Origin of the sequence: Amycolatopsis sp. GM8, assembly GCF_021653975.1 — a bacterium.
Taxonomy (GTDB): Bacteria; Actinomycetota; Actinomycetes; order Mycobacteriales; family Pseudonocardiaceae; genus Amycolatopsis_E.
On sequence record NZ_JAJKFK010000002.1, the window covers coordinates 950,872 to 1,006,319 of the forward strand.

The 55,448-nt window shown below is 69.1% G+C and carries 59 protein-coding genes and 1 tRNA gene (2 of these 60 only partly in view); 18 read left to right on the forward strand and 42 right to left on the reverse strand.

The annotated features are described in order from the left end of the window. The 4 genes from LOZ83_RS12075 to LOZ83_RS12090 form a co-directional block, all read left to right on the forward strand. Positions 1-28: the 3' portion of an MFS transporter gene (locus LOZ83_RS12075; RefSeq protein ID WP_236790539.1), read on the forward strand. It extends 2,582 nt beyond the left edge of the window; the window shows 28 of its 2,610 coding nt (coding positions 2,583-2,610); its start codon lies beyond the left edge, outside the window; it ends in the stop codon at positions 26-28. Next, on the forward strand, positions 25-849 hold the full coding sequence (locus LOZ83_RS12080) for a YceI family protein (protein WP_236790540.1): 825 nt from the start codon (positions 25-27) through the stop codon (positions 847-849). The genes LOZ83_RS12075 and LOZ83_RS12080 overlap by 4 nt, the downstream gene beginning before the upstream one ends. 93 nt (positions 850-942) lie before the next feature. Continuing rightward, positions 943-1,638 (forward strand): DedA family protein, encoded by a 696-nt coding sequence (locus LOZ83_RS12085; protein WP_236790541.1) that lies wholly within the window; start codon positions 943-945, stop codon positions 1,636-1,638. A 97-nt stretch (positions 1,639-1,735) separates the two neighbouring features. Then, a complete protein-coding gene (locus LOZ83_RS12090; RefSeq protein WP_236790542.1) occupies positions 1,736-2,077 on the forward strand; it encodes a VOC family protein in 342 nt (113 codons plus the stop codon). A gap of 29 nt (positions 2,078-2,106) precedes the next feature. Here the strand turns inward: LOZ83_RS12090 and LOZ83_RS12095 are convergent, their stop codons facing one another. The 3 genes from LOZ83_RS12095 to LOZ83_RS12105 all read right to left on the reverse strand — a co-directional run bounded on the left by LOZ83_RS12095 (position 2,107) and on the right by LOZ83_RS12105 (position 4,117). Next, entirely contained in the window at positions 2,107-2,520 is a 414-nt protein-coding gene (locus tag LOZ83_RS12095; protein ID WP_236790543.1) for a VOC family protein, read from the reverse strand. A 131-nt stretch (positions 2,521-2,651) separates the two neighbouring features. Then, complete coding sequence (locus tag LOZ83_RS12100) at positions 2,652-3,287, reverse strand: nucleoside/nucleotide kinase family protein (RefSeq protein WP_236790544.1); 636 nt, start codon at positions 3,285-3,287, stop codon at positions 2,652-2,654. Next, positions 3,284-4,117, reverse strand: coding sequence for a PfkB family carbohydrate kinase (locus LOZ83_RS12105; protein ID WP_236790545.1), 834 nt, complete (start codon positions 4,115-4,117; stop codon positions 3,284-3,286). Before LOZ83_RS12105 ends, LOZ83_RS12100 begins: the two co-directional genes overlap by 4 nt. Positions 4,118-4,231: 114 nt before the next feature. Between LOZ83_RS12105 and LOZ83_RS12110 the strand changes: the two genes are divergently transcribed. After that, complete coding sequence (locus LOZ83_RS12110; RefSeq protein WP_374202651.1) at positions 4,232-5,254, forward strand: LacI family DNA-binding transcriptional regulator; 1,023 nt, start codon at positions 4,232-4,234, stop codon at positions 5,252-5,254. A 325-nt stretch (positions 5,255-5,579) separates the two neighbouring features. Here the strand turns inward: LOZ83_RS12110 and LOZ83_RS12115 are convergent, their stop codons facing one another. From LOZ83_RS12115 to LOZ83_RS12155, 9 genes are all read right to left on the reverse strand, one after another. Continuing rightward, entirely contained in the window at positions 5,580-6,599 is a 1,020-nt protein-coding gene (locus LOZ83_RS12115) for a glycoside hydrolase family 76 protein (protein ID WP_236790547.1), read from the reverse strand. Continuing rightward, complete coding sequence (locus LOZ83_RS12120) at positions 6,599-7,252, reverse strand: TrmH family RNA methyltransferase (RefSeq protein WP_236790548.1); 654 nt, start codon at positions 7,250-7,252, stop codon at positions 6,599-6,601. Before LOZ83_RS12120 ends, LOZ83_RS12115 begins: the two co-directional genes overlap by 1 nt. A gap of 14 nt (positions 7,253-7,266) precedes the next feature. Further along, positions 7,267-7,656 (reverse strand): DUF2784 domain-containing protein, encoded by a 390-nt coding sequence (locus tag LOZ83_RS12125; protein WP_236790549.1) that lies wholly within the window; start codon positions 7,654-7,656, stop codon positions 7,267-7,269. Positions 7,657-7,744: 88 nt separating this feature from the next. Beyond that, the gene (locus tag LOZ83_RS12130) at positions 7,745-9,301 is read right to left on the reverse strand and encodes a flavin monoamine oxidase family protein (protein ID WP_236790550.1); all 1,557 of its coding nucleotides are present in this window, start codon (positions 9,299-9,301) and stop codon (positions 7,745-7,747) included. A gap of 138 nt (positions 9,302-9,439) precedes the next feature. Beyond that, a complete protein-coding gene (pyrE, locus tag LOZ83_RS12135) occupies positions 9,440-9,988 on the reverse strand; it encodes an orotate phosphoribosyltransferase (protein WP_374202660.1) in 549 nt (182 codons plus the stop codon). 51 nt (positions 9,989-10,039) lie between these two features. Beyond that, the gene (locus LOZ83_RS12140) at positions 10,040-10,804 is read right to left on the reverse strand and encodes an SDR family oxidoreductase (RefSeq protein WP_236790552.1); all 765 of its coding nucleotides are present in this window, start codon (positions 10,802-10,804) and stop codon (positions 10,040-10,042) included. Next, entirely contained in the window at positions 10,801-11,493 is a 693-nt protein-coding gene (locus LOZ83_RS12145; RefSeq protein WP_236790553.1) for a hypothetical protein, read from the reverse strand. Before LOZ83_RS12145 ends, LOZ83_RS12140 begins: the two co-directional genes overlap by 4 nt. A 69-nt stretch (positions 11,494-11,562) precedes the next feature. Further along, positions 11,563-14,163, reverse strand: a complete 2,601-nt coding sequence (gene clpB / locus LOZ83_RS12150) for an ATP-dependent chaperone ClpB (protein WP_236790554.1) — start codon at positions 14,161-14,163, stop codon at positions 11,563-11,565. 102 nt (positions 14,164-14,265) lie between these two features. After that, on the reverse strand, positions 14,266-14,715 hold the full coding sequence (locus LOZ83_RS12155) for a MarR family winged helix-turn-helix transcriptional regulator (RefSeq protein WP_236790555.1): 450 nt from the start codon (positions 14,713-14,715) through the stop codon (positions 14,266-14,268). A 335-nt stretch (positions 14,716-15,050) separates the two neighbouring features. On the opposite strand from LOZ83_RS12155, the gene LOZ83_RS12160 reads away from it, so the two are divergent. Together LOZ83_RS12160 and LOZ83_RS12165 are read left to right on the forward strand one after the other, a co-directional pair. Further along, positions 15,051-16,223 carry a globin domain-containing protein gene (locus LOZ83_RS12160; protein ID WP_236790556.1) on the forward strand — a complete coding sequence of 391 codons (1,173 nt, stop codon included), beginning with the start codon at positions 15,051-15,053 and terminating at the stop codon, positions 16,221-16,223. Positions 16,224-16,238: 15 nt separating this feature from the next. Beyond that, entirely contained in the window at positions 16,239-16,937 is a 699-nt protein-coding gene (locus LOZ83_RS12165) for a dienelactone hydrolase family protein (protein WP_236790557.1), read from the forward strand. Between the two features lie 31 nt (positions 16,938-16,968). On the opposite strand, the gene LOZ83_RS12170 is transcribed toward LOZ83_RS12165, so the two are convergent. From LOZ83_RS12170 to LOZ83_RS12190, 5 genes are all read right to left on the reverse strand, one after another. Then, positions 16,969-17,397: a heat shock protein transcriptional repressor HspR gene (locus LOZ83_RS12170; RefSeq protein ID WP_236790558.1), complete on the reverse strand. Its 429-nt coding sequence runs from the start codon at positions 17,395-17,397 to the stop codon at positions 16,969-16,971. Continuing rightward, entirely contained in the window at positions 17,397-18,578 is a 1,182-nt protein-coding gene (dnaJ, locus tag LOZ83_RS12175) for a molecular chaperone DnaJ (protein ID WP_236790559.1), read from the reverse strand. Before dnaJ ends, LOZ83_RS12170 begins: the two co-directional genes overlap by 1 nt. Before the next feature lie 27 nt (positions 18,579-18,605). Continuing rightward, positions 18,606-19,298, reverse strand: a complete 693-nt coding sequence (gene grpE / locus LOZ83_RS12180; protein ID WP_236790560.1) for a nucleotide exchange factor GrpE — start codon at positions 19,296-19,298, stop codon at positions 18,606-18,608. Then, positions 19,295-21,151 (reverse strand): molecular chaperone DnaK, encoded by a 1,857-nt coding sequence (gene dnaK, locus LOZ83_RS12185; RefSeq protein WP_236790561.1) that lies wholly within the window; start codon positions 21,149-21,151, stop codon positions 19,295-19,297. Before dnaK ends, grpE begins: the two co-directional genes overlap by 4 nt. Positions 21,152-21,331: 180 nt before the next feature. Continuing rightward, positions 21,332-21,991 (reverse strand): DUF4097 family beta strand repeat-containing protein, encoded by a 660-nt coding sequence (locus LOZ83_RS12190; protein WP_236790562.1) that lies wholly within the window; start codon positions 21,989-21,991, stop codon positions 21,332-21,334. Positions 21,992-22,136: 145 nt separating this feature from the next. Between LOZ83_RS12190 and LOZ83_RS12195 the strand changes: the two genes are divergently transcribed. Then, the gene (locus tag LOZ83_RS12195) at positions 22,137-22,673 is read left to right on the forward strand and encodes a YbhB/YbcL family Raf kinase inhibitor-like protein (RefSeq protein ID WP_236790563.1); all 537 of its coding nucleotides are present in this window, start codon (positions 22,137-22,139) and stop codon (positions 22,671-22,673) included. Positions 22,674-22,863: 190 nt separating this feature from the next. On the opposite strand, the gene cynS is transcribed toward LOZ83_RS12195, so the two are convergent. Further along, the gene (cynS, locus tag LOZ83_RS12200; RefSeq protein WP_236790564.1) at positions 22,864-23,307 is read right to left on the reverse strand and encodes a cyanase; all 444 of its coding nucleotides are present in this window, start codon (positions 23,305-23,307) and stop codon (positions 22,864-22,866) included. 88 nt (positions 23,308-23,395) lie between these two features. Between cynS and LOZ83_RS12205 the strand changes: the two genes are divergently transcribed. Next, a complete protein-coding gene (locus LOZ83_RS12205; protein WP_236790565.1) occupies positions 23,396-24,178 on the forward strand; it encodes a dienelactone hydrolase family protein in 783 nt (260 codons plus the stop codon). On the opposite strand, the gene LOZ83_RS12210 is transcribed toward LOZ83_RS12205, so the two are convergent. Next, positions 24,141-24,701: a TetR/AcrR family transcriptional regulator gene (locus LOZ83_RS12210; protein WP_236790566.1), complete on the reverse strand. Its 561-nt coding sequence runs from the start codon at positions 24,699-24,701 to the stop codon at positions 24,141-24,143. The genes LOZ83_RS12205 and LOZ83_RS12210 overlap by 38 nt on opposite strands. Beyond that, positions 24,698-25,024: a multidrug efflux SMR transporter gene (locus LOZ83_RS12215; RefSeq protein WP_236790567.1), complete on the reverse strand. Its 327-nt coding sequence runs from the start codon at positions 25,022-25,024 to the stop codon at positions 24,698-24,700. The genes LOZ83_RS12210 and LOZ83_RS12215 overlap by 4 nt, the downstream gene beginning before the upstream one ends. 125 nt (positions 25,025-25,149) lie before the next feature. Between LOZ83_RS12215 and LOZ83_RS12220 the strand changes: the two genes are divergently transcribed. The 5 genes from LOZ83_RS12220 to LOZ83_RS12240 all read left to right on the forward strand — a co-directional run bounded on the left by LOZ83_RS12220 (position 25,150) and on the right by LOZ83_RS12240 (position 31,511). Then, positions 25,150-27,396 (forward strand): (Fe-S)-binding protein, encoded by a 2,247-nt coding sequence (locus LOZ83_RS12220; protein WP_236790568.1) that lies wholly within the window; start codon positions 25,150-25,152, stop codon positions 27,394-27,396. Between the two features lie 103 nt (positions 27,397-27,499). Then, the gene (locus LOZ83_RS12225; protein WP_236790569.1) at positions 27,500-28,150 is read left to right on the forward strand and encodes a DUF742 domain-containing protein; all 651 of its coding nucleotides are present in this window, start codon (positions 27,500-27,502) and stop codon (positions 28,148-28,150) included. 9 nt (positions 28,151-28,159) lie between these two features. Beyond that, a complete protein-coding gene (locus LOZ83_RS12230) occupies positions 28,160-29,161 on the forward strand; it encodes a cation diffusion facilitator family transporter (protein WP_236790570.1) in 1,002 nt (333 codons plus the stop codon). Between the two features lie 39 nt (positions 29,162-29,200). Further along, positions 29,201-29,899 carry a TetR/AcrR family transcriptional regulator gene (locus LOZ83_RS12235; protein ID WP_236790571.1) on the forward strand — a complete coding sequence of 233 codons (699 nt, stop codon included), beginning with the start codon at positions 29,201-29,203 and terminating at the stop codon, positions 29,897-29,899. Next, complete coding sequence (locus LOZ83_RS12240) at positions 29,892-31,511, forward strand: acyl-CoA dehydrogenase family protein (RefSeq protein WP_236790572.1); 1,620 nt, start codon at positions 29,892-29,894, stop codon at positions 31,509-31,511. The genes LOZ83_RS12235 and LOZ83_RS12240 overlap by 8 nt, the downstream gene beginning before the upstream one ends. Here LOZ83_RS12240 and LOZ83_RS12245 read toward each other — a convergent pair. Continuing rightward, on the reverse strand, positions 31,493-31,855 hold the full coding sequence (locus LOZ83_RS12245; RefSeq protein ID WP_236790788.1) for a CAP domain-containing protein: 363 nt from the start codon (positions 31,853-31,855) through the stop codon (positions 31,493-31,495). The genes LOZ83_RS12240 and LOZ83_RS12245 overlap by 19 nt on opposite strands. Here LOZ83_RS12245 and LOZ83_RS12250 point away from each other — a divergent pair. Next, a complete protein-coding gene (locus tag LOZ83_RS12250) occupies positions 31,743-32,030 on the forward strand; it encodes a hypothetical protein (RefSeq protein WP_236790801.1) in 288 nt (95 codons plus the stop codon). The two genes, LOZ83_RS12245 and LOZ83_RS12250, sit on opposite strands and share 113 nt — an antisense overlap. A gap of 234 nt (positions 32,031-32,264) precedes the next feature. Here LOZ83_RS12250 and dcd read toward each other — a convergent pair whose 3' ends face one another. Together dcd and LOZ83_RS12260 are read right to left on the reverse strand one after the other, a co-directional pair. After that, entirely contained in the window at positions 32,265-32,846 is a 582-nt protein-coding gene (dcd, locus tag LOZ83_RS12255; protein WP_236790573.1) for a dCTP deaminase, read from the reverse strand. Between the two features lie 9 nt (positions 32,847-32,855). Beyond that, positions 32,856-34,034 (reverse strand): oxygenase MpaB family protein, encoded by a 1,179-nt coding sequence (locus LOZ83_RS12260; protein WP_236790574.1) that lies wholly within the window; start codon positions 34,032-34,034, stop codon positions 32,856-32,858. Between the two features lie 86 nt (positions 34,035-34,120). Here LOZ83_RS12260 and LOZ83_RS12265 point away from each other — a divergent pair. Next, positions 34,121-34,191, forward strand: a tRNA-Gly gene (locus LOZ83_RS12265). A 140-nt stretch (positions 34,192-34,331) separates the two neighbouring features. On the opposite strand, the gene LOZ83_RS12270 is transcribed toward LOZ83_RS12265, so the two are convergent. From LOZ83_RS12270 to LOZ83_RS12280, 3 genes are all read right to left on the reverse strand, one after another. Further along, positions 34,332-34,493 carry a hypothetical protein gene (locus LOZ83_RS12270; protein ID WP_236790575.1) on the reverse strand — a complete coding sequence of 54 codons (162 nt, stop codon included), beginning with the start codon at positions 34,491-34,493 and terminating at the stop codon, positions 34,332-34,334. A gap of 894 nt (positions 34,494-35,387) precedes the next feature. Further along, the gene (locus LOZ83_RS12275; protein ID WP_236790576.1) at positions 35,388-36,056 is read right to left on the reverse strand and encodes a VC0807 family protein; all 669 of its coding nucleotides are present in this window, start codon (positions 36,054-36,056) and stop codon (positions 35,388-35,390) included. A 108-nt stretch (positions 36,057-36,164) separates the two neighbouring features. Then, on the reverse strand, positions 36,165-36,803 hold the full coding sequence (locus tag LOZ83_RS12280) for a class I SAM-dependent methyltransferase (protein ID WP_236790577.1): 639 nt from the start codon (positions 36,801-36,803) through the stop codon (positions 36,165-36,167). 130 nt (positions 36,804-36,933) lie between these two features. Between LOZ83_RS12280 and LOZ83_RS12285 the strand changes: the two genes are divergently transcribed. Further along, a complete protein-coding gene (locus LOZ83_RS12285) occupies positions 36,934-37,347 on the forward strand; it encodes a hypothetical protein (RefSeq protein ID WP_236790578.1) in 414 nt (137 codons plus the stop codon). Here LOZ83_RS12285 and LOZ83_RS12290 read toward each other — a convergent pair. The 16 genes from LOZ83_RS12290 to LOZ83_RS12365 form a co-directional block, all read right to left on the reverse strand. Further along, positions 37,328-37,660 (reverse strand): hypothetical protein, encoded by a 333-nt coding sequence (locus LOZ83_RS12290; RefSeq protein WP_236790579.1) that lies wholly within the window; start codon positions 37,658-37,660, stop codon positions 37,328-37,330. The two genes, LOZ83_RS12285 and LOZ83_RS12290, sit on opposite strands and share 20 nt — an antisense overlap. 129 nt (positions 37,661-37,789) lie before the next feature. Beyond that, positions 37,790-39,616 (reverse strand): glutamine--fructose-6-phosphate transaminase (isomerizing), encoded by a 1,827-nt coding sequence (gene glmS, locus LOZ83_RS12295; RefSeq protein WP_236790580.1) that lies wholly within the window; start codon positions 39,614-39,616, stop codon positions 37,790-37,792. A gap of 13 nt (positions 39,617-39,629) precedes the next feature. After that, positions 39,630-39,887 (reverse strand): hypothetical protein, encoded by a 258-nt coding sequence (locus LOZ83_RS12300; RefSeq protein ID WP_236790581.1) that lies wholly within the window; start codon positions 39,885-39,887, stop codon positions 39,630-39,632. A 60-nt stretch (positions 39,888-39,947) separates the two neighbouring features. Next, a complete protein-coding gene (locus tag LOZ83_RS12305; protein ID WP_236790582.1) occupies positions 39,948-41,786 on the reverse strand; it encodes a CocE/NonD family hydrolase in 1,839 nt (612 codons plus the stop codon). Positions 41,787-41,788: 2 nt separating this feature from the next. Beyond that, positions 41,789-42,988, reverse strand: a complete 1,200-nt coding sequence (locus LOZ83_RS12310; RefSeq protein ID WP_236790789.1) for a CaiB/BaiF CoA-transferase family protein — start codon at positions 42,986-42,988, stop codon at positions 41,789-41,791. Further along, positions 42,988-43,515, reverse strand: coding sequence for a MaoC family dehydratase (locus tag LOZ83_RS12315; RefSeq protein WP_236790583.1), 528 nt, complete (start codon positions 43,513-43,515; stop codon positions 42,988-42,990). The genes LOZ83_RS12310 and LOZ83_RS12315 overlap by 1 nt, the downstream gene beginning before the upstream one ends. Before the next feature lie 10 nt (positions 43,516-43,525). After that, a complete protein-coding gene (locus LOZ83_RS12320; RefSeq protein WP_236790584.1) occupies positions 43,526-44,332 on the reverse strand; it encodes an ATP-binding cassette domain-containing protein in 807 nt (268 codons plus the stop codon). Then, positions 44,316-46,181, reverse strand: a complete 1,866-nt coding sequence (locus LOZ83_RS12325; protein ID WP_236790585.1) for a dipeptide/oligopeptide/nickel ABC transporter permease/ATP-binding protein — start codon at positions 46,179-46,181, stop codon at positions 44,316-44,318. Before LOZ83_RS12325 ends, LOZ83_RS12320 begins: the two co-directional genes overlap by 17 nt. Beyond that, entirely contained in the window at positions 46,178-47,119 is a 942-nt protein-coding gene (locus LOZ83_RS12330) for an ABC transporter permease (protein WP_236790586.1), read from the reverse strand. Before LOZ83_RS12330 ends, LOZ83_RS12325 begins: the two co-directional genes overlap by 4 nt. Next, positions 47,116-48,675 (reverse strand): ABC transporter substrate-binding protein, encoded by a 1,560-nt coding sequence (locus LOZ83_RS12335; protein ID WP_236790587.1) that lies wholly within the window; start codon positions 48,673-48,675, stop codon positions 47,116-47,118. Before LOZ83_RS12335 ends, LOZ83_RS12330 begins: the two co-directional genes overlap by 4 nt. 134 nt (positions 48,676-48,809) lie before the next feature. Next, on the reverse strand, positions 48,810-49,553 hold the full coding sequence (locus LOZ83_RS12340) for a FadR/GntR family transcriptional regulator (RefSeq protein WP_236790588.1): 744 nt from the start codon (positions 49,551-49,553) through the stop codon (positions 48,810-48,812). A gap of 9 nt (positions 49,554-49,562) precedes the next feature. After that, complete coding sequence (locus tag LOZ83_RS12345; protein ID WP_236790589.1) at positions 49,563-51,128, reverse strand: MDR family MFS transporter; 1,566 nt, start codon at positions 51,126-51,128, stop codon at positions 49,563-49,565. Further along, positions 51,125-52,243, reverse strand: a complete 1,119-nt coding sequence (locus LOZ83_RS40385) for a hypothetical protein (protein WP_236790590.1) — start codon at positions 52,241-52,243, stop codon at positions 51,125-51,127. The genes LOZ83_RS12345 and LOZ83_RS40385 overlap by 4 nt, the downstream gene beginning before the upstream one ends. Then, positions 52,240-53,058: a CoA ester lyase gene (locus LOZ83_RS12355; protein ID WP_236790591.1), complete on the reverse strand. Its 819-nt coding sequence runs from the start codon at positions 53,056-53,058 to the stop codon at positions 52,240-52,242. Before LOZ83_RS12355 ends, LOZ83_RS40385 begins: the two co-directional genes overlap by 4 nt. A gap of 191 nt (positions 53,059-53,249) precedes the next feature. Next, positions 53,250-54,389: a tRNA dihydrouridine synthase DusB gene (gene dusB / locus LOZ83_RS12360; protein ID WP_236790592.1), complete on the reverse strand. Its 1,140-nt coding sequence runs from the start codon at positions 54,387-54,389 to the stop codon at positions 53,250-53,252. Positions 54,390-54,440: 51 nt separating this feature from the next. Then, positions 54,441-55,277 (reverse strand): fumarylacetoacetate hydrolase family protein, encoded by an 837-nt coding sequence (locus tag LOZ83_RS12365; protein WP_236790593.1) that lies wholly within the window; start codon positions 55,275-55,277, stop codon positions 54,441-54,443. Between the two features lie 107 nt (positions 55,278-55,384). On the opposite strand from LOZ83_RS12365, the gene LOZ83_RS12370 reads away from it, so the two are divergent. Further along, positions 55,385-55,448, forward strand: partial view of a DUF6328 family protein gene (locus LOZ83_RS12370; RefSeq protein WP_236790594.1) — the start only. Its footprint extends 386 nt past the window's final position; the window shows 64 of its 450 coding nt (coding positions 1-64); its start codon is at positions 55,385-55,387; the stop codon falls past the right edge of the window.

A 55,448-nucleotide genomic window follows, 5' to 3' on the forward strand; every position in this document is an offset into this window, starting at 1 on the left:
CGACGAGTTCGGCGGCGAGCAGGCATGACGACGGGGTTGCACGCGCGGATCCAGACGGCCGAGGGCTGGGCGGTCGAGGGCACGGTGCTGACCGTGACCGACCTGACCGGCCAGCAGGTCGCCCGCGCGGTGTCGGACGCGAAGGGGGCGGTGGAGACCAACCCACTGCCCCCGGGCATCTACACCGCAGTGCTCACCGCGGCCGGGTACAACCCGGTGGCCCGCACGGCGCAGATCGGCTCGGACGGCACCGGCTCGCTCGGGGAGATCCCGCTGCAGCCGGTGGCCGGCTCGGTCGAGCTGCCGCCGGCGGGGCCGTGGACGATCGACCCGATGCACTCGACGGTCGTCGCCACGGCCCGGCATCTGGGCATCGCGAGCATCCGGGCCCGGTTCAGCGACGTCAGCGGCCGGATCGTGGTCGGCAGGCCGGTGGAGCGGTCGTTGGTGCAGGCCGAGATCAAGGCGGCCGGCCTCGACAGTGGCATCAAGATGCGCGACGACCACCTGCGTTCGCCGGATTTCCTGGACGTCGACGCGTTCCCGACGATCAGTTTCGAGAGCACCGGGCTGCGCCAGCGCGGCGCGGACAAGTGGGCCATGGCGGGTCACCTGACCCTGCACGGCGAGCGGCGCGAGGTCGAGCTGGACCTGACCTACGGTGGCTGGGGCCCGGACCCGTGGGGCGGCGTGCGCGCCGCGTTCCACGCCGAGACCCAGTTGCACCGGAACGACTTCGCGATCAACTACAACGCGATGGTCCGGGCCGGGGTCGCCGCGGTCGGTACCACGGTGAAGATCGAAATCGACATCGAGGCCATTCAGGGCGAGTCGCTGCCACAGATGTGAACACCCGTTCGAGGGTCCCTGAATTACTCCTGGAAGAAGCAATTACACCCTTCGGCTGACCGCGCTTCGCGTCGGCCACGTACCCTTTGGCGGGTGAGTATCGACTTCGCCGCCTCATCAGGCCTCGGTGTGAGCTGGCTGGACACCGCGGGTCCGGTGCTGGTCTGGGTTATCGTGCTCAGTTTCGTGTTCATGGAATGCGCACTGATCATCGGCCTGTTCCTGCCGGGTGACTCGCTGTTGTTCGCCGCCGGAGTGGTGCTCGCTTCGCACGGTGCGGACGCCAACGCGTGGTTGCTGTCGCTCGCCGCGCTGGTGGTCGCCGTGGTGGGCAACCAGGTCGGCTACTACATCGGCAGACACACCGGCACCAGGTTGATCGCCCGCCGGGGTGGGCGCGTGCTCAACCGCGCCAACCTCGAGCGGGCTCGGGAGTTCCTGGACCGCAAGGGTTTCTTCGCGATCGTCGCCGCGCGGTGGATCCCGTGGGTGCGCACGCTCGCCCCGCTCATCGCGGGCGCGGCGCGGATGGACCCGCGGCGGTTCCTGTTCGCGACCAGCCTCGGCGGTCTGCTGTGGGTGCCGACGCTGGTGCTGCTCGGCTACTACGGCGCCGGTCTGCTGGACGTCATCCCGTGGGTGAAGACGGTCCTGGTGTGGCTTTCGGTCGTGTTCTTCGTCGGCGGCACCGGGTACGGCATCGTGCGCTACCGCCAGGAGATGCGCCGCCCCGTCGACGACGACGGCCGCGAAGGCAACTCGGACTCGGAACTGCGCGAAGCCGCCTGACCGGTCAGGAATCGAGAAGCGGCCGCTATCGGTGCCGACCTAGCCTCGGTTTCAGCAGTCGGGCGAACCGCGCCGACGTGACATCGAGGAGCACCCCATGGCCGAGCAGCCCACCACCGTCCTGTACCCCGTCCGTGACCTGGCCAAGACGAAAGCCCTGTTCAAGGCCCTGCTCGGGGTCGAACCGGCGTCCGACGAGCCCTACTACGTCAGCTTCGAGGCTGGCGGGCGGCACATCGGGCTCGTGCCGAACGGGCACGACCAGGGCATGACCGGCCCGGTCCTCTACTGGCCGGTGGACGACATCAAGAGCACCATGCAGGCGCTCGTCGACGCGGGCGCCCAGATCCAGCAGGACATCAGGAACGTCGGCGGCAGCCGGATGGTCGCCACGGTGACCGACGCCGACGGCAACCCGGTCGGCCTGATGCAGGACTGACCCGCGGGCCGCGATCCGGGGTCCGCGGGTCAGGACTCCGGATCGGCCCAGACTTCGAGCTGGATCCCGTCCGGATCGCGGAACACCACGACCGCCGAGCCGGGCAGGGTGCGGGAGGCCTTCGCGGGGCTGTGCGTCACGCCGTACTCCGCCAGGCGGCTCTCCCACTCCTTCAGCTCCACGTACGAATCCACCGTGAACGCGACATGGTCGAGGCCCGCGCGCCGCTCGTCGAAGTCACCGAGCTCGGTGTCCGGATGCTGCACCAGCAGGACCGCGAACGTGTCGGTCCGCCCGCGCAGCACCACCTTCCGGATCCCGGTCTCCGCGTCCTCACGCCGGGCGACCTCCTTCAGGTCCAGCACGCGCTCGTACCACGGGACGCTGCGATCCACGTCCGTCACCGTGAGCGCGAGGTGATGCACGCCGGTCAGCGTGGACATACGGCAGCCGTCCTTTCCTGTACCCCACCGGCCAGGCTACCGACGCGCGCGAGCGGTAAACGCTTTCTCCAGAATCTGTGGACAACTCGGCGAATTGCCCACAGTCTGTGGACAACTCGCGGTGTCGTGTGTCAGATCGCGAAATTCGCCAGCGGCAGGTTCTCCACCACGAGATCCGCGCGCACCGCGCTCGGCAGGATCAGGTCCGCGTTCCGCTGGTCGCTGCCCAGGGCCCGCTGCTGCGCCTCGACGAGCGACCGGCCGTACCGGCGGTGCCGCGTGACCAGCCGTTCGATGCGGTCGCGCTCGTCGGGCGCGAGGAACCAGGCCTCATCGAGCAGGCCGCGCGCCGCGGCCCACGGTTCGCTGTCCAGCAACAGGTAGTTCCCCTCGGTGATCACGAGCGGCACGTCCGGCGGCACCGGCACGGCGCCCGCGATCGGTTCCTCGATCTCACGGCGGAATTCCGGCGCGTACACGGTTTCGCGCGCGGCGCTGATCCGGCTCAGCAGGTGCACGTACCCGTGCGCGTCGAACGTGTCCGGCGCGCCCTTGCGTTCGGCCCGGCCGAGCCGCCGCAGCTCCACCTGCGCGAGGTGGAACCCGTCCATCCCGACCACTGTCGCCCGGTTCCCGAGCGCGTCCGCCAGGTTCCAAGCGAGCGTGGTCTTGCCCGACGCCGGCGCCCCGGCAATGCCGAGCAGGGTCCGGCCGCCCCGCGCCACCAGCGTTTCCGCCCGCGCGAGCAGTTCGTCGAACGACGTCATCGCACTCCCATCTTCCGCACCCACGTCCGCGGGCCGGCGTACCGCACCCGCTCCGCGGCCACTTCGTTCGCATACCGGATCAGGTCCGGCAGCTCGAATTTCCCGACGCCGTAGGCGAGCGCGCCGTGCCAGACGTCGCCCGCGCCCAGGGTGTCCCGCGCCTCGACGGACGGCACCGGCACCTCGCCCGCGGCCGACGCCGTCCGCCAGCGCACCGGCGCCGGGCCCGCCGTCGTGATCACCACGGGCACCCCGCGGTCGAGCAGGTCCGGCCCCGGCGCGCGGAAATGCGCGGAGCAGGCGGCGATGTCGACCAGCGGCAGCAGCTCGTCGAGTACGGGCTTCCAGCTACCCGCGTCGAGCACGACCGGAATTTTCCGCGAGCGCGCCCAACGTGCGGTGCCCAGCGCCAGGTCCGGATGATGCCCGTCCACCAGGACCGCGCTCACGTCATCCGTTTCCCAGGGCGCGCCGACGACCGGGGGACTGACCGCCGCGTTGCGTGACACGACCGTGCGCTCGCCGTCGCGATCCCGCACCGCGACGGCACTCAACGCCGGTGAGTCCACAAAGGACGGTGCGATGTCGATGAAGTCCACGCCGCACGACGAAAGGTCCGCGCGGGCGAGGTCAGCCAGCGGATGTGAACCCAGCACCGTCAGCAACCGGGCCCGGCCCCCGAGCGCGGCGACCGTCGCCGCGGCATTGGTGGCGGGACCGCCCGCCGCCACGTCCACCGAAAGCGACTGCACCTTCTCGCCGGGCGCGGGTAGTTCCGCCACCCGCTGCACCACGTCGACCGTGCACAACCCGGCGAGCAGGACGGTCATGACTGGCCTGCCTCCCATCGCTGCTCGGACCCCGTTGTGCTGCCCGGACCGTAGAGATCTCTATGCTGATCTCGCAAGCGTTTGCGCAAACGCTTGCCGCACAGGGTCAAGGGAGTGACGGTGCCTCAGCAGAAAACGGCCAGGCCTACCCAGCGGGATATCGCGGAGCTGGCCGGGGTGTCGATCACGACCGTCTCGCACGTGGTGAACGGGACGCGCGCGGTGGCGCCGGAGACGAAAGCGGCGGTGCTCGCGGCGGTCGAGAAGACCGGCTACACCGGCGACGCGATCGCCCGTTCGCTGGTCACCGGCGGTACCCGCTCGATCGGCGTCGCGATCTCCCTGCTGGCCAACCCGTATTTCGCGGCGCTGATGCAGGCAGTTGAGCGCGAGGCCGCTTCGGCGGGGTACACGGTGTTGCTCGCTGACACCCACGACACGGTCGCCACTGAGCAGGACACCGTACGCACGCTTCGCTCGCGTCGCGTCGAAGGGCTGTTGCTGACGCCCGCGCCGGGCGACGGCCCGGTGATCAACGAGTTGGTGTCGCTGGGCGTCCCGGTGGTGCTGGTGGATCGGCTGACCACGCGCACGGATGTCGACCAGGTCGGCGCGGAGAACATCCAGTCGACGTCCGCGCTGACCGAGCACCTGGCCTCGCTGGGGCACCGGCGGATCGGGCTGGTCAGCGGTGCGCCGGGGTTGAGCACGAGCGAGGAGCGCACGCTCGGCTACCGGCTCGGGCTCGGCCGCGGCGGGTTGTCGTGGAGCCCGGAGCTCGTGGTGACGGGGCATTCGTCGAAGGACGGCGGCGCGGCCGCGTTGCGGGAGTTGATGGAGTTGTCGGAACCGCCGACCGGTCTCGTGGTCGCGAACGACGCGATGATGGTCGGCGTACTGCACGAGGCGCGTCGGCGAGGCCTGCGCGTCGGGCGGGAGTTCGCGGTCGCCGGTTACGACGACGCCGAATGGGCCGATCTCGTGGACCCGCCGCTGACCACGATGGCCCAGCCGACCGAGGAGATCGGCCGCCAGGCCGTGCGCCTGCTGCTGGCCCGGATCACGAACCCGGACCGCCCGGCCGAAACCGTCCGCCTCCCGCCCCACCTCATGCACCGCCACTCCTGCGGCTGCTGACCCCCCCGCACCACCGCCCACCTCCCCCTCGCCACGCCCACTCACCGCCGCCACGGGCCAACCCACCGCGCCCACGGGCCAACCCACCGACGCCACCGGCCAACACGCCGACGCCACCGGCCAACACGCCAACGCAGCCGGCAAACTCACCGACGCAGCGGGCAAACACGCCGGTGGGCGGGCGGCGCCCGGCGTGTTGGCCTGTGGTGCGCGCGTGTTGGCCGCTCGCGCGGGTGAGTTTGCTTGCTGCGCGGGCGAGTCGGACGCTCAGGATGTCGAGTTCGACATTCGCGACGTCGAGTTCGACGTTCGCGGCGCGCGGGGATCAGAGGGTGGCGGCGGCTTCGAGGAGCATCCAGGCGCCGAGCTGGACGGACAGGTCGCGGGAATCCTTGTCCGGCGCGGGTTTCGCCCAGTCCGAGCTGAACTGCGGGCCGCCGGGGGCGTCGGTCGCGCCCTCCCACGCGGCGCGCGCCGAGGTCAGCACGAGATCGCGGGCCGTGCCGGACTCGGGTGCGGGCAACCGGTTCGCCGCCAGCGCGAGATAGCGCGCCAGGATCCCCGCGAACAACCCACCGTCCCCGCCGCCTTGCCCGACCAGCACCCCACCAGGGGCGCAGTGTGCGGCAACCGCGCGCACCGTCCGCGCGGCAGCGTCCATTTCGGACAGTTCGAGGCAGGCGCCGAGGAAAACCCCTTGGCAGTAGGTGTAAATCAGCTTCACGAACTCGCCGCTGTCCACGCGCAGCCCGTCCCACACGAGGCCCGTCGACGGATCGATGAGCGTCGAATCCAGCCACGAGAACAGTTCCCGCGCGCGCTCGGTCTCGCCGACGCGGGCGTGCAGGATCGCGGCCGGCCCGTTGGACGGCGCGTTCTTGAACCGGTCGTTCTTGCCCCCGCCCGCCAGCCCACCACCACCCTCAACGGACACCCTTCGGGCGGCTTTCCTCCAATAAATCCCCCCGCCGCCCTCGGGCGTCCACGCGCCGCGCAACTCGGCGAGGATCGGCTCGACATCACGGCCCGCGCGCCGCATCGCGAGGCCGAGCCAGGCCATGTCGTCGTAGTACCGGTTGGTCCAGCCGAAGTTGCGCAACCGGACCGTCGCGATGAACCGGTCGATCCTCGCTTCCCGCGCGGCGGAAGGATCGCGCAGCTGGGCGTCGATCAGGCAGTCCAGCAGATGCGCCTGCCACCAGTAGTTCCAGCGCAGGTACAGCCGGTTGTTGACGCTCGGCGGCCAGCCACTGCGGCCCAGCAGCGTGCCGGGCAGCCCCCAGACCCGGCGCAGATGCCGGATCGTGATCGCGCGTTCCGCCGCCGCGGCCCACTCGCCGTACATCACCACGCCTCGGCAAGGTCCGCGTGCTGCCGGATCCACGCGTGCATCACGATCCCGGCCGCGACCCCGGCGTTGATCGAGCGGGTGGTGCCGAACTGCGCGATCGACACGACGAGCGCCGCCGACTCCTGCGCCTCGGCGGACAAACCCGGCCCTTCCTGCCCGAACAGGAGCACGCATTCCCGGGGCAGCCGCGCCGTTTCGACGGGCCGGGCGCCGGGGGTGTTGTCGACCGCGACGATCGCCAGCCCCCGCTCGCCCGCGAACCCCGCCAGCGCGGCGACATCCACGTGGTGTTCGAGATGCTGGTACCGGTCGGTCACCATCGCGCCGCGCCGGTTCCAGCGCCGCCGCCCGACGATGTGCACCGCCGCCGCCGCGAACGCGTTCGCCGTGCGGACCACCGTGCCGATGTTGTGGTCGTGCTGGAAGTTCTCGATGGCCACATGGAAAGGATGCCGCCGGCGGTCGACGTCCGCGACGATCGCCTCACGCCGCCAGTAGCGGTAGGCGTCGACGACGTTGCGGCGGTCGCCCTCGGCCAGCAGTTCCGGGTCGTAGCGGGGATCGGCCGGCCACTTGCCCGGCCACGGGCCCACCCCGACCTCTTCGCGCGCCGTCCACTCGGTCGGCCCCGTCTCGTCCAGCTCCACCCCGCGATTTTCGCTCAGGCCTGGCGCATGCGATGCGTCGGTGCGTGGTCGCGGTGCCGGTAGCGGATCCACGCGCCGACGTAGGAGAACACCACGATCGCGATCGCGACCACCCCGACCAGCGGCAACATCGACCGCGGGAACACCGTGCCGTAGATGTAGTACGCGTTGAACCCGCCGGGCAGCGGGCCGAGCCCCTGCTGGCTACGGAAGAAGTCTTCGAGCGCGGTCAGCGGGCAGGGGATGGGGAACACATTCACCGCAATGCCCCAGAACGCGAAGAAGATGTGCACGAAAATGCTCTTGGGCCACCGCCACGCGAGAAAGCCGCCGAGGCCGATATACAGCAAAGCGAGCACATGGATACCGACCGTGATGTCTGCCAGTACTCTCCACGCCGACACCTGTGACCTCCCCCTTTGACGGTCCCCTCACCTCCGAAGATACTCTCGGTTTCGCGGGAAATGGCAGGTCGAAGCGTGTGACGCGTGATCAACCACCCGCTTGGACACGCGAATGGAGTGCGGTGACCACTTTCCGTGCCGAATCGAATGCACCGTTCTGCCATGCGATCCAATAGCTGAGCCAGTCGCCCGCGAAATAGACGCGTCCCTGCGACTGGTTCAACAGCGCGTATTCACCTGTCGTGCGCGAGGGCCAGCCGACCCAGCCGGCCTCGAGGTACGGGGTGCGGTGCCAGGCGACGGAGAAACTGCTGGCCAGCTGGGCGCGGTACTTCTCGCCGTGGATCTTCACACCCTGGGCGACGGCGCGCTCGAGGCGCTGGTCCGGGGTCAGGGCGCCGTAGGTCCGCGCGTTCGTGCCGGTGTTGTAGTAGCCGACGATCGTGCCGCGCCTGCCGTGGAATCCGTACGACGGGTACCAGACATGCGTGAGGTCTAGGTCGGTCTCGGTGATCCCGCCGTAGATCCGGTCCTCGGCCTCCCACCAGCGGTTTCCGTACTCGAGCCCGATCTTGCCGACGGGCGTCAGGGTCGGTGTCCGGAGCGCTGCGGTCACGGCGTCGCCGAGGTTGGTGGGCACGCGCGCCATGATGTGCGGTGGCAGCGCGGCCACGCAGTAGTCCGCGGTGATGGTGCGCTCGCCGGTGCCGTCCCGGTAGGCCACCTCGACGCCGTTGGCGCGGTTCGTCACCCGCGTGACCTCGGCACCCAGGCGCACCTTTCGCGTGCCGATCGCGTGGTAGAGCGCCATCGGGATCGCGTCCATCCCGCCGACGGGCTGCATCATCGTGATCGCCTGGTCGTACTCGAACTCGAACGTGAAGGTCCGGCCCAGCCGCGCGGCGAGCACATCGGACAGCGAAGGCGGCGGCCCGAGGATCACGCCCGGGGTGTCGCCGGCGCCCGGTTCGACCGAGTAACCGCGGCGGCTGCTGCCGGTGTAGCCGAAACCGTCGGCTTTGCCGCCGATGTCACCGAAATCCTCGAGGAACGTGATGAGACGGTCCTTGTCGTCCGCGGTCAGTTCGGCGTTGAGGGCACCCTGGTCGATCGCCTTCGACAACAGCTCGGACACGTAGCCGTAGACGTCGGCCTTCGCGGTCCGGTACCGGACCGGCGGCTTGCCGTCGAAGTACAGCAAGGCGTTCGCGTTCTGGTTGAGGAACGGCTGCACCTCGACGCCGAGCTCGCGGCAGTAGTCGAGCGTGACGTGGGATTGCGGCAGCCGGGCCGGGCCGGCGTTGAGGTACTGACCGTCGCTGAACCGCGCGGTCTGCTTGTGGCCGTCGAGATCGGTCTCGGTGGTGCCGCCGCGGACGGTCCAGTTCCGCCCGCCGACCCGGTTCTTCGCTTCGAGGATCGTGCAGTCGTAGCCGGCCTTGCCGAGTTCGTAGGCGGTGGCGAGGCCGGCGATGCCGGCGCCGAGGATGACGACCTTCGTGTGGCCGCCACCCCGGGCCGGTGGCTGGTAGTCCGCGGCGGCGATCGCGGGCGCGGTGAGTCCCAGCGCCTGCATCGACTCGAACATCACCCCCGCGCCGCCGGCGATCCCGATCGACTTCAGCAAGCTTCGGCGCGTGATCATGTGCTTCAGCTTCCGGCGCGCCGCGGTTCGGCCGGATGACGCGAGGATGTCGAACGTGTTGGTAGCCCGCACGGTTTGTTTCCGGCCGCGGTAACAACTGATGATCAAGAAACCGGACGGCCGAACCGGTTGGTGCGCTCAGCCGAGCCCGAGATCGTCGGACGTCAGCAGGTACCGGTACGCCAGGCCTTCCTTCTCGATCGCTTCTCGCGCACCGGTGTCACGGTCGACGACGGTGGCGACGCCGACGACCGTCGCGCCGGCCTCGCGCAGCGCCTCGACGGCGGTGAGCACGCTCGCGCCCGTTGTGGACGTGTCGTCGACGGCCAGCACGCGCTGCCCGGACACCTCGATGCCCTCGATCCGGCGCTGCATCCCGTGCTGCTTGGTGGCTTTGCGGACGACGAACGCGTCGAGCACCATGCCCGCGGCCGCCGAGGAGTGCAGCATCGCGGTGGCGACCGGGTCGGCGCCGAGCGTCAGCCCGCCGACGGCGACGTAGCTCCAGTCGGTGGTGAGCTGCCGCATCAGGCTGCCGATGAGCGGGGCCGCCGCGTGGTGCAGCGTGGCCCGCCGCAGGTCGATGTAGTAGTCCGCTTCCTTGCCGGAGGAGAGCGTGACTTTGCCCTGTACCACGGCGAGATCCGTGACGAGTCGTGCCAGTTCGAGTTTCGCGTCTTGATCGATCGCCGGTTTCACCACGCCAGAGAGTCTTACACAGACCCCCGACAGGATTCGTCAGGTGCGGCCGCGTCCGCCGATGAGCCCGCTGATCCGCCGGACCAGCCCGCGCGGCACGAACTGCCCGAGCGAGACGATCGCCTTGTACTGCCTGCCGGGAACCGAGATGACCTTGCCGCGGCGCAGATCCGCGAGCCCGTCCGCGACGACGCGCTCGGCGTCGAGCCAGAACGGTTCCGGGAACGGGATCACGATGCCGGCGCGCTCGTGGAACTCGGTGTGCACGAACCCGGGGCACAGCGCGGTCATCCGCACGCCGCGCGGCAGCCCGGCCGCGATGCCTTCGGTGAACGCCGTGACCCAGCTTTTGCTTGCGGTGTAAGTGGAGCCGCGGCCGGAGAAGAACCCGGCGACGCTCGACACGTTGAGGATCTCGCCGGCGCCGCGTTCGATCATGGCGGGCAGCGCCGCGTGCGTCAGCCGCAGCACGGCGGTCACGTTGATGTCGAGCTGGCGCTGCAGGTCGTCGACCGGCGCCTCCCAGAACTCCTTCGCCAGCCCGATTCCGGCGTTGTTGACCAGCAGATCGACGGGCTCCTTCGCGAGCCTGTCCTCGACGACGGCACGGCCTTCGGCGGTGGACAGGTCCGCGGGCAGCGCCGTCGCGGTGATCCCGTGTTCGCGCGCCAGTTCCGCCGCGGTGGCCTGCAGCCGCGACTTGTCGCGGGCGACGAGCACGAGGTCGTAGCGCTCACGCGCGAGGTGCCGGGCGAACGCCGCACCGAGGCCCGACGAGGCACCGGTGACGAGCGCTGTGCTCACGCCTTCTCCTGCTGCTCCGGTGCCTGCCAGTGCCGCCCGCCGGGCGCGGCTTCCTCGTCAAAAGGGTCGACGATGTCGGCGATCTCGCCGAGATCGCGCAGCAACCGCTCGAGCCGGGACGGGCCCGCCTGCGGCGCCGCGCTGCCGAGCACCCACTCGCCCTCCAGCCACGCCACGCCGACGTCCCCGCCGAGCCCGTCGGCGGCGTCCACCAGCTCCTGAGTGATCAAGCGGCGTGCGGGCTCCGGGTTGTCGGCGAACGCGTAGCGCTGCCCGACCGGGCCGAGCAGCTCGGGCATGTCGGGACGCTGGAACGGCACGCTCGCGAGCCACAGCTCGACCAGCGCCGGGTGCACGCGGTTGCAGCGGACCGCGACCACGACGGCCGGGATCTGGCCGTTCGCCTCGATGTCGAACACGAACACCGGGCGCCGGCCGTCCGAGGTGAACGTCGAACCGGCGACGACGTTGACCGCCGCCTCCGCGCCGAAGTAGCCGATCGCGCCACCGGACCACTGTTTCGCGAGCCGCTCGTCCTCCTCGACGAACTGCCATCCGCGCAGGTCAGCCCACCGCATGCGCTCCCGGTTGCGGGACCCTTCTCTGGTCCGGTCGGCGGCGAGCAGCACTAGGCCCACCACCAAGGCGACGGCGGCGATGACGAACCAGACCCACGCTGGAATACCCACCCGCACAGGGTATCGTCACGGGCCGCTGAACCAAGATCAGCGGCCCGTGTCGATACCACTCGTTCGGGTTCAGGCCCTCGACACGGTCAGCGCGTTGCCGGCTTCGAGCTCCGGGATGTCGACCCGGACCGTGTCGCCGTCGCGGATCTCGCCGGCCAGCAGCTTCTTCGCCAGCTGGTCACCGATCGCCGACTGCACCAGCCGCCGCAGCGGCCGCGCGCCGTAGATCGGGTCGAAACCGTTGAGCGCCAACCATTCCCGGGCACCCGGCGTGACGTCCAGGGTGAGTCGCCGCTGCCCGAGACGGGCCGCGAGACGGTCGACCTGGATGTCCACAATGGAGGTCAGCTGCTCGGTGTCGAGCTGGTGGAACACCACGATGTCGTCCAGCCGGTTCAGGAACTCCGGCTTGAAGTGCCGCTGCACCGTGGAAAGCACCGCGTCCCGCCGCTGCCGCTCGTCGAGCGAAGCGTCCGCGAGGGCCTGCGAGCCCAGGTTCGACGTCAGCACCAGGATGGTGTTGCGGAAGTCGACCGTCCGGCCCTGGCCGTCGGTCAACCGCCCGTCGTCGAGGACCTGCAGCAACACGTCGAACACGTCCGCGTGCGCCTTCTCGACCTCGTCCAGCAGCACCACCGAGTACGGCCGGCGCCGGACGGCTTCGGTCAGCTGGCCGCCCTGGTCGTAGCCCACGTAGCCCGGGGGCGCCCCGACCAGCCGCGCGACACTGTGCTTCTCGGAGTACTCGCTCATGTCGATCCGGGTCATCGCCCGCTCGTCGTCGAACAGGAACTCCGCCAGCGCCTTCGCCAGCTCCGTCTTGCCGACACCGGTCGGGCCGAGGAACAGGAACGAACCCGTCGGACGGTCGGGATCGGCGACACCGGCCCGCGTGCGGCGAACCGCGTCGGACACGACCGTCACGGCTTCCTGCTGGCCGACGACGCGCTTGCCGAGCTCCTCCTCCATCCGCAGCAGCTTGCCGGTCTCGCCTTCCAGCAGCCGGCCGGCCGGGATCCCGGTCCACGCGCTCACGACGTCGGCGACGTCATCCGCGCCGACCTCTTCCTTGAGCATCACGTCCGCGCCGGAGGAACTGGCCGCGGTGTTCTGCTGCGCGCCCTCGAGTTCCTTTTCCAGCGCGGGAATCCGGCCATAGCGCAACTCCGCGGCACGGCCGAGATCGGCGTCGCGCTCGGCGCGATCGGCCTCGCCGCGCAACTGTTCCAGCTGCTCCTTGAGGTCGCGGACCTTCTCGATCGAGCCCTTCTCGTTCTGCCAGCGCGCGGTCAGCGCGGTCAGCGCCTCACGCTTCTCCGCCAGCTCCGCCCGCAGCGCGGCCAGCCGCTCCTTCGAGGCGATGTCCTCTTCCTTTTCGAGCGCCATCTCCTCGATCTCGAGGCGCCGCACCGCCCGCTCGACCTCGTCGATCTCGACGGGCCGCGAGTCGATCTCCATGCGCAGCCGGGACGCGGCCTCGTCGACCAGGTCGATCGCCTTGTCCGGCAGGAAGCGCGCGGTGATGTACCGGTCGGACAGGGTCGCGGCGGAAACCAGTGCGGCGTCGGTGATCCGGACACCGTGGTGCACCTCGTAGCGCTCCTTGAGCCCGCGCAGGATGCCGATCGTGTCCTCGACCGACGGCTCGCCGACCAGCACCTGCTGGAAACGCCGCTCCAGCGCGGCGTCCTTCTCGATGTGCTGGCGGTACTCGTCGAGCGTGGTCGCGCCGACCATCCGCAGCTCACCGCGGGCGAGCATCGGCTTGATCATGTTGCCGGCGTCCATCGCGCCCTCGCCGGTCGCACCCGCACCGACGATCGTGTGCAGCTCGTCGATGAACGTGATGACCTGGCCCGCCGAATCGGTGATCTCCTTGAGGACGGCCTTCAGCCGCTCCTCGAACTCACCGCGGTACTTCGCGCCGGCGACCATCGAACCGAGGTCGAGCGCGACAACTCGCTTGCCCCGCAAGGATTCCGGCACGTCGCCGGCGACGACCCGCTGCGCGAGACCCTCCACGATGGCGGTCTTGCCGACACCGGGCTCACCGATCAGCACCGGATTGTTCTTGGTACGCCGGGAAAGCACCTGCACGACGCGGCGGATCTCGTTGTCCCGCCCGATCACCGGGTCCAGCTCGCCCTTGCGCGCGCGCTCGGTGAGGTCGACGCCGTACTTCTCCAGCGCCTTGAAGGTGCCCTCCGGGTCGGGGCTGGTGATCCGCGCCGAACCGCGCACCTTGGTGAACGCCTCGCGCAGCGCGTCCGGGGTGGCGCCGTGCCGCTTCAGCAGGTCGGCGACCAGGCCGCCCTCCGCGGCGAGGCCGACCAGCAGGTGCTCGGTCGAGACGAACTCGTCGCCCATCTCGGTCGCGAGCTTCTGCGCGTGCGTCAGCGCCTTCAGCGCCGGGGTGTCGAACTGCGGGGTGGACACCGTCGCGCCGGTGGCCGAGGGCAGCCCGTTGGTGATCGGCCCGAGTTCCGTGCTCACCTGCGCCGGATCGGCGCCGACCGCGGTCAGCAGCGGGCCGGCGATTCCGTCGCTCTGCGCGAGCAGCGCGCCCAGCAGGTGCGCCGGTGCGATGCTCGGGTTGCCCGCCACGGTCGCCGCCTGCGCCGCCGACGAGATCGCCTGCTGGGTCTTCGTCGTCGGGTTGAAAGCGTCCATCCCACACTCCATGTCGAACGTCAGTCCTGGAGACAGCCTCCCGCATGGGCCATCGACAAGCACAACGTCAGAAAAGTTGAGTGTGTTCCGCTCAAGTATGAGTTAGCCGAAGGTGCGGCGCATGGCGTCGTTCATCGACTCCAGACGATCGGTCAGCGCGGTGACCTCTTCCTCGGTCCAGTCGTTCAGCGCGGCGCGAACGAACTCGAGGTGCTTCGCGCGCCAGCGCTTCAGTTCGGCCAGGCCCCGCTCCGACACGCTGACCAGCGCGGCGCGGCCGTCCTCGGGTGCGGGCCGGCGCTCGACGAACCCCGCGGCGGCCAGCTGTGCGATCTGCCGGCTGATCACCGAGACGTCGACCATCTTGCGCTTGGCCAGTTCCGACGGGCGGGACTCGCCGTTCATCGCGAGATCACCCAATAGCATGGCGGCAGCGGGATGCAGACCCGGGTCGCTGCGCTGCACGGAGGCGGTGACCCATGCCTGCATCAGCTGACCCGCGGTGCGTAGCTGCTGCAGGAGCTCGATCCCGGCGTCTTCGCTCAGGGTCATGGGGATGCCTCCTGATTGGTTGTTCCAAACAACTATACGCACGGTAATTGCCTGGAACAATGATCAGGCGCGTGAAACGGACCACTCGATGTCGCCCGCAGTTACCACCCGGACGGAGCAACTATAGGCGCAACTCGCCCTGAAGCCGTTACTCTGCGATCGAATCTCGTCCCACTCACGGGATTACGCTTGACCGAATGGGGTGGAATATTCGTGATCATTTCACCCAGTAACGACCGCTGTGGCCTGGTCCTGCCTTCCGGGGCCTTGCTATTGCGCGTTCGTGAATAATCGAGCGCGAGCATGAACGCGCACCCCGGAGCACCCCGAGACCGATGACCGCCGAACCCGTCAGCCCGCTACCCCGGTCCGTCCACCGGGAGGCGCCGCCCGCCGTCACGGCGATGGTGCGGCTCATCCAGGATTCCTGGGTGAAGGCGGAGCCGTACTTACCGGAAGTGACGCAGTTCTTCTACGGGATGCTCTTCACGCTCGCCCCCGCGACCCGCGATTTCTTCCCGATCAACATGGAAGTGCAGCGCAACCGGATGGTGCGGGCGCTGGTGCACGTCGTGCAGATGGTGGACCAGCCCGACGACCTGGTGCCGTTCCTGCGTCAGCTCGGGCGCGACCACCGCAAGTTCGGCGTGGTCCCCAAGCACTACGAGGCGATCGGCACCGCGCTGCTCGCCGCGATGCGGACGCAGCTCGGCCCGGACTGGACGCCGGAGGTCGAGCGCGCCTGGGCGGAGGCGTTCACCATCATCGCCCGCCAGATGCAGGAGGCCGCGGCCGCCGACACCAACCCGGCCAGCTGGTCGGCGATCGTCACCGAGCACCGGCGGCTGTCCTGGGACCTCGCGATGGTGCGCGTCGAACCCGAGCAGGCGATCCCGTACCGCGCCGGGCAGTACCTGAGCGTCGAGGTGCCGCAGCGGCCCCGGCTGTGGCGGTACCTGTCGCCGGCCAACGCGCCCCGCGACGACGGGTCGCTGGAGTTCCACATCCGCGCCGTCGACGGCGGCTGGGTCTCGCGCGCGATCGTCAGCCACACCCAGAAGGGCGACGTGTGGCGGTTCGGCCCGCCGCTGGGACGGCTGTACGTCGACCGCGAGTGCGGGCGGGACGTGCTGATGGTCGCCGGCGGCACGGGGATCGCGCCGCTGCAGGCGATGCTCGACGATCTGGGCCAGTGGGGCGAAAACCCGAAGGTCCGGCTGTTCTACGGCGGCCGCACGCGGGACGATCTGTACGCGCTCGAAGGCCTGCGGATGATGGCCTCGTGCAACCCGTGGCTGACGGTCACGCCGGTGATCGAGGGCGGGTCCGGACTGTCCGGTTGCGAGCAGGGCACGCTCGCGGACGTGGTCACCCGCCACGGCGCCTGGCCCGGTCAGGACGTGCTGGTTTCGGGCTCGCCCGGGATGATCCGGGCGACGGTGTCCCGGATGCTCGTCGCGGGTACCGCGCTCGATCAGATCAGGTACGACCCCTTCACCATTGATTGATTTAGGGTGGGCGCCATGGACATCCCCGTGGCGGACGGCACCATTCGCGGTTACCTGGCCGAGCCTCAGCAGGAGGTCTCCGGCGCGCCACCATGGCCCGGCGTCGTGGTGATCCACGACGCGGTCGGGCTGACCGAGGACGCGCGCAACATCACCAACCGGTTCGCCACGGCCGGATATCTCGCGCTGGCACCGGATCTGTACTCACGCGGCGGTCTCCTGCGGTGTGTGAAGACGGTGTTCCGCGAGCTGACGGCAGCGCAGGGCCAGGCCTTCGAAGACATCTCCGCCGCGCGGCAACTGCTCTCCGAACGGCCGGATTGCAGCGGGAAGGTCGGCGTGGTCGGCTTCTGCATGGGCGGCGGCTTCGCGATCGTCGCCGCGACGCAGGGCTTCGACGCTTCGGCGCCGTACTACGGTGGACTGCCGACGGATCTGTCCATTTTGGACGAAGCCTGCCCGATCGTGGCGAGCTTCGGCAAGCGGGACCCGAGCCTGAAGGGCACCGCGGCCAAACTGGAGCAGGAGCTGACCGATCGCGGGATTCCGCACGACGTCAAGGAATACCCGGACGCCGGGCACAGCTTCGCGAACCAGTTCCCGATCGGCCCGCTGAACATCCTGGCCCGCTACGCGGGCTTCGGCTACCACCGCGAGTCCAGCGAGGACGCCTGGCGCCGCGTCCTCGCCTTCTTCGCGCAGCATTTGCGCTAACCGCCGAGGCGCCGGAAACTCCGGCGCGTCGCTATTTCCGCCTGGGCTTCCACACCACCAACGACGTCTCCTGCCGGATGGGCACGAGGTCCTTCCGGTACGAGGCGTGCACCGCCGCCGCGGCTTGCTCGGCCGCGGCGTAGGCGACCGCCAGTTCCTCGGTGAGTTCGGTGATTCGCGCCCGCAGCGCATCGACCTGGTTCTCCAGGTCGATGATCCGCTTGATCCCGGCCAGGTTCACGCCCGACTCCTGGGACAGCCGCTGCACCTCGCGCAGCAGCGCGATGTCCCGCATGGAGTATCGCCGCCCGCCGCCCGCGGTGCGGCCCGGCGAGACCAGGCCCTGCCGGTCGTACGTGCGCAGCGTCTGCGCGTGCAGCCCGGACAGCTGCGCGGCCACCGAGATCACGAAGACCGGCGTGTCCTCGTCCGCACCATGGGGCAAGCCACCGAAAGCCATCACCGCTCCTTGAGCATCTCCGTGATCTCCGGCCTGGGATCATGCTTGGCCGACGCCTCCGCGAACGCTTCGAGCGCCTCCTTCTCCGAACCGTCCAGTTTGGACGGAACGGCGACCTGCAGGGTCACCAGGAGGTCACCCGTCGACCCGTCCCGCTTGGCGATGCCCTTGCCGCGCACGCGCAGCACCCGGCCGTTGTTCGTGGCCGGCGGCACCTTCACCGACACCCTGCCCTCCAGCGTGGGCACCGTGATCGTGGCACCCAGCGTCAGCTCGGCGAAACTCACCGGCACGGTGATCGTCAGATCGTTACCCGACCGGCCGAACACCTTGTGCGGGTTGACATGCACCCGGACATAGAGGTCACCGGCCGCGGCTCCGCCCCGGCCCGGCTCGCCCTGTCCGGCCAGCCTGATCCGCTGGTTGTCGTCGACCCCGGCGGGCACCCGCACGGTCAGCGTCCTGGTCTGGGTGCTGATGCCCTCGCCGTGGCATTCGGGGCACGGGTCGTCGATGATCTTGCCGCGGCCCCGGCACTCCCGGCACGGCTCGGAGAACGCGAACGCCCCCTGGCTGCGGCTGACCAGGCCCGAACCCTGGCAGACCGGGCAGGTCCGCGGGCTCGTGCCGGGCTTGGCGCCGTTGCCACCACACGTCTTGCAGGTCGCCGGGCTCGACAGCCGCAGCGGCAGGGTCGCGCCCTTGACCGCCTCGGCGAAGTCGATCCGGACATCGGTCTCGACGTCCGCGCCCCGCTGGGCGCGGGTGCTCGTCGTCGCACCGGCGGCACCACCGCGGCGGCCGAACAGGCCGCCCAGGATGTCACCGAGCCCACCGAAACCGCCCGCGTTACCGGCGGCGCCCTGGCCGAACAGGTCGTTCACGTCGAACGTGCCCGAGCCGCCACCGCCGGGGAAGTTGAAACCGCCCGCCCCCGCACCGGCGCCGAACAGCTGCCGCGCCTCGTCGTACTCCTTGCGCTTGGCCGGATCCGACAACACGCCGTACGCCTCGGAGACGGACTTGAACTTCGTCTCGGCTTCGGTGTTGCCGGGGTTCGCGTCCGGGTGGTTCTCCCTGGCCAGCTTCCGGTAGGACTTCTTGATCTCGTCCTGGGACGCCTCGGAGGAGACGCCCAGTTCGCGGTAGAAGTCCTTGCCGATCCACTCCCGTGCACTCACCGGACGTCTCCTCCCCTCTGCGTTGAATTAGTGATCGTTCTCATCTGGGAATTGCTCCACCGGCAGCTCACCTTCGACCGGCTGGTCGACCAGCGCGGCCGCGGCCGGCTCGTGATCGGTGACCCCGACCAGCGCGGCCCGCAGGGCGCGGTCGCCGAACCGGTAGCCGCGGCGCAGGACCGTGGTCACCGTCGGGCCCGCGACGTCGGGCGAGGTGCTGTGCTGCACCGCCTCGTGCACGCTCGGGTCGAAGGGCTCGCCCTCCGTGCCGAACGGCTCGAGGCCCGCCCGCTGCAGGCCGGCGACGAGCTTGTCCGCCACCGACTTGAACGCGCCGGTGAGATCGCCGTGCTGTTCGGCCCGCTCGAGGTCGTCCAGCAGCGGCAACAGGTCGCTCACCACGGTGGCCTTCGCCCCGAGGACCACGGCCTCGCGGTCACGGTCGACCCGCTTGCGGTAGTTGGCGTACTCCGCCTGGAGCCGCTGCAGGTCCGCGGTGCGCTCGGCGAGCTGCTTCTCGATGTCCGACTCGACGCCGACAGCATCGTCCACAATGGACTCGCCGAGCGAAGGCCCGCCGGCCTCCTCAGGGGCCGGCTCCGGCTCCGGCTGGCGTGCCTGACCGGTCTCGGGGTCGATCTTGCGACGATCCCGCACCACCACCGGTTCTGGCACCTCCCGCTCCTGCTCTTCGGTGTCCCGGAAGTGCTTCCCAGTCACTTCTTCTCGTCCTCGTCCACGATCTCGGCGTCGACCACGTCATCCTGCGGCTTGGCGGAGGAGGTACCGCCGTCGCCACCCGTGGCACCGGTGTCACCGGCGCTGGACTGCTGCGCGTTGGCGTACAGCGCCGTGCCCAGCTCCTGCGAAGCCGTGTTCAGCTTCTCGATCGTTTCCTTGATCTTGGCCGTGTCGGTGCCCTTCAGCGCCTCGTTGGCCTCGTCGATCGCGGTCTTGACCTTGCCCTTGATGTCCTCGGGCAGCTTCTCGTCGTTGTCCTTGACGAACTTCTCGGTCTGGTAGACCAGCGTCTCCGCCTGGTTGCGGGTCTCCGCCTCCTCGCGGCGGTTGCGGTCCTCCTCGGCGTGCGCCTCGGCGTCCTTGACCATCCGCTCGATGTCGTCCTTCGGCAGCGCGGAGCCACCGGTGATGGTCATCGACTGTTCCTTGTTGGTGCCCAGGTCCTTCGCGGTCACGTGCACGATGCCGTTGGCGTCGATGTCGAAGGTGACCTCGATCTGCGGCACGCCACGCGGGGCCGGCGGCAGCCCGGTCAGTTCGAACATGCCGAGCTTCTTGTTGTGCGCCGCGATCTCGCGCTCGCCCTGGAACACCTGGATCTGCACCGACGGCTGGTTGTCGTCCGCCGTGGAGAAGATCTCCGACCGCTTGGTGGGGATGGTCGTGTTGCGCTCGATGAGCTTGGTGAACACGCCGCCCTTGGTCTCGATGCCCAGCGACAGCGGGGTCACGTCGAGCAGCAGGACGTCCTTGACCTCGCCCTTGAGCACGCCGGCCTGCAGCGCCGCGCCGACCGCGACGACCTCGTCCGGGTTCACGCCCTTGTTCGGCTCCTTGCCGCCGGTCAGCTCCTTGACCAGGTCGGACACCGCGGGCATCCGGGTGGAACCGCCGACGAGCACGACGTGGTCGATGTCGCCGACCGAAATGCTCGCGTCGCGGATGACGTTGTTGAACGGCTGCCGGGTGCGGTCGAGCAGGTCCGAGGTGATGCGCTGGAACTCCGCGCGGGACAGGGTCTCGTCCAGGAACAGCGGGTTCTTGTCCCCGTCGACCGTGATGTAGGGCAGGTTGATGCTGGCCGAGTTCGAGCTGGACAGCTCGATCTTCGCCTTCTCCGCCGCCTCGCGGATACGCTGCAGCGCCATCCGGTCCTTGGTCAGGTCGATGCCGTGCGAGGCCTTGAACTTGTCGACCAGCCAGGTGACGATGCGCTCGTCCCAGTCGTCACCACCGAGGTGGTTGTCACCGCTGGTGGCGCGCACCTCGACGACGCCTTCGCCGATCTCCAGCAGCGAGACGTCGAAGGTGCCACCACCGAGGTCGAAGACCAGGATGGTCTGCTCCTTCTCGCCCTTGTCCAGGCCGTAGGCCAGGGCCGCCGCGGTGGGCTCGTTGACGATGCGGAGCACGTTCAGGCCCGCGATCTGGCCGGCCTCCTTGGTGGCCTGCCGCTGCGCGTCCTCGAAGTACGCGGGGACGGTGATCACCGCGTCGGTGATCTCCTCGCCGAGGTAGGCCTCCGCGTCGCGCTTGAGCTTCATCAGCACGCGGGCGCTGATCTCCTGCGACGTGTAGGTCTTGCCGTCGACCTCGGTCTTCCAGTCCGTGCCGATGTGCCGCTTGACCGACCGGATCGTCCGGTCCACGTTGGTCACGGCCTGGTTCTTGGCAGGCTGCCCGGTCAGCACTTCGCCGTTCTTGGCGAAGGCGACGATGGACGGGGTGGTCCGGGAGCCTTCGGAGTTGGCGATGACCGTCGGCTCGCCGCCCTCAAGGACGGCTACGACCGAGTTGGTCGTGCCGAGGTCGATGCCGACCGCTCGCGCCATGGTGGTTCTCCTCCTGTGCTGTATGCTGCCTGAGCTGCGGTGTCACGCCCGCCTTGAGCGGGCCCCGCGCAAGTTCTATCTCGCCGGACCGCTCCCGTCAAACCAGACTTGAGCCGGGGGCGCTCAACCTTTCTCCCGCTGCAACGACTGGCTTCGCGACGTTGTTCCCGGCTCGCCGTGCTAACTGCGCCGCACGGTGATGTCGCCGCTGGTGGCCTGGAGATCCAGCACGTACGGCCCGGCCGGGTCGGTCGCGATCTCGATGTTCCGGTCGCCGGAGGTGGTCCGCGCGTCGACCCGGTAGTGGTTGTCCGGTACCCGCAGGTCGACGTCCCCGCTGGTCGCCTCCGCGCTCACGTCCTGCGGCCCGGCGAGGCGGACGGAGATGTCGCCGGAGGTCGAGTGGGCCTTCACCGGACCGGTGGCGTCGTTCACGTCGATCTGGCCGGACGTGCTGCTCACGTCGGCGCTGACGCCCTGAAGTTCGATGTCACCGGAGGTGGCGTTGCCGCTGACGGTCGTCCCGCGCGGGACCACGATCTCGTAGTCCACGGAGCAGTTCGCGCCGCAGTCGGTGAGCACGAGCTGGCCGCCGTCCATCCGGTAGGTCTGGCCGGGCCGGGAGCCGGAGTACCGGAAGCGTTCGTGCACCGAGGTCGAGGTCACATCGCGGGCGCTGATCCGGACGTCCCCGGACTGGGTGTCCAGCCGGACGCTCTGCACGCGCTGCACCACCTGGGTCTGCGCGTCGGCGTGCTGGGGCCACCACCAGCCGACCGCGACGGCGACGCCAGCGCCGATGAGGACGATTCCCCCGATCGCCAGTGCCGGTCTGCCCATTGCGTCCTCCCCAGTCAGCTTTTCTGTGCACCAGACGCTAAGACCGGGCAGGACCCGGGGACATCAGGGAACGCCCCCGGTTCGACCCTGGGGTGTCCCCTACTTACGCTGCAGGCCTGATCTTGTTCGCGGACAAGGAGGACCGATGGCTCAGGCACCGAACCCCTACGACTTTCTGCCCCAGGTTTCCAGTTTCACCGTCACCAGTTCCGACGTGACCGACGGCGCGACGCTCGCCGCCCCGCAGACCAGCGGGATGTTCGGCGTGCCCGGCGGTGAGGACCGTTCGCCGCAGCTGTCCTGGGCGGGTTTCCCGGCGGAGACGAAGAGCTTCGCCGTGACCTGCTACGACCCGGACGCCCCCACCGTGAGCGGTTTCTGGCACTGGGCGGTGTTCAACATCCCGGTGTCGGTGACGGAGCTGCCGTCCGGTGCGGGCAACCCGGACGGCGAAGGCCTGCCGGCGGGCGCGGTGACGTTGAAGAACGACGGCGGTGTGCGGCAGTACCTGGGCGCGGCCCCGCCGGCCGGGCACGGGCCGCACCGGTACTACTTCGTGGTGCACGCGCTGGACGTGGAGACGCTCGACATCCCGGGCGAGGCGAGCCCGGCGTTCCTCGGCTTCAACCTGTTCAGCCACACCCTCGGCCGCGCGAGCATCGTGCCGGTCTTCGAAAGCTAAGTTCTGTTTCATAAGCGGCGGAGCCGCTTGCTGTGGGCCGTCAGCTCGCACCGCCGCGGGTTCTGAGGTGGTTCCTGGCGAGGACAGCTCCGACGTGGTGAATTGGCATTCATGAGGAGGAGATCCCGGAGCCAGGGGCCGCCTCAGGTTCCGCCACCCGCACCGCCACGCAGGCCACTTCCCAGCATCCCTACCACTGGTAGGGCAGGAACTTCCCGTCCAGGGTCACCACGACGCGGTCGCCGGCGGGATCGGGAACGCGCTCGACGTCCATCCGGAAGTTGATCGCGCTCATGATCCCGTCGCCGAACTGCTCGTGGATGAGTTCCTTGATGGTCGGCCCGTAGACCTGCAGGACCTCGTAGAACCGGTAGATGGTCGGATCGGTCGGCACCGCTGATTCCAGTGCGCCGCGGGTCGGCTGCAGGCGCAGCGCGAGTTCCACGTCCGCGGGCAGTTCGAGGATCTCCGCGGCCTTCTCGGCCTGTGCCTTGCTCATCGGGTGCTGGCCGAGCAGGGCCGCAGTGGTCCAGACCAGTGGGGCGCCGAGCGCTTCGGCGAGATCGGCCCAGCTCAGCCCCAGTCGCACCTTGGCGGCGAGCACGGCGTCGGCAGCGTCCTTCTTCGTCGTCATGCCCTCTGATCTTGCCGTGTTCGCCGGCCAAGCCACCAGAGCGAAAATGGTTGGCCGGGCACGAGGTGCCGCCGGTAGCTTTCGGCACGTGCTGCCTGTGGATTTCACCGCGGAGACCTCGTCGAACGGTGTCGTCGAACGCGATTTCGTCGTGGGCGAGGTCCCCGGCGTGCTCTGGTCACCCGCGTCCGGTTCCGAGCGCGCGCCGCTGGTGCTGATGGGGCACGGCGGCGGCCAGCACAAGAAGACACCGGCGCTGGCCGCCCGGGCCCGTGACGCGGTGACCACCTGGGGTTTCACCGTGGTCGCCATCGACGCACCCGGACACGGCGACCGCCCGCGCACCGCGGAGGACGAGCAGATCCGCGCCGGCCTCCGGCAGGCAATGGAGGCGGGCGACGCCGGGCGAGTCAAGTCGATCAGCGTCGCCTACGGCATCGCACTGGCCGAGCGCGCCGTGCCCGAATGGCAGGCGACCCTCGACGCCCTGCGGGAACTCCCCGAGATCGGCACCGAAGCGCCGATCGGCTACGGCGGTGGCATCACGCTGGGCACCGCGATCGGGATACCGCTGACGGCGATCGAGCCCAGGATCAGCGCCGCCATCTTCGGCGGCGGGTTCGTCGTCCACGACGGACTGATCGAGGCGGCGCGACGGATCACCGTCCCGGTCCAGTTCCTGCTCCCGTGGGACGACGAGCACGTCGAGCGGCAATCCGCACTCGCCCTGTTCGACGCGTTCGCCTCGGCGGAGAAGACGTTGCACGCCAACCCGGGCGATCATCGCAGCGTGCGCTGGTCCGGGCTGGACAAGGAGTTCCTGGCCCGCCACCTCAATGCGGCCGGAGCAGGTACTCCACCACCGGCTTGAGTTCCTCCGCGGTCGGCGGCTCGTCGTCGATGAGCCCCTGGATCAGCAGCCCGTCGATACCGGCCAGAAACGCCCGCAGGGCAACGAGATCGTCCGGCCGGACCATCGACGTGAGCACGTCGAGCCATCGTCGCGCGGCGGGCCGCAGCTCGGGGCGGCGGGCGGCGAGCAGGTACAGCTCGTACTCGGCCATCGTGCGCCCACGGCGCGGGCCGAGCGCTTCCGCGAGCAGACCGGCCACCTCCGTCGCCCCGAGGCTGCCGTGCGAGCGAGCGCTGTCGATGGTCCAGTACACCTCGGTCGCCATGTCCTTCGCGCACGAGATGAGCGTCGCGATCAGCAGTTCGTCGAGGTTCGCGAAGTGGTACGTCGTCGAGGTCGTGGGCACGCCGGCTTCCGCCGCGACGGTCCGGTGCGTCACGCCGGCGACCCCGTCCCGCTCGATCACTCGCAGGGTCGCCTCGATGAGGTCCTGTCGCCGCCGCTCACCGCGCGCCTTGCGGCCGTCCCGCTGGGCCTTCATTTCGCCGCCCCCAGTTCCAGCAGCACCACACCGCCGATGACCAGCACGAGCCCGCCGACCATGGTGAGGTTCAGGTGCTCGCCGAGGAACACCACCCCGATCAGCGCGACCAGGGCAACGCCCGCGGCCGCCCAGATGGCGTACACGACGCCGACCGGCAGCCCCATCTTCAGGATCAGGGCCATCAGGGCGAACGCCACGCCGTAGCCGGCGACCACGAGTAGCGACGGCACCAGCTTCGAGAAGCCGTCCGAGAGCTTCAACGAGACCGTGCCGGTCACTTCGGCCGCGATGGCCACGGCGAGCAGCAGATAGGCGATCACACGGCCAAACTACCTGAACGATCGTCCCGCTTTCTAGGGAGTTGTACGCCACATCAATTGGTTACTCACTGGTACCAGCCGTTAGTCTCCCGTCTACCACCACATACGGACGAAAGGGCCCGATCATGGGTGCTCTGCAGATCACGCTCGGCGTGGTCGGCGTCGCCATCAGCATCGTCGCTTGGATCGTGTTCGTCGCCGGCGTGTGGCGCATGGTGCGGATCATTCGCCTCGGCCAGCCGGACGCGACCCGCAACGGCCCTTTCCGGTCGCGCCTCGGCACGCTGATCAAGGAGTTCGCCGCGCACACGCGGATGAACAAGTTCCGGCACGTCGGCCCCTGGCACTGGATGGTGATGTGGGGCTTCCTGATCGGCTCGCTCGCCTGGTTCGAGGCCTACGGCGAGACGTTCGACCCGCACTTCCACTGGCCGATCATCGGCGCGTGGGAACCATGGCTGCTGCTCACCGAACTGCTCGGCCTCGGCACCGTGGTCGGCGGCATCGCGCTCGTGATCATCCGCCAGCTCAACCACCCGCGCCGCGCCGACCGGCAGTCCCGCTTCGCGGGGTCGAACTTCAAGCAGGCGTACTTCGTCGAGACCGTGGTGATCGTCGAGGGCCTGGGCATCCTCGGCGTGAAGGCGTTCAAGATCGCCTCCGGGGTCGAGGACCCGGCACTGTGGAGCAGCTTCGTCACCAAGCCGCTCGGTGAGATCCTTCCCGCGAGCACCGCCGCGGTCACCATCACCGCGCTGGTCAAGCTGCTGTCGGGGATGATCTGGCTGCTCATCGTCGGCCGCTCGCTGACGATGGGCGTGGCCTGGCACCGGTTCAGCGCGTTCTTCAACATCTACTTCAAACGCGAGGCCGACGGCGGGGTCGCGCTCGGCGCGCTCAAGCCGATGATGAGCGCGGGCAAGCCGCTCGACTTCGAGGAGGCCGACCCGGAGAAGGACGTCTTCGGCGCCGGCAAGATCGAGGACTTCAGCTGGAAGGGCTGGCTGGACTTCACCACCTGCACCGAATGCGGTCGCTGCCAGTCGCAGTGCCCGGCCTGGAACACCGGAAAACCGTTGTCCCCCAAGCTGGTCATCACGCAGCTGCGCGACCACGCCTACGCGAAGGCGCCCTACCTGCTCGCGGGCGGCAAGAAGGACATGGCGGGCGAGGAGGTCGGCCTCACCGGGGACAACCCGTACGCCGGCATCGACGTGCTCGCCATCGCCGAAGCCGACCGCGCGCTGATCGGCGACGACGGCGGCGTGCTCGACCCGGACGTGCTGTGGTCGTGCACCACCTGCGGCGCCTGCGTCGAGCAGTGCCCGGTGGACATCGAGCACGTCGACCACATCGTCGACATGCGCCGCTACCAGGTGATGATCGAGTCGAACTTCCCGAGCGAGCTGAACGGGATGTTCAAGAACCTGGAGAACAAGGGCAACCCGTGGGGGCAGAACGCCAAGGACCGGCTCGCCTGGGCCGACGACCTCGACTTCGAGGTGCCGGTGTTCGGTGAAGACTCTGCCGAGCTGCCTGCCGATACTGAGTACCTGTTCTGGGTGGGCTGCGCCGGCGCGTTCGAGGACCGGGCGAAGAAGACCACCCGCGCGGTCGCGGAGCTGCTGCACCTCGCGGACGTCAAGTACACCGTGCTCGGCCCGGAGGAGAGCTGCACCGGTGACCCGGCGCGGCGCGCCGGCAACGAGTTCCTGTTCCAGATGCTCGCGCAGCAGAACGTCGAGGTGCTCAACTCGGTGTTCGAAGACCGCCCGGCCGGCGCGCGCAAGATCGTCGTGACCTGTGCGCACTGCTTCAACACGATCGCCAACGAGTACCCGGAGCTGGGCGGCCAGTACGAGGTCGTGCACCACACACAGCTGCTGAACCGGCTGGTGCGGGAGAAGCGGCTGGTGCCGGTGGCGCCGATCGCGGACGACGTGACCTACCACGACCCGTGCTATCTGGGCCGCCACAACAAGATCTACGAGGCGCCGCGTGAGCTGGTCGGCGCGTCCGGCGCGCAGTTCCGCGAGATGCCGCGGCACGGCGACCGGTCGATGTGCTGTGGCGCCGGTGGGGCGCGGATGTGGATGGAAGAGAAGATCGGCAAGCGGATCAACCTCGAGCGCGTCGATGAGGCGCTCGGCACAGCGCCGTCGAAGATCGCGACCGGCTGCCCGTTCTGCCGCGTGATGCTCACCGACGGCGTCACCGCGCGCCAGAACGATGGCCTGGCGAACGAGAAGGTCGAGGTCGTGGACGTTTCGCAGCTGCTGCTCGACGCGGTCAAGCGGGAGCCGCAGCCGGTGCCGGCGCCCGCTGTGGAGCCGCTCCCGGCCGCCGAGGCGGATCCGCTGGAAATCGATTAATCGCGCGCACCCCCCGAACGGGGGTCGACAGCCACGTTATTCTTGACTTCCTCGCAGCCAGCGTTGTCGGCGAGACAATGTGACCTGCGCGAACGGGGCTGACATGGGCACGACCGCCGACGGCGATCCGGCTGACAAGCCGCCTGCCGCGCGTGCTGGTGCCCGCTTCCCGTCGGCGAAACAACTGGAACGGTTCGCCGGCGAAGCCCCCGTCGAGTCCACGGAATCGCGGCGGTCGCGCCCGTCGGGTGCGCGGTTTCCGACGGAGCGGCAGCTCGAACGGTTCGACGAACCCGAGGTGGTCGGCACCGTCGAACCGGAGCCCGACCCGGAGCCGGGCTGGCCCGAGCGCGAGCCCGCGCCCCCGGTGCCGCCGGTGCCCCGGTTCGGTGACGACATCCCGACCGAGGACGCGGTCGGCCCACGGGTCCGCCCCTATGTACTGACCAAGGGACGCACCCAGGCCACCCACGAACTCGCGCTGGAGACGATGGTCAACGTGCGTGCCGACGCGCGCTGGACCGGCAGCGCGCTGAACAGCGAGTACCAGCCGGTGCGCGCGTTGTGCGCCCGGCCGTTGTCGGTCGCGGAGGTCGCGGCCAACCTGTCGATCCCGCTCGGCGTGGCCCGGGTTCTGTTGTCCGATATGGCGGAATTGGGGTTGCTGCACATTCACGGCACCGAGCGAACCGCCGAAGGGCGCCCGCAGATGGCGCTGATGCGCCGGGTGCTGGCAGGGCTGCAGCGCCTTTAAGATCGGCCGGTGAGCGAGCAGGAGCCGGCGAGCGAAAGCACCCTGACCGTCGTACTGGCGGGTGCGGTCAATCTGGTCATCGCGATTATGAAAGCGGTCGCGGGTGTCCTCACCGGATCCGGCGCCCTGCTGTCGGAAGCGGCGCATTCCGTCGCCGACACGATCACCGAGATCCTGCTGCTGACCGCGTTGCGCCGATCGGGCAAGCCCGCGGACTTCGCGCATCCCTTCGGCTACGGCAAGGAGCGGTACTTCTGGTCGCTGCTGGCCGCGGTCTCGATCTTCGTCTCGGGCGCGGTGTTCTCGTTCTACGAAGGGTTTTCGACGGTTTTCGGCGAGCCGGAGGAACAGTCGAGGCCGATCGTCGGCTACATCGTGCTCGCCCTCTCGTTCGTGTTGGAAGGCGTGTCGTGGGCGCAGTCGATGCGCCAGGTGCGCCGCGAATCCCGTGAGCAGAAGCGCTCGATCTCCGCGTACCTGCGGCTGGTCGACGACCCGGCGCCGAAGTCGGTGTTCTTCGAGGACTCCGCCGCGCTCGTCGGTCTGGTGCTCGCGTTCCTCGGTCTGCTGCTGCACCAACTCACCGGGTCGTCGCTCTACGACGGCCTCGCGTCGATCCTGATCGGCGTGCTGCTCGCGGTCGTCGCGTGGAGCCTCGGCCTGACGAACCTGCGGCTGATCATCGGCAGGCAGGCGGATCCCGTTGTGGTGCGCGGAATCCGGGAGTTGCTGGCCGGCGCGCCGGAGATCGAGGCCGTGGTCGACCTGCAGACCATGTTGCTCGGCACCGACCAGATCCTGGTCTGCAGCCGGGTGGACTTCGACGACTCGCTCACCGCCGCGGACCTCGAACGCGCCTGCGTGCGCCTGGCCGGGGAGTTGCAGGTGGCCTTCTCCGACGTGACCGAGGTCTTCATCGAGCCGGTCCCGCGAACGGATCCCGAACTGCGCGCGGCCGTGCTGGCTCGCTACGGCGACATCGCGTCCCGCTACGGCCGCACCGCCGACTGACAGTTGCACGAAGAAGTGAATCGATGGTTCACTTCTTGTGTGCCGTACCGCCGGACCCCGCAGGTCCAGGCGCGCCTGGACGCCCAGCGCGCCGCGATCCTCGACGCCGCCGCCGAGTTACTCGCCGAGCGCGGGTACGCGGGCTGCTCCGTCGCGGCCGTGGCCGAGCGGGCCGGTATCGCCACCGGCACCGTGTACAAGCACTTCCCCGGCAAGGCCGAGCTGGTGGTCGAGCTGTTCCGGGGCGTGGTCGGCCACGAGGTCGAGGCGGTCACCGCGGCGGGCGAGTTGCCCGGCGATCCGGCGGAACGCGTGGTCGCCGTGTTCGAGACCTTCGCCGTCCGCGCGCTGAAGGCACCTCGCCGCGCGTTCGCGTTGCTGGCCGAACCCGTCGACCCGCCGATCGAAGCGGAGCGCATCGTGTTCCGCCGCAAGTTCCGCGACGTGGCCGCGAAGCACATCCGGGACGGCATCGGCCAGGGCCTGCTGCCGCCGCAGGACGCGATGCTCACCGCGGCCGGGCTCGTCGGCGCGGCCACCGAACTACTCGTCGGCCCGCTCACCACGGACACTGCGCCGATCGCTACCAATCCGACGGCAGTCACGGCCTATCCGCCTGGCGTAGGCCGGCTTGCGGTTGAGCGCTCTCGGCCTACTTTCGGTCGGATTGGTAACAGCGGCGCGGTCAGCGAACTACGCACCTTCATCCTGCGTGCCCTAGGAGGGTCCAATGCCTGACACCCATGAGGTCCTGAACCAGGCTCCGCCGCTCGTCTACGACGTCGCCGAGGACGCGGCGCTGCTCGACGGGCTGCGCCGCGAAGGCGCTGGCTGGGCCGAAGACGAACTGCACGAGCTCGGCCGGCTCGCGGGCAGCGAGCAGGGGCAGGAATGGGGCCGCCTGGCTCACGAGAACCCGCCGAAGCTGCACACACACGACCGCTACGGCCACCGCATCGACGAGGTCGAGTTCCACCCGGCCTGGCACGAGCTGATGACGGTCGCGGTCGGGCACGGGCTGCACGCGGCGCCGTGGCGGGACGAGCGTCCGGCCGCACACGTCGCGCGCGCGGCAAAGGTCGTGGTGTGGAACCAGACCGAGGGCGGGCACATCTGCCCGATCTCCATGACCTACGCCGCGATTCCCGCGCTGCGCTTCAACCCCGCGCTCGCCGCCGAGTACGAGCCGCTGCTCGCGTCGACCGAGTACGACTTCGGGCTGCGGGTGCCGAGTACCAAGCGCGGGCTCATCGCGGGCATGTCGATGACCGAGAAGCAGGGCGGGTCCGACGTTCGCGCGAACACCACGACCGCGCAGCCCGCCGGTGACGGCAGCTATGTGCTGACCGGGCACAAGTGGTTCACCTCGGCGCCGATGTCGGACGTGTTCCTCACCCTCGCGCAGGCGCCGGGCGGGCTGTCCTGTTTCCTGCTGCCGCGCGTGCTGCCCGACGGTTCTCGTAACCGGATCTTCTTGCAGCGCCTCAAGGACAAGCTCGGCAACAAGTCCAACGCGTCGTCCGAGATCGAGTACGACGGTGCCGTCGGCTGGCTGATCGGCGAGGAGGGCCGTGGCGTGCCGACCATCATCGAGATGGTCAACAACACCCGCCTCGACTGCGTGCTCGGCACGACTTCCCTGATGCGCCAGGGCATTGTGCAGGCGACCCACCATGCCGCGCACCGCCGGGCGTTCGGCGCGAACCTCATCGACCAGCCGGCGATGGCGAACGTGCTGGCCGATCTGGTCATCGAGTCGGAGGCCGCGACCACGGTCGCGCTTCGGCTGGCCGGCGCGACCGGTGACCCGGCGCAGGCCACGTTCCGCCGCCTCGCGCTCGCCGTCACCAAGTACTGGGTGTGCAAGCGCGGCCCCGCGCACACGGCCGAGGCGCTGGAGTGCCTGGGCGGCAACGGTTATGTCGAGGAGTCCGGGATGCCCCGGCTCTACCGCGAGGCGCCGCTGCTGTCCATTTGGGAGGGTTCGGGCAACGTCGCCGCGCTGGACGCGTTGCGGGCGATGGGCAAGCAGCCGGAGACCGTCGAGGCCTTCCTCGGCGAGGTCGAGTTGGCGGCCGGGGCGAACGCCCGGCTGGACGACGCGGTGGCACGGCTGCGCAAGGAACTGTCCGATGTGGACGAGATCCAGTTCCGCGCCCGGCGGCTGGTCGAGATGATGGCGCTGGTGCTGCAGGGTTCACTACTGGTCCGGTACGCGCCCGCCGCGGTTTCGGACGCCTTCTGTGCGTCCCGGCTCGGCGGCGACTGGGGTATCGCGTTCGGCACCCTTCCGTCCACTGTGGATACCAAGGCGATCATCGAGCGGGCGCGTCAGAACCCGAAGTCCTGAACCCAGTACCAGCCGGACTTGTCGAGCCCGACGCCGAGCTTCTTGTAGGAGCAGTTGAGGATGTTGCGGCGGTGGCCGTCGGAGTTCATCCAGAGGGTCATCGTCTGCGCGGCGGTCGTCGAACCCTTCGCGATGTTCTCGGCGGCCGGGCTGGGATAACCGGCCGCCTTGATCCGCTGGTCGAAGGTCACGCCGTCGGGGGTGGTGTGCGAGAAGTAGTCGCGGTCGGCCATGTCCTCGCTGAACTTCTGTGCCGCGGTGCCGAGCCTGCTGTCCTCGGTGAGCGCGCCACAGCCCGCGGTCGCGCGCTGCTGGTTGACCAGGGCGAGGATCTGCTGGGCGATCGTGGACGGCGGTGGTTTGCTACTGCTGCTGGTCGTCGACGGCGGCGGTTTCGGGGTGGAGGTCTTGCTGGAGGGCGGGGAGGGCGGTGCGCTCGGGGTGGTGCTGCTCGGCCCGGGGGAAGCCGAAGGCGTCGTCGTGCTCGGCACCGTGCTGCTGCTGGGCGCCGGTTGGTAGGTGGGAACGAAATTCGTGTCCGCCACGCGCAGATGGCGGTCGTCTTGGCCGTTCGTCATGACAAGCAGCACGCTCGCGGCGACAGCGCCGCCGGCCAGGGTGCTGAGTGCGATGAGCACGGGTTTGCGGTGCGATCTTCGGACGGACACGAGCCAAGAAATTATCACCGGATGGTAACGGCATTAGCCCTACGAATGGCGCAACCTTGTTGCGCCATTCGTCGCAGTTTCCTTGTCAGCGCCAGGTGTCCACGCGATGGAAGTTCTGGTGCGCCCGGCTCGGCGTCGGGCCGCGCTGGCCCTGGTAACGCGAGCCGACCTGGGCCGAGCCGTACGGGAACTCGGCCGCGCTGGTGAGCCGGAACAGGCACAGCTGGCCGATCTTCATGCCGGGCCAGAGCGTGATCGGCAGGTTCGCGACGTTGGACAGCTCGAGCGTGATGTGCCCGGAGAAACCGGGGTCGATGAACCCCGCGGTGGAGTGGGTGAGCAGCCCGAGGCGGCCGAGCGAGGATTTGCCCTCGAGCCGGCCCGCGAGGTCGTCGGGCACAGTGACCAGCTCGAACGTCGAGGCGAGCACGAACTCGCCGGGGTGCAGGACGAACGGGTCGTCGCCCTTTTTCTCGACCAGCGAGGTCAGCTCGTCCTGCTGCTTCGACGGGTCGATGTGGGTGTACTGGCTGTTGTTGAAGACCCGGAAGAAGCGGTCCAGCCGCACGTCGATGCTCGACGGTTGCACCATCGCCGGGTCGAACGGCTCGATGCCCAGCCGGCCGGCTTCGACTTCTTTGCGCAGGTCGCGGTCACTCAGCAGCACGGGCCAAGATTAGGCTGCCGGGAGGTGCCGCGCATACGTCGGGTCGAGCTGGACAATTTTCGCGAGCCGCCCGACATAGTGGCGGCGCTCGACGCCGCCGATGAGTTCCTGGAGCGCGGTGGCGCCGGGGATGTGGCGGCGGGCGGTCTCGGCGGCGAAGTTGACCGCGGCCGCGGTGAGCACCGCACCCTGGGTGAGCGGGTCGTTGGGGAGTTCGAGGAAGTCGGCGTTGGTCTTGCCGAGCACCAGGCGGCTGATGGACGAATGCACGCGGGACAGCGCCTTGCCGACAGGGCTGGCTTGGTGGCTCTCGCGGAATGCCTTGGCGAGGCGTTTCGAGTCGTCGTCGGGGATGAACTCGGTGCTGGCCAGCAGCCAGAGCTGGCGCCAGGCGTCGTCCTCGCTCGCGGGCAGGAGGCCCTCGTCGATGCCCATGAGCCAGCCGACGTAGCGCCAGAGGTGCAGGATGTCGGCGCGCTCGCGGTCGGTGTAGCGGATGCCGAGGAGCTGGGTGCCGAGGACGAAGACGAGGGAGAACAGCAGGAGGGTGCCGGTGGTCTGGACCTGGTTGACGGGGCGGTCCCAGGCCTCGTAGTCCCAGTCGCGGCGGCGGTTCATGGCCGCGCGGACATGCGCGTGCACCAGGCGGACGCGAATGGCGGACGTGTACCCGGTGGCCCCGCGGCGGAGGTTGCCGGGCGTGGTGACGTCGATCCACCACGCGGCGGTCTCGATCAGGCGGCGGCCGGCCATCAGCTCGATCTCGCCGGTCGCGACGAGGGATTTCGTGGCGCGGGAGGCCAGGTAGCCGCCCATCAGGGACATGTCGCCGAGCGGGAAGAGGCCCAGGAGCCCGGTGCGCGTGATCGCCCGGGCACCGCGCTCGAGCCGGTCGCGGTCGAGCCAGTAGGGCGTGGCCTCGACGGCCTCGAAGAACTCGCGGACGGGTGCTGGTGGGTTGGTGACGCTGGTGATGCCGTTGGCGAGCGCTTCCTCGAAGACCGGTGTGGTGGCCGGCATACTCGCGACGAGCGCGTCCGCGAGCGGGTCCTCGGCCTGGGCGTACTCGCGGAAGCGCTGAACCTGCTCCGCCGTCCCGCGGAGGTCGCCGCCCGGCCCGAAAAGCCTCGCCGCGAGCCGGATGCCGCCCTGCCGGAAGAGCTGAGGATCCGGGAGCCGCTCGTCCATGACAACAAGTGTTGTCAGTTGCCCTGGGCGCGTCAAGCATGCCTTCGGGAGAGGGGCGTCGCGCACCGTGTATGCTCTGCGGTGCTGCGGATGTAGTTCAATGGTAGAACATCAGCTTCCCAAGCTGAATACGCGGGTTCGATTCCCGTCATCCGCTCTTGTGGTGAAGGCCCAGGTCAGAAGGCGTCTACTTCGGACCTGGGCCTTCGTCGTGACGGCGCTCTGGAGGCACCGGTTCTGCTCGCCATTGCCGAATGACCGCGGTGGACAGCTTGCCAAGAGCGGCGCAAGCCTCGCCTACACCTTGTCTGGTTTCTTGAGCCAGGCTTCCCAGAAGGCCTGCTGCTCGTCGACCGTCGCCAACTGGTCGACAGGCGCGTCCGCGAGCGTGTCCACGAGGTCATCGATGGTTGCGCGCCGCCCCGGACGCAAGACATAGATCCGTAGTCCGCCGCCCATGTCGCTCGAACATGTCCGGCCCAGTTGCGGTGTAGGGGTTCCTGTACTCCCCCGCCCGAGTCTCGAGCTCAAGCCGGTAGACCGATTCCGGCCCATCGTAGCCGTCGAGCCAACCGCGCAATCGCACCTGATGAGGCTCGTCGCCATTGAGGACCAGCACATCCCGATCGACGTGCAATTGCGGGTAACCGTCAGCCATGACTCGATCCAACCGGAGCGGCCTGATCGACCGCCTGTGAGGGGTACGACTGCCGGCACCGCTTCGGAGATCAGGGGAGAGCACCTCCAGCCCGAACCGTGACAGGGCGAAGTGATGGATAAGACTCACTGCGTGATCTTTCGGCCGCTCCTCGACGCCGTCGCGTCCCACTGGCCAGGCGCGCAACCGTTCCGCTTCGAAATCGGACCCGGATGGATAGGGCTGGTCCGTGACTGCCACGACGCTCTTGTCGCCGAGTTCCCGCAGTACGAGCTGCGCGCGGTTAAGCAAAAGGTGGCCGAGTTGGCGTTTCAAGCCTGGCCCCGTTCCAGGGGGCCGCGGGAAGCCTGGGGTAGCGATGCACCGAACTGGACCGAGGCCGAATACCGGCAGCTGTGCAGGATCGAGGACCGGTTTGCCGTTCGAAGTCAGTCGATCTGTGAGCGGTGCGGAGGACCCGGAATCCTCCGAGAGACGAGACAGCCCATCTGGGACATGACGCTCTGCGATCCATGCGAGGCAGCGGTCCCTATGAACTTCATCGAGCGGGTCCGGCAGCTTCAGGACTACATGCGGGCATTTAACGCATAGTGCCCCGTCGAGCTTGATCCAAGCGATTCCCAAGCTGAATATGCGGGTTCGATTCCCGTCATCCGCTCTTCACCGTTTGCGCCATCAGGCGGTTCGGAGGTACGTCAGCGGACAGCCGCTGCGAGGAAGATCTTCCTCATCGACCGGATTCCCGCGGCGGCACCGATGCGGAACGCGAGCAGGATCGCCGCGATGAGGATGACCGGGCCGAGCCAGACCATCGTGTCAACCGACAAGGTGTAGACGCCGATGAGCCGCGCGGCGCACTCCAGCAGCAGCACGCAGCCCCACACGATCGAGTAGTTCCGCTCCGCATGGCGGAACTCCACCGAGGTCGCGGACAGCCGGTCCCATAATGCGAACCGCGCCGCGTCGCCGCGGGCGAAGATCGGGCGCAGCACCGTGCTCATGATCGGGCGGCCCGCGAACGCCGAAACCAGGATCGCCAAGCCGATCACGCTGCTCACGCCGCTTTCCTTGGCCAGCATTAGCCGCGGATCCCCGCTCACGAGGCTGAGCAACAGCCCCGCCACGTTTGCCGTCAGGATCAGCAGGGCCAGCGGGTTGATCCGGCGCTGGGCCACGATGCCCCACACGGTGCGCACGGCCGGAATGACACTGCTCAACGCCAGCGACATCAGCTCGCTCAGGCCGAGGCCCTTGCTGAGCACGTAGTACGACCCGACGGGCAGGGCCACGTCGACCAGCAGCGGCAGCATGGCCTGGCGCAACGGGTTTCGCCCGGTGGTCTTCGGAGCGTCGGTGACAGTCATGATCCCTCCAGGATTTCTTGGCTGAGATCACTTTCGCTCGCGCCGGCCACCGGGACGGGGGCCGAACATCCGGAGTGCGGCATGACATCTGTCAGTGTTCGCCGGGTGTCATAAATCCTTGCGTGCCAGCAAATACGCCTGCGACGTCTTCTCCTCCCCTTCGGGCTTGCGCACTAGGCGGGCGTGCACGGCGAGTCCGGCGTCCGCGAGTTGCTCGGCGATGTGATCGGGCGAGAGGCGGTACACGTCCAGCGACAGGTCGTGGCCGTAGGCATGCGAGATGTGGTGCGGCTGGTTGTTGCCGACTTGGAACGCGAGGAGCGCGTGACCGGCCGGCGCGAGGACGCGCGCGAACTCCGCGAACACCGCCGGCAGCAGCTGGGGTGGCGTGTGGATGATCGAGTACCACGCGACGACGCCGGCCAGCCCGGCGTCCGGCAGATCCAGCCCCAGCAAGGAACCCGTCTCGAACCGCAGCGAGGGATGTGTTCGCCGCGCCACCGCGATCATTTCTGGCGACAAGTCGACACCGAAGACGTTCAATCCCAGCGCGGCCAGGGGCCCGGTGATCCGTCCGGGTCCGCATCCGAGGTCGGCGACGGGACCGTCCACGACGTCGGCGAAGGCGCCGAGCATCGCCCGGTCGAACGGGTTCGCCGAGAGCGCGTCGTGGAAGAGCGCGGCGTAGTCGGCGGCGACGGTGTCGTAGGCGGTGCGGACGGTGTGCACGAAGGCGGGTTCGGTCATGCCGGGAACGTACCGTCGACCACCGACAGGAACGGCCGAAAATGACCGGCGGAGCGCCTTTTTCGTAAGCAGGGCACGGAATTCGCGTTTGGTACCGTCCGGTTGATCTCGTTCCGGTGAAAGAGGCTCGATGCGTAGATTCGCGGTCTTGGCGGTGCTCGTCGGCGCGCTCGTCGCGGTGGTGCCCGCGGGGCTGACGGACGACCCGGCTGCGGTCGAAAACGCTGTCGCCATGGGGAATCGCATCGAGACCCCGTCGCTCGCCACGCTGCCGGCCACCCCGCCGCCACCGGCCACGGTGCCCGCCGCGAAGCCGGTGGCGACGAGCCGCGTCAAGGCGGCTACGTCGATCGGCCCGCACCGCGAAACCGTGGACGAACGCGCAGCCCGCGTCAGCCGCGACGCGATGATCCCGCACCCGCGGCCGCCGATGCAGCCCGTGTACGCGCCCGGGATCAAGGAGGCGTACGACTCGGCGTTCAACGCGCCACCCATCCAACTCGGCACCCTGACCCCGACACCGACTACCGTCCGGTCACCGTAGGCCGGGTCTGGTGGTCGCACCGCTGGCGCTCGATGTTCCACGTGCCGCCGCTGTCGAGGCAGTTCGCGTAATCCAGTTGACCGTCCACCCACGCCTTGTGACCGGCGCACACCGAATAGACTTTGTCGTCGCCGTCCCGGCATTGGTAGCCGTATTGCGGCGCTGCCCGCTTCGTCGTTGTACGCGGCGACGTTTTCCGCGTACTGGTGGGCTTCGGCTTGGTGGCCTCCGTGGTCACGGGTGGTGGAGGCGCCGGCGTGGTGGTCGAGATGGTCGGTGGTGCCACCTCGGGCGCGACGGTGGTCACCGGCACGGGCGCGCCGGGCACCGACGGCTGTGCGCAGGCGGCGAGGCAGCCAACACCGCCAGTGCCACAAGAATCATCATCCGCATAACCGGCTCCAGGTTCCTTCGAAAAAAGTCGCCCGGAGCCGGGCGCGCGTTACTCCACCGTCACGCTTTTTGCGAGGTTCCGCGGCTTGTCGATGTCCCGGCCCAGGTGGTGGGCGAGGTGATAAGCGAACACCTGCAACGGGATCGTGAACAGGATCGGGTCCAGTTCCGGCTCGCTGTGTGGTACGTGGATCACCGAATCCGCCAGGCCCTCGGGCAGGGCGGCGTTCGTCACCGCGATCACCGGGCCGCCGCGGGCCTTGATCTGTTCGATCGTTCCGATGTTCTTCGCCAGCAGCTCGTCATCGGGCACGACGACCACCGACGGCATCGCGGGGTCGATCAACGCCAGCGGCCCGTGCTTCAGTTCGCCTGCCTGGTATGCCTCCGCGTGCACGTACGAGATCTCCTTCAGCTTCTGCGCACCCTCGCGCGCCACTGGCCAACCCCGCGCCCGGCCGATGAAGAACATCCGCTCCGCACCGCTGTGTTCCTTTGCCACAGCCGAAATCTCGTCCTCCGCCGTGAGGACTTCCGCGATTCGCGCGGGCAGCGCGTCCAGCCCGGCGACGATCCGGGCACCGTCCGAAACGGACAGATCGCGGACCCGGCCGAGAGACAGCGCGAGCATCGCGAAGCACACGCCCATGTTCGTGTACGCCTTGGTCGACGCGACCGAAACCTCAGGCCCCGCATGGAGAAAGACACCGCTGCCGCATTCACGGGCGATCGCGCTGCCGACGGTGTTCACCGCGCCGATCACCTGCCCGCCCTTGCGCCGCAACTCCTGCACGGCGGCCAGGGTGTCCGCGGTTTCGCCCGACTGACTCACCGCCACATACAGCGTGTCCTCTTCGACGACCGGGTTCCGGTACCGCAACTCCGACGCCGGTTCGGCATCCGCGGGCAGCCGCGCCCATTCCTCGACGAGGTTCGCGCCCAGCTGTCCCGCGTAGTAGGCCGAGCCACAGCCGAGGAACTTCACCCGCCGGATCGCCCGCAGTGCGCGCGGGTCCAGGTTGATCCCGCCGAGCCGCGCCGTGCCGAACCGCTCGTCGAGCCGGCCGAGCAACGTCCGCCGCACCGACTCCGGCTGCTCCCAGATTTCCTTGTGCATGAAGTTCACATAGCTGCCGAGGTCGTAGTCGGCATCGTCGAGATCCACCGTGGTCGGCGTCTTCGCGGTGCGGTGGGCCTGCAACGTGCTGGTCGCGAACTCGTCCGGCGTGATCGTCGCCAGCTCGCCGTCGTCGAGGTACACGACTCGCTGCGTGTACCGCACGAGCGCGGCCACATCGGAAGCGACGAACATCTCGCCGTCGCCGATCCCGAGCACGATCGGACTTCCGTTGCGCGCCACCACGAGTTGCCCCGGGTTCTGCGCGTCCAGCACCACGATCCCGTACGCGCCATTGACTTCCCGCAACGTCGCGCGCACCGCGTCTTCCAGCGACGCGGCACCGTCGGCCAGTGCCGCGGCGATCAGATGCGCCAGCGCCTCAGTGTCCGTTTCGGACACGAGCTTGACGCCGTCCTCGGCCAGCCGGGCCCGCAAGCGGCCCGCGTTCTCGATGATTCCGTTGTGCACCACGGCAACCCGCTTCGCGGCGTCGACGTGCGGGTGCGCGTTGGCGTCGGTCGGCTCGCCGTGCGTCGCCCAGCGGGTGTGTGCGATGCCCACAGTGGACGGTTGGCTTTCGTCGGTCAGGTCACGCAGTTCGTCGACACGCACCGCGGCTTTCGTGATCTTCAGCCGGTTCCGCTGCGCGACCGCGAGCCCCGCCGAGTCGTAGCCGCGATACTCGAGGCGGTGCAGCCCCTCCAGCAGGATCGGCGTGGCCGGTCTTCTCCCCACGTACCCCACGATTCCGCACATCAGTTGCCTTCTTTCACCCGTAGACGATGCGCCGCAGCTGGCGCTCGGTCAGCTCGCCCGCGCCGACCGGGCGCTCGGCGAGCTCGGTCGTCAGGACCTGCCAGATCTCGGCGTTCTTGCGCCCGCGCCGCTGCAACTCGGCATGCCGGCGGCGGACGAACTCCTCCGCCGTCTCGCGGTAGAACGCGATGACGTCGGCGATCACGCGCTCGGCGACCTGCACAGGCAGGCCCGTCGAGCCCGCGATGTGCCGCACCAGCTGCTGATCCATACCCCGACGGTCGCACCCCGCACCAGGTACGGCAAGTCGCCTGCCCGAAATCGGGCAGATTTACTCGGCTCTTACCGCTTCCCAGGTTCGCGAGAACAGCTCGGCGCCATCGATGGTGACGGTGCCGCGGGCCCACAGATCGGTCCGCGTGCACCGGACCAGCGCCGAGACCTCGACGTGCTCACCGGTCCTCAGCCGGACGTTCGCGCTGGCACGGCGAGAGACCACTGCGGCGCCGGGAGCGTCGCGGCGGACCTTGGCGATGGTCTCGCTGTCGGTCTCCAGCAGATGCCCCTGGCTCGTCCGGACAGGCCCGCTCGCGCCGCCGATCCGCACTTCGAGGATGTCGTCGACCAGCTCGCGCGTCACTGCCCACTCGTGCACGGCCATGCTCTCGGGCCGCCGCACGTACGGCATCCGCACCACCGCGCCGGTGTCCTCGGGAACGGTCGGGATGGTGACGTCGATGCCCGTCACCCGCAGCACTTCCGGCGCGGGCAACGGCATCAGCCGCGGGAAGTCGGAGTCGCTCACCACGACGCGCAGCCGGTGGCCGGCCTTGACGCGATGCGCGATCGGCCACAGCGTCACCTGCCCGGCGCTGCCGCAGCGCACACCGGCGGCGAGGAACATCGACCGGCCCTCGGGGTCCACATCGGCGAGCCGGACGACGAGACGCTGAGCCGGCGCCTCCGTGGACACCGTGACCTCGGCGCGTCCGCACACGATGAGGTCGTCGGGCAGGGGCGCACTCGTCGCGGTCAGGGCGCGCAGGTCGTCCTCGCGCTGATCGACCGGGAGCCCGATCCCGTTCGCGGCCAGGCCCCACAACCCGCTCAACGCGCCGGTTGTCGGATCGGGCCGATACTCGCCGACGACGCCCGGCGGGGCCACCGCGGGATCGGCCAGCACGCCATCGGTTCCCACCGTCAGGACCAGCTCTTTCGTTGCAGGCGGCCAGGAATCGTAGCTCCGCCAGCCTGGGCGCTCGCCTTGCAGGTACAGCGTGACCGGCGGCTCCGCCATCAGCCCAGTGTCGATCCCGCGCAACCAGTGGTCCCACCAGCGCAGCGCGATCGGGAGGAAATCGACGGTCTCGAACGGCGAATCCTCGGGTGAGGTGTGCATCCACGGCCCCATCAGCAGTTTCTTGGGTCCGGTGAACCGTTCGAACGCGCGGGGAATCGCGTCGGCGTTCTTGTCACGCCAGCCGCCGACACACAGCGCGGGGACCTCGATCGCGGACGCGTCGATCGCCCGCTCGCGCCAGATCGGGTCGCCCGGGCCGTGCTCGACGAAGTCGTCGAAGATCGGTTCGCCTTCGCGCAGCCGCCGGCGCCACCGGCGTTGTTCCTCCGCCGAGGAGGTGTTGAGCAGCGGCGGGATCAGCTGCTCCAGCATCATCAGCGTGCCGCGGAAAGCCATCGGATGCAGATCGCCCCGTGCGCCGTCCGGATGCACGAGATCCAGCTCCGGGTCGAGCGGTCCGATCATCGGGATGATGGCCTTGAGCAGCGGCGGGCGGCGGCTCGCCGCACGCATGGTCAGCAACGCGCCGTACGAGGCGCCCCACATCCCGACCGCGCCATCGCACCAGGACTGCGCGGCGGCCCACTCGATCGCGGCGATCGGATCGTCGCCCTCCGCCGGGTCGAACTCCGGCCGCCGCGCGCCGTCCGACGAACCGGTGCCGCGCAGATCCACCAGCACGCCCGCATATCCGTGTTCGGCGAACCAGTGCAGCTTCGCGCCGAACGCGCTCATGTCCTTGCGGTAGGGGTACACACTTACCAGTGCGGGTACCGGCGCGGCGTCGACCGGCAGGTACACGTCGGCGGACAGCGTGACCTCCGGATCCCGCGTGGGAATGCGCACGTCGCGCCGGATTTCCACTCGCATGCCTACTCCTCTCCGAACGCTCCGGCCGCGCTCAGCCGGCGGACGGTGGCATCGTCGTAACCGAGCAACTCGCGCAGGACCGCGGCGGTGTCCTCGCCCCGGAACGGCGCACGCCGGTGCTGCCGCGGGATTTCCCCCGCGCGCACGGGCGAGTTGACCTGCCGCACCGAGCCGAACCGCGGGTGCTCGGTCGAGACGATCAGATCCCGCGCCAGCGTGTGCTCGTCGCGCAACGCCTGTGCCACGTCGTTGACCGGCGCGCACGGGACGGCGGCCGCACGGAGCGCGTCGAGCCACTCGGCCACCGTGCGCTTCGACAGCTCGTGTTCCAGGATGTCCTGCAACTCCGCGCGATGCGTATTGCGATCGGCGAAGGTGACGAACCGGGGATCGGTGGCGAGGTCGGGGCGGTCGAGCACGGCGGTGAGCCGCCGCCAGAACTTCTCCTTCGCGCACCCCATGACCAGCCAGCCGTCCGCCGCCCTGAACACCTGGAACGGGACGAGCGACGGGTGCGCCGAGCGCCGGGTCCGGGTGGGCTGGTAGGCCGCGGTCAGATGCCAGGTCGCGGGGTAGGTGAGCAGGCTGATCGCCGTGTCGTAAAGGCTGACGTCGCAGTCCATCCCGACGCCGTCGCGGCGGGCCGCGTGCACCCCGGCCAGCAGGGAGATCGCCGCCACGAACCCGCCGCAATAGTCCACAAGGGACAGTCCGGTCTTCTCCGGTGGGCCGTCCGGGTCGCCGGTGAGCGTCATCCAGCCCGCGAGGCCCTGCAGCACGTAGTCGTATCCGGGGTCCGCGGCGCGCGGGCCGGTCATGCCGAACCCGGAAAGCGAACAGCACACGATCTTCGGGTTGACCCCCTTGAGGTCCTCGTAGCGGATACCGAGCTTGGCCGGGACGTCCCCGCGCAGGTTCGAGTACACCGCGTCCGCGTGCCGGACGAGATCCTCCAGCACGACCCGGCCTTCGGGATGGCGCACGTCGAGGCTGATACTTCGCTTGTCACGGTTGAAGGACTCGAAGAACAGCGAGTCCTCACCCTCGGCGAACGGCGGCACGTAACGGCCGACGTCGCCCCCGTCGGCGGGATCCTCGATCTTGATCACCTCCGCGCCTAGGTCGGCGAGCTGGAGCGAACCGAACGGGCCTGCCCCGTACTGCTCCAGCGCCAGGACACGGACATCCTCCAGTGGCCTCATCACGGGCGCTCCGATTCGGAAACGGTGAACGGTTGCTTGGCGTCGGGAAACGCCGAGGTGCCATACCCACGGCGATGCACGTAGAAGGTGCGGACGAACGAGAGCACCTCATCGCCGTGCTGGTTGAGGGTGCGGGTCTTGACCGTGACGATGCCCGCGCGCGGCCGGCTGCCCGACTCGCGCTTGCCGAGCACGATCGACTCCGACCACAGCGTGTCGCCCGCGTAGACGGGATGGGTCAGCTTCAGCTTGTCCAGGCCCAGGTTCGCGAACGCGTTCTGGGTCGTGTCGGTGACGCTCTGCCCGATCGCGATCGCGATGGTCAGCGTCGAGACCACCAGCGGTTTCCCGAACTCCGACGCGGCACCGGCTTCCGCGTTGAAGTGGGCTTCATTGGTGTTCATGGTGAGCAGCGTGAACCAGGTGTTGTCGGTTTCGGTGACTGTGCGCCCCAGCGGATGGCGATAGACGTCGTCGATCTCGAAGTCCTCGAAGAACCGGCCCTGCCAACCGGATTTCACTGTCATCGGGTTCCCTTCAGGACGGCAGCAACTCGTGTCGGCGGCCGCGGCGGGCCGCCTGCTCGTGGGGATCGGGCACCGGTACCGCGGCCAGGAGGGTCTGCGTGTATTCGTGTTCGGGCTGCTCCGTCACCTGCCGCGTCGCCCCCTGCTCGACGACGCGACCCCGGCGCAGCACGGCCACCCGGTGCGAAACGTGCCGCACGACGTCGATGTCGTGGGAGATGAACAGGTAACTCAGGCCCAGCTGCTCCTGCAGGTCGAGCAGCAGGTTCAGGATCTGCGCCTGCACGGACAGGTCGAGCGCGCTCGTCGGCTCGTCGCAGATCACCAGCTCCGGCTCCAGCACCAGGGCCCGGGCGATCGCGATGCGCTGCCGCTGCCCGCCGGAGAACTCGGCCGGGTAGCGGTGCATCGCGTCCGCGGCCAGGCCGACGCGTGCCAGGGCGGCGGTTACCCGTTCGGTGGCCTCACGTTTGTCGAGCCGGTGCCGTACGCGCAGCGGCGAGGAGATCGTGTAGCCGATGGTGCGCGAGGGATTCAGCGAGCCGTACGGATCTTGGAAGACGATCTGCAGGTGCCCGCCCAACGCGCGCCGGCGCTTCGGCGGTGCATGCGTGATTTCCTCGCCCTGGAACCGGATCCTCCCCTCGGCGACCGGCACCAGTCCGAGGATCGCATTGCCCAATGTGGACTTCCCCGAACCCGACTCGCCGACGAGGCCCAGGGTTTCACCGCGGTCGAGGTGCAGGCTCACGCCGTCAACCGCGATGAGCTGGTCGAACCGGACCCGGAGATCCTCGACTTCAAGCAACGGCCGCATTCTCGCCTCCCTTGACCTGCGTGTGATGGATACAGCGGGTCTCGTGCCCGGTAGCCGGTTCGAACAACGGGATCGCCGCTGCCGCACAGGCTTCGGTGGCCATCGGGCAGCGCGGCGCGAAATGGCAGCCGGCCGGCCAGGTACGCGGATCCGGGACGGTGCCCGGGATCGCGGGCAGCCGCCGGCCGGGGCGTGCCCGGCGCGGCGCGCAGCCGAGCAGCCCGGCCGTGTACGGATGCAGCGGCCCGTCGAACAACTCGTCGACGGACGCCGATTCCACCACATGGCCGGCGTACATCACGTACGCGCGTTGACAGAGGTCGGCGACGACGCCCCAGTCGTGGCTGATCAACAGCACCGCCATCCCGGTTTCCGCCCGCAGTTTCCGGAGCAGCTCGAGGATCTCGGCCTGCACGGTGACGTCGAGGGCGGTCGTGGGCTCGTCTGCGATGAGCAGCTTCGGCCTGCCCGCCAGCGCCATCGCGATGAGGACACGCTGCGCCATCCCGCCGGACAGCTCGTGCGGATACCTGCGGACGGTGCGTTCGGGGTCCGGCAGGTTGACGTCGCCCAGCAGCTCGATCGTCCGCGCCCGGACCTGTTTCCGGTTGCCGCCCTCGTGCCGCCGCACCAACTCGTCGACCTGGCGCCCCACGGTGCACACGGGGTCCAAACAGGACAGTGGCTCCTGTGAGATCAACGCGATGCCGGAGCCACGCAACCCGCGCAGTTCAGAGCGCCTTCGTCCGGCCAGATTCCGCCCTTCGAAGTGGATGGCGCCACGCGTGACCTGTCCGCCCTCCGGGAGCAGACCGAGGAGCGCACGGCCCGTGATGCTCTTGCCACAGCCCGATTCGCCGACCAGGCCGACCACTTCGCCCGGCTCGATGCGCAGGTCGAGTCCCTCGACGACGACGGTGTCCACTTCGGACCGTGGCAGGGTCACCGTCAGGTCGTGCACCGACAGCAATGCGCCAGGTTCCGGTTTTGCCTCCGACGAGGCCACCGCGACGACTTTCCGCCGGCGTGGCGGTGCCTGGCGCGCGCCGGCGTCCCGGAGGGCGTCACCGATCAGCCCGAACGATAGGATCGACAGGCCGATCACCACTCCGGCCGGCACCAGCAGCCACGGCTGCTGGTCGATCACCGTCGACGCGTCCGCCACCATGCCACCCCAGGTGGGCGTGGGCGGCTGGGTGCCGAGCCCGAGGTAGCCGAGGCTGGTCTCGGTCAGCAGCGCGGCGCCCGCGAAGATCGACGCCTGCACGATGATCGGGCCGGCGATCCGGGGCAGGATGTGCTGCAGCGCAATGGATCGGTTCGGCAGGCCGCTCACCCGGGCGGCCGTGATGAACAGCTCCTGGCGGACCGCGAGCGTCGAGCCGCGGACGACTCTGGTCAGCAGCGGCGAGCCGAGGACGCCGAGCGCGATCATCGCGGCGGTCTCGTTGCTGCCGACCACCGCGAGCACGACGAGCAGCGTCACGATCACCGGCACCGCGAGCACCACGTCGACCAGCCACATGATCACCCGGTCCACCCAGCCGCCGAGGAAACCGGCCAGCAGCCCGGAAAGCACGCCGAGCACCAGTACGGTCAGCACGGCTTCGGCGACCCCGGACAGTGACACGCGGCCGCCGTACATGAGGCGGCTGAGCACATCCCGGCCGAGATTGTCGGTGCCGAGGGGGTGCAGCGCGCTGGGCCCGGACAGCACGTGGTCGAGGTCGCCGTCGGTCGCGTCGTAGGGCGCGAGCAGCGGCGCGAAGATCACCGCCACCAGCACGATGCCCAGGTACGCGACGGCGGCCACGCTCAGCGGACGGCGGAAGGCGCGCAGTGGCCTCATCGCGCCCGCACCTTCGGGTTGAGCCAGCCGTACGCCAGGTCGACGGCGAAGTTGACCACCACCACGATCAGCGTGAAGGTCAGCGCGACACCTTGGATCATCGGCAGGTCGTGCTGGGTGGTCGACTGCACGGCGAGCCCGCCCAGCCCCGCCATCGCGAACACGGCCTCGACGAGCACCGTGCCGCCGAGCAGGCTCACCAGCATCAGCCCGACCACCGTCACCACCGGGATCGCGGCGTTGCGCAGCGCGTGCCGGAAGATGATCGAACTTTCGGACGCCCCGTTGGCGCGCAGGGTGTGCACGAAGTCGCGGGACAGGACGTCGAGCATCCCGTCCCTGGTCTGTTTGGCGAGATGCGCGATGCCGTGCACCGCCAGCGCGGCGATCGGCAGCACGAGGCTCTGCGCCCAGCCGGCCGGCGAGTGGAGGAACGGCACGTAGCCGGTGGCCGGAAAGACCCGCAGCGTCACCGCGAACAACAGGACGAGCACGAGCGCGAGCCAGAAGCTCGGCAACGCGAACCCGACCATCGACAGCACGTCGACGGCCCGGCCGAGCACCCCGCCCCGTACCGCGCTGAGCACGCCCAGCGCCACACCGATCAGCGTGGCCACCACGGTGGTACCGAGCACCAGCGCCAGCGTCACGCCCAGCCGGTTCGCGATCTCGGTGCCGACGCCGAGCCCGCTGATCGGGGACGTGCCCAGGTCACCGCGGATCGCGTGGCTCAACCAGTCCCAGTACCGCGTCAGCACCGGCTGGTCGAGGTGCAACTGCTGCCGCAGCTGCGCGTACCCCTCGGGGGTGTAGTTGGTGCCGAGGATGGTGCGGGCCGTGTCGCCCGGCGTCAGCGACTGCAGCAGGAACGTCAGCAGCGACACGGCGAACACGAGCGAAACGGAGATCGCGAGCCGGCGCAGGACCAACCGGCTCATGAGGCCGGCCGCCACTCGACCGGGTCCGCGATCGGCTCACCGCGGGTCGACTCCACCCCGGCGACGTTCGTCCGCGAGAAGAAGAACACCGGGGTGAACACGACCGGCACGAACCAGCCCTGCTCGTTGAGCCAGCTGACGATCTGCTGGTCCAGCTGGGCACGCGTCGCGTCGTCGGCACCGGCCGCCCGGTCGTACAGCCCGGTCAGCGCCGGGTCGCTGCTCTTCAACGGGTTGAACTGGGCCGCCGAGGGCAGGTACAGCGTCTGTCCCATGAGATACACCGGCATGGTGCCGAAGCCGATCCCGAAGGCGGCGAACTTCCCGCCCGCCACGTCCTTGTAGAAGCTGGTCGCGTCCGGGTGGTTGGTCAGCTCGACGCGGACACCCACCTCCTTGAGCTCGTCAGCCATCGCCTGTGTGGTGAGACCGATGTTGGCCGAGGAGGTCGTGACCACGGGGAGGGTGAAGCCGTTGGGGTACCCCGCCTCCGCGAGCAACTGCTTCGCCTTTGCGGGATCGTAGGTATAGAACGGTTTTTCGTTGTACCCATCCTGACCGGGCAGCACGATCTGCTCCGTCGGTGTGCCATACGCACCGAACAGCGCGTTCGCGATCTTCTGCCGGTCGATCGCGTAGTTCAGTGCCTGGCGCACCCGGACATCGCCCAGCGCCGGGACGACCGTGCCCGCGCGGTCGGCCAGCGCCAGCCCGACGAACACCTGGGGCGCGGACGCGATCTGCAGGCTGGCGGACTTCGCCGCCTCGGCCGTCGAATACACGCCCTGGATGACGTCGACCTGGCCGGTCTTCAACGCGGCGAGCGAGGTGTTCGGATTGGGAATGACCCGGATCAGCACCTTCGCGTAATGCACCGATTCCTTGTTCCAGTAATGCGGATTCGGGACATACGCGTAATGGTCGTTCGCGACGGTGCCGGCGGGGTCGAGCTGGTACGGCCCCGCCCCCGCGGTGGCGTTCGCGAGCTGCGCCGGGTTGGCCAGCGCTGTGCTGCTGATGATGTTGCCGGCGCCGTAGTCCTGGGTGAAGACGACCGGCAGCTGCGGGTTCGGCTTGGCCAGGGTGAGCCGCACGGTGAGCGGCCCGGTGGCGTCGATGGCGGACACGGTGGACAGCGGGGAGGAGCCGGTGTGTGCCTTGCGGTAGTACTCGATGCTCGCCTTGACGCCGTCCGCCGTGAGCGGCGAACCGTCGCTGAACCGCACGTTCGGCCGGAGCTTCAGGTCGAACACGGTGTTGCCGCTGCCGACGTAGCCCCACGACTCCGCGAGCCTGGGCTGCAGCGTGCCCGACGGATCGCGGTAGATCAGCGGGTCGTAGGCGAGGTTGGCGTACCACTGCCAGTCCTGGCTGATCTTCGCCGGATCCAGGCTGTTCGGTGGCCCGCCTTTGGCGATCGTCAGGGTCCCGCTCGTGCTGCCGGCGTCGCTGCCACCGCTCGTGCCGCAGGCCGAGACGAGCAGGGCCAGCACGGCGAGGACAGCTCCGAAGCGTTTACGTCGCGAATTTCCGAAAAGGATGTGTTGATCGTTCATCGCCAGTCGACCTCGTTGTCGGCGCAATTCAGGCAGGAATAGGCCACGCGCGGAAGATTCATGGGAATTCGAGTCCTCGGTCGCGATGGCTCTGTGTTATGTCGTGGTGGAGGTCAGGTTAAACCTCCAAGGTTTCAGGGGTCAAGCCTGCCGTTCGCGGCGGCGGAACGCTCGCGGTCGATGCGCTCGTAGGTGGCGCGCAGGTAGCGCAGGTGCGCGCGGGTGGCCTCGCGGGCGCCCGCCTGGTCGCCGGACTCGAGGTAACCGAGGATCTCGCGGTGCTCCTCGTCGACCCGCACCCAGAATTCCGGCGGCGCCTGCTCGCGCAGGAACCGCTCCTTGAGCACCCGGAACACCGGTTCGGCAAGCACCTCGATCAGCGGGTTGTGCGTCGCTTGCAGCACCCGGGTGTGGAAGTCCCGGTTGTGCGTGAACACGGTGTGCGGATCCACCGTGGCCGGATCGAACAACGCGTCCCGGATGCAGGCCAGCTCTTCCTCGGTGCGGTGCCGGGCCGCCAGTTCGGCGGCCGGCACCTCCAGCATCTCCCGGATCTCGACCAGCGCGGACACGCTCAGGTGCGTGCTGTCGGCGAGCAAGGCGAGGCCGGCCTGCAGGGATTCGCTGATCTGCGCGGGGCTCGGGGCGCTGACGAACGTGCCCCCGCTGACCCCGCGCTTGACGGTCAGCAGGCCCTGGCTCGCCAGCGCCCGCAGCGCCTCGCGGGCCGTGTTGCGGCTGACCTGGTAGGCGCTCGAGAGTTCCGGCTCGGTCGGCAGCCGGTCTCCGGGGCGGAGCTCGCCGGAGAGGATCTGCTTGCGGATGCGCGACGCGAGCCGGTCGTACGCCGTGGTCGGGGTGTCGCCGTTGCCAGCCATGAGAGCACGCTACTGGCCGGCGCGGGCGGAGCCGGTGTCCATGGGAATCCTCCTCGTCGACACTGTACCGGTAAAACTCCGAGGTTTCTCGCGTTGACGCAGCTGAATCTGCGGCAGCACCCACGCCAGCACCGCGGCGAGCAGCCCGACCACGGCGGCGGTCAGGAAGACACCGTGCAGCGCATGCGCGAACCCGGCGATGAACTCGGTGCGCAGATCCGGTGGCAGCGCGTCGATCTGGGCCCGGTCGATGTTGATCCCGCTGTGCGAGAACCGCTCCACGACCGCGGGTGGCACGGTTCTCGACAACGCGTCCGTCAGCCGCCCGGCGAAGACCGCGCCGAGCACCGCCACGCCCAGTGACGCGCCCATGGTCTGGCTGAACGTCGTGGTGGAGGTGGCGACGCCGACGTCGTCCCGGCCGACCGCGCTCTGTGCGACCACCAGCATCACGGAGTTGATCATGCCGAGCCCGAGGCCGATCGTGCCCAGCGCGAGCGCCTGGATCCAGTACGGGGCGGCGACCCCGAGTGACGCCAGGCCGATCAGCCCCATGGTCAGCAGGCAGGTGCCGGTCCGCGGGAAGACCCGATAGCGGCCGAATCGCGCGACCGCGTGGCCGGACGCGGTCGCCGCCACCGCCCAGCACAGCCACAGCGGCGCCAGCCGCAGCCCGGACACTGCCGGCGATACCCCGTCGACCACCTGCAGGAACAGCGGCACGAAGATGGTCGCGCCGAGCGTGGCGACGCCGAGACAGAACACGAGCGGGACGAGCACGCGGACCACGCGGTTGCCGAAGAGCCGCAGTGGAAGCATCGGCTCGGATGCTTTCCGTTCCACCGCCACGAACACGACGAGGAACAGGACCGCGGCGCCGGTCAGCGCCAGGATCTGCGGGGACAGCCAGCCGAACGCGCTGCCACCCCAGCTCGCCACCAGCATGACCGAGGCGGCGCCGATCGACAGGGTCGCCGGGCCCCACCAGTCGATTCGCGGCTTTGGCCGGTGCCGCTTCGGGAGCTTCAGCTTCCAGGCCACGACGGCCAGCGCCACCGCCCCGATCGGCAGGTTCACGTAGAACACCCAGCGCCAGCTCAGACCCTGCGTGAGCAAGCCGCCGATCAGCGGGCCGGTCACCGTGCCGAGTGCGTAGACCGACTGCATGAAGCCGAGATAGCGGCCGCGCTCGGCCGGCGGGATCAGCTCGGCGAGGATCGCCTGCGAGCCCACGACCAGCCCGCCCGCGCCGATTCCTTGCACCGCGCGGAATGCGACGAGTTCCCCCAGCGTGCTCGCCAGCCCGCACAGCGCCGAACCGATCACGAACAGCAGCAGGCAGAGTTGGAACTGTCGCTTGCGGTCGACGATGTCGGCCAGCTTTCCGTGTATCGGCATGGAAATCCCGACGGTCAGCGCGTACGCGGTGACGACCCACGACAGGTGGGTCAGCCCGCCGAGGTCGGTCGCGATCGTCGGCAGCGAGGTCGCCACGACGGTCTGGTCCAGCGCCGAAAGCAGCGTCGCGAGCATGAAACCGGGCAGGACCACCAGCACTTTCGGATCGAGCTTCACGGCGCCCCCAGATGTGCGGTGATCCGTTTCTGCAGCTGCGCGGCCTCGTCATCGGGGTAGCGGTCCGCGGGGTAGCGGCTCAGGATCGTGAGCCTGCCGTCGTAGGTATAGACGGGATAGCTCGGATAGAACCCGACCTTCGCCGGGGAGAGCGTCCGGAAGTCGACGATCTCGAGGCCCGATGGCCGGGCGAAGGCGGGCAGCACGCCGTAGTTGCTGACCAGCACTGCCTGCTCGGCCTTCCGCGGCGGGCCGAGCGGCAGCTCATGGTTCGCGATCGCCCTGTCCAGTACCGTTTTGATGGTGCGACCGATGGTCACCGGGTTCGCGCCGGAGTCCACAATGGTCGGTGCTTCGTGGATGAGCGACAGGTTTGTCGTCTCCGTCGGCCCGACCGGCGGGGTGAGCCGGTGGCGGACGTTCACCGGTGACCAGTACATCAGCTCCGACGCCGTGCTCTGGTCGCCGTGTGCGGCCATGATCGCGCCGGAGACCAGTGCGTGCACGGAGATTCCCGCTTCCTTGGCGATGCGCACGACCTGTTGTGTTTCTTCGCGGCTGAACCAGAGCCGCAGTTCGAGGAGATCGTGCCTGGGCTCCGGTGGCGTGGCCGTGCCCGGTACGTCAGGTGTGTCGATGCCGTGGATCCGTTGCCGGAGCAGGCGTTCCGGCGAGCGAGGGAGTGCCGTGCCGGGCTCGACGCTCGTGATCCCATCACGGTAATAGCGCCACAGCTCGTGGAACAACGCCATCCGGCAACCGCCGTCGGCGATCGCGTGATCGAGCCGGAAAGCGACGAAACCGCCGCCCTCGTCTCGGACCACGATCAGCTGGGCGAGGGTTTTCCGGCAGTCCCAACGCCGTCGGACCTCGCGCAACAGCGTTTCTTCGTGTCCATTGTGGACTTCGAATGGGGGTCGATGAACCGGCGGGACGTGCAGCAGGTAGCCGGTGTCGTCCGTGTCGACGAGCCCGCGCACCATCGGATGGCGGCGGCACAGCAGATCGAACGACCGGCCGAGGGCTTGTTCGTCGAGCGTGCCGCGGTATTCGACGACGTAGGAGGGAGCGTTGTTCAGGCTCCGGATCTCCATGTCGTCCAGGTAGCGCTTCACCGGACACCCGCGAGCACGCGCCGTGCCCGGTCGACGATCGGCTTGCCCACGACCTTGCCGTCGTGCGCGGTGACCGATCCATTGCCCGATGCCGCAAGGATTTCCCGCGCCCAGCGCACCTCCTCGGGAGTCGGTGAGAAGGCCGCGTTGACGCCCGGCACCTGACGCGGGTGCAGGCACAGCTTGCCGCCGAAGCCGAAGTTCACCGCGTGCTCGGCGTCGGCGGCCAGCAGGTCGAGATCGGTCAGCGCGATCGTGACACCGTCGATCGGCGCCGGGATCCCGTTCGAAGCCGAGGCCAGCACGATCTGGGACCGGGCGTAGGCGAGCGCCACCCGGTCGGCCAGGTCGATCCCGATTTCCCTGGCCAGATCAGCGTTTCCGAACACCGCGCGCACGACACCCGGCGCCGCGCACACCTGCCCGGCGTTGAGGATGCCGGCCGAGGTCTCCAGCAGAGGCAGGACGGCCGAGCCCGGCGGCAACTCGTCGAGCAGGCCGGTGACTTCACCGGGACTGGTGGCCTTGGGCAGCATGACCGCGCACCGGTGTTCGCGCAGCATCGCCAGATCTTCGTCGTACCAAGGGGTTCCGTAGCCGTTCAGTCTGATCACGCCGGTGCCCCCGGAGGCCAGCCACCGGCCGATGTTCTCGCGTGCGGCCGTTTTCGAATCGGGGGCTACGGCGTCCTCGATGTCGAGCACGATCCCGTCGGCGCCGCTGCGGGCGGCCTTGGCGAACCGGTCGGGCCGGTGCCCCGGGACGAACAGGAGTGAGCGGGCATGGGCAAGTGAAGTCCAGAATTCGGTTGTCACGTGGTCTCCTACAGCCGTCGTCTTGTGCCGTTCCAGGCGGCGACTCCTACGCGACCGAGGACGTGCTTCCTCCGCCACCGCGAGGAATCGCGGTCGACGGTGACCTCCACCCGAGGCCCGAGGCTATTGAGTTACCGCGACACGGAACCATCCGCGACGCGCACGTTTTCATCCGATCCGCGCACGACGGCCTAGCCGCCGGAGTGCATGTCTTCCGCTTCCGGGACGAGGTTGTCGTCCGGGTCGTCGAGCCAGCCGTGCGGCAGGGTGACCTTGCCCGGCGAGCCCTGGCGGCCGCGGGGGCCCAGCGCGTCGGCCGGGAACGGGGCGGTGTGGTCGAGGTGGGTGATCAGCTCGTCGAGTTCGTCCAGCGACGACACCATCGCGAACCGGCGGCGCAGCTCGGAGCCGACGGGGAAGCCCATGAAGTACCACGCCATGTGTTTGCGCAGGTCACGCATGGCCTTGCCGGGCCCGTCGTGCTGGACGAGGAGTTCGGCGTGCCGGCGCAGCACGCGGGCGACCTCCCCGAGCGACGGCCCGGCGGGGAGCTCGCGACCGGCGAACGCGGCCTCCAGTTCGCCGAACAGCCAAGGCCGGCCGAGGCAGCCGCGACCGACGACCACGCCGTCGCAGCCCGTCTCGGCCATCATGCGCAGGGCGTCGCCGGCGGTGAAGATGTCGCCGTTGCCCAGCACGGGAATGGTCCGCACGGCGTCCTTCAGGCGCGCGATCGCGCTCCAGTCCGCCTGGCCCGAGTAGCGCTGCGCCGCGGTGCGGGCGTGCAGGGAAACCGCCGCCGCGCCCTCGGCCTCGGCGATCCGGCCGGCGTCGAGGTACGTGTGGTGCTCGTCGTCGATGCCGACGCGGAACTTGACCGTGAACGGCACGCTGCCCGCCGCCCTGACCGACGCGGCGACGATGTCCCCGAACAGCTTGCGCTTGAACGGAAGCGCGGCACCGCCGCCCTTGCGCGTGACCTTCGCGACCGGGCAGCCGAAGTTCGAGTCGATGTGGTCGGCGAGCCCCTCGCCGACGATGATCCGCACGGCCTCGGCCATCGTCTTCGGGTCCACCCCGTACAGCTGCATCGACCTGGGCTTTTCGTGCTCACCGAAGGTCATCATGTGCATCGTGCCGGGGTGCCGCTCGACGACCGCGCGGGCGGTGATCATCTCGCAGACGTAGATGCCGGCGCCGTACTCCTGGCACAGCCGCCGGAACGCGACGTTCGTGATCCCGGCCATGGGCGCGAGCACGACCGGCGGATCGACCTCGTACGGGCCGATCCTCAGGGCGGGCTTGGTCAGGGTCGCGGTCACGCTGTCCATTGTCACCCGTGACGATCGTTACAGGTCATCGGGTTGGCTTCCGCGCGTCCGTCACCGCAGGTGCTGCCGTTGCAGTCCGAGCTGGTCGATCTCCAGTTCCATGACGTCCCCGGCCTTGAGGAACGGGTAGTTACCGGACAGTGCGACGCCCTGGGGAGTGCCCGTGTTGACCACGTCGCCCGGATCGAGCACGAGGTACTGCGACAGGTCGAACACCAGCTGCGCGACCGAGAAGAGCATGTCCACGGTGTTCGAGTCCTGCCGTGGCTCGCCGTTGACCCACGAGCGCAGGCCCAGTTTCTGCGGGTCGGGCAGCTCCGCCGCCGGCAGCAGCCACGGGCCCAGCGGGTTGAACGTCTCGGCCGACTTGCCCTTCGACCACTGCCCGCCGGACTGCTCGATCTGCAGCGCCCGCTCGGACACGTCGTTGCCGATCGTGTACCCGGCGACGCACGCCAGCGCATCCTCCGGCGACGACAGGTATCGCGCCTGCTTGCCGATCACGACCGCCAGTTCGACCTCCCAGTCGACCTTCGTCGCACCCGGCGGGATGAGCACGTCGTCGTTCGGGCCGACGACGGTGTTCGGGTGCTTGAAGAAGATGATCGGCCGCTCGGGCGGCGTCGAGCCGGACTCGGCGGCGTGTGCCGCGTAGTTCTGGCCGATGCAGATCACCGCACCCGGTTTCGCCACCGGTGCGCCGATTCGCAGCCCATCGGGATCCACAGTGGACAGTGAGTCGAGGGCGCCGGCGATCCGGTCGAGACCACCGTCGGCGAGGAAGTCGCCGGTGATGTCGGCCGTCAGCCCGCTCAGGTCGAACACCGCACCGTCGCGGCGCACCACCGGCCGCTCGCTGCCGAACTCGCCCAGCCGCATCAGTTCCACGTGGAGCCTCCTTGTCGTCGGCCCCACGCTAGCAGGCGTGAAAGTGGTGGCGAAGTGTCCAATGTGGTCAGTCGCCCGCACGGTCTCCGCCGCGTACTCTGACTCGGATGGCCGAGGAGAGCGAAAACCAGCGTCTCGCCCGCAACGTCAACGAGCTGCTCAGCGAACTGC

Excerpts from the sequence above, each read along its gene's own strand:
- LOZ83_RS12080 (WP_236790540.1), top strand. The coding sequence starts at position 25 with ATGACGACGGGGTTGCACGCGCGGATCCAGACGGCCGAGGGCTGGGCG.
- LOZ83_RS12090 (WP_236790542.1), top strand. The coding sequence starts at position 1,736 with ATGGCCGAGCAGCCCACCACCGTCCTGTACCCCGTCCGTGACCTGGCC.
- LOZ83_RS12095 (WP_236790543.1), bottom strand. The coding sequence starts at position 2,520 with ATGTCCACGCTGACCGGCGTGCATCACCTCGCGCTCACGGTGACGGAC.
- LOZ83_RS12100 (WP_236790544.1), bottom strand. The coding sequence starts at position 3,287 with ATGACGTCGTTCGACGAACTGCTCGCGCGGGCGGAAACGCTGGTGGCG.
- LOZ83_RS12105 (WP_236790545.1), bottom strand. The coding sequence starts at position 4,117 with ATGACCGTCCTGCTCGCCGGGTTGTGCACGGTCGACGTGGTGCAGCGG.
- LOZ83_RS12115 (WP_236790547.1), bottom strand. The coding sequence starts at position 6,599 with ATGTACGGCGAGTGGGCCGCGGCGGCGGAACGCGCGATCACGATCCGG.
- LOZ83_RS12130 (WP_236790550.1), bottom strand. The coding sequence starts at position 9,301 with ATGATCACGCGCCGAAGCTTGCTGAAGTCGATCGGGATCGCCGGCGGC.
- clpB (WP_236790554.1), bottom strand. The coding sequence starts at position 14,163 with ATGGACGCTTTCAACCCGACGACGAAGACCCAGCAGGCGATCTCGTCG.
- LOZ83_RS12155 (WP_236790555.1), bottom strand. The coding sequence starts at position 14,715 with ATGACCCTGAGCGAAGACGCCGGGATCGAGCTCCTGCAGCAGCTACGC.
- LOZ83_RS12160 (WP_236790556.1), top strand. The coding sequence starts at position 15,051 with ATGACCGCCGAACCCGTCAGCCCGCTACCCCGGTCCGTCCACCGGGAG.
- LOZ83_RS12165 (WP_236790557.1), top strand. The coding sequence starts at position 16,239 with ATGGACATCCCCGTGGCGGACGGCACCATTCGCGGTTACCTGGCCGAG.
- LOZ83_RS12170 (WP_236790558.1), bottom strand. The coding sequence starts at position 17,397 with ATGGCTTTCGGTGGCTTGCCCCATGGTGCGGACGAGGACACGCCGGTC.
- dnaK (WP_236790561.1), bottom strand. The coding sequence starts at position 21,151 with ATGGCGCGAGCGGTCGGCATCGACCTCGGCACGACCAACTCGGTCGTA.
- LOZ83_RS12190 (WP_236790562.1), bottom strand. The coding sequence starts at position 21,991 with ATGGGCAGACCGGCACTGGCGATCGGGGGAATCGTCCTCATCGGCGCT.
- LOZ83_RS12195 (WP_236790563.1), top strand. The coding sequence starts at position 22,137 with ATGGCTCAGGCACCGAACCCCTACGACTTTCTGCCCCAGGTTTCCAGT.
- cynS (WP_236790564.1), bottom strand. The coding sequence starts at position 23,307 with ATGACGACGAAGAAGGACGCTGCCGACGCCGTGCTCGCCGCCAAGGTG.
- LOZ83_RS12210 (WP_236790566.1), bottom strand. The coding sequence starts at position 24,701 with ATGAAGGCCCAGCGGGACGGCCGCAAGGCGCGCGGTGAGCGGCGGCGA.
- LOZ83_RS12220 (WP_236790568.1), top strand. The coding sequence starts at position 25,150 with ATGGGTGCTCTGCAGATCACGCTCGGCGTGGTCGGCGTCGCCATCAGC.
- LOZ83_RS12225 (WP_236790569.1), top strand. The coding sequence starts at position 27,500 with ATGGGCACGACCGCCGACGGCGATCCGGCTGACAAGCCGCCTGCCGCG.
- LOZ83_RS12240 (WP_236790572.1), top strand. The coding sequence starts at position 29,892 with ATGCCTGACACCCATGAGGTCCTGAACCAGGCTCCGCCGCTCGTCTAC.
- LOZ83_RS12250 (WP_236790801.1), top strand. The coding sequence starts at position 31,743 with ATGTCCTCGCTGAACTTCTGTGCCGCGGTGCCGAGCCTGCTGTCCTCG.
- LOZ83_RS12260 (WP_236790574.1), bottom strand. The coding sequence starts at position 34,034 with ATGGACGAGCGGCTCCCGGATCCTCAGCTCTTCCGGCAGGGCGGCATC.
- LOZ83_RS12270 (WP_236790575.1), bottom strand. The coding sequence starts at position 34,493 with ATGGGCGGCGGACTACGGATCTATGTCTTGCGTCCGGGGCGGCGCGCA.
- LOZ83_RS12275 (WP_236790576.1), bottom strand. The coding sequence starts at position 36,056 with ATGACTGTCACCGACGCTCCGAAGACCACCGGGCGAAACCCGTTGCGC.
- LOZ83_RS12280 (WP_236790577.1), bottom strand. The coding sequence starts at position 36,803 with ATGACCGAACCCGCCTTCGTGCACACCGTCCGCACCGCCTACGACACC.
- LOZ83_RS12285 (WP_236790578.1), top strand. The coding sequence starts at position 36,934 with ATGCGTAGATTCGCGGTCTTGGCGGTGCTCGTCGGCGCGCTCGTCGCG.
- glmS (WP_236790580.1), bottom strand. The coding sequence starts at position 39,616 with ATGTGCGGAATCGTGGGGTACGTGGGGAGAAGACCGGCCACGCCGATC.
- LOZ83_RS12300 (WP_236790581.1), bottom strand. The coding sequence starts at position 39,887 with ATGGATCAGCAGCTGGTGCGGCACATCGCGGGCTCGACGGGCCTGCCT.
- LOZ83_RS12305 (WP_236790582.1), bottom strand. The coding sequence starts at position 41,786 with ATGCGAGTGGAAATCCGGCGCGACGTGCGCATTCCCACGCGGGATCCG.
- LOZ83_RS12310 (WP_236790789.1), bottom strand. The coding sequence starts at position 42,988 with ATGAGGCCACTGGAGGATGTCCGTGTCCTGGCGCTGGAGCAGTACGGG.
- LOZ83_RS12315 (WP_236790583.1), bottom strand. The coding sequence starts at position 43,515 with ATGACAGTGAAATCCGGTTGGCAGGGCCGGTTCTTCGAGGACTTCGAG.
- LOZ83_RS12320 (WP_236790584.1), bottom strand. The coding sequence starts at position 44,332 with ATGCGGCCGTTGCTTGAAGTCGAGGATCTCCGGGTCCGGTTCGACCAG.
- LOZ83_RS12325 (WP_236790585.1), bottom strand. The coding sequence starts at position 46,181 with ATGAGGCCACTGCGCGCCTTCCGCCGTCCGCTGAGCGTGGCCGCCGTC.
- LOZ83_RS12330 (WP_236790586.1), bottom strand. The coding sequence starts at position 47,119 with ATGAGCCGGTTGGTCCTGCGCCGGCTCGCGATCTCCGTTTCGCTCGTG.
- LOZ83_RS12335 (WP_236790587.1), bottom strand. The coding sequence starts at position 48,675 with ATGAACGATCAACACATCCTTTTCGGAAATTCGCGACGTAAACGCTTC.
- LOZ83_RS12340 (WP_236790588.1), bottom strand. The coding sequence starts at position 49,553 with ATGGCTGGCAACGGCGACACCCCGACCACGGCGTACGACCGGCTCGCG.
- dusB (WP_236790592.1), bottom strand. The coding sequence starts at position 54,389 with ATGGACAGCGTGACCGCGACCCTGACCAAGCCCGCCCTGAGGATCGGC.